We start from the raw sequence: 55,244 nt of genomic DNA on the forward strand, positions 1-55,244 counted from the left end.
ACCCTGACCTGGGCCCAGCCGATCAGTGCGAACAAGCCGAGCAGCGCCACGTAATAGAGTTGCTCCCAGGCCGGGTTGATTACCAGCAGCAGGCAGCCAATGACGACGAGGGCAACATAGCGCGCTCGCACCGCGAGTTGCAGGCCCTCCCGCTTGGCGGATGTCAGCGCGGCTTGTGCGAACTGAACTGTTTCGGCGTCGCGCTTGCTCGGCGCGGGCGAAAGCGCAGCCGGCAGGCTGAAGCGCTCGACGAGCATTGTCACGGCAGTCTCCTTACCTGGGCCTTCGCTTCAAGTCCGCTGCGTCTTTGCGGAGACGCCGATTTCACCCCGACGGTCTTCTCCGTCAGCCCCAGCCGCAACCGACGCCCACCAGTCTCCCAAGGCATCGATCAACGGCACGAGAGCATGACCGGCGGCCGTCAGATCGTACTCTACGCGCAGCGGATATCCGCCGAATTCAGTGCGGCTTACGATACCGGCGTCCTCCAGCTTGCGAAGCTCGAGCGCTAGCATCCTGTGTGAGATGGTCGGATTGTCGCGGCGCAAGTCGCTGAAGCGCTTGGTGCCCTGCTTCAAATAGTAGATCAGCAGCGTCGGCCAGCGACCGCTCAGAATCTGCATCACTTCCTCGATGGGACATCTCGAAACGAGATCCTTCATCGGCGCCTCCAGGTTACAAAAAAGTTCGTAATTTACTTGATGCGGCGAGCGACTAGGGTCGCATCACCGCTGCGCAGCGTGATCATCAGACATCACGGAGAATGGATCATGGACCCAATTCTACTCTACGGCTTCCCGAAGGGAAGCTCCATGGGGCTCGTTGCGGCTCTCGAATGGCTGGGCAAGCCATATCGGCTGTGCCGGGTCGACATGATGGGCGAGATGCGAGACCCGTCATACGCCCGCATCAATCCGCGACATGAGACGCCGGTCTTCATCACCGAGCAGGGCGAGGTGCTGACGGAAACGATGGCGATCGCGGCCTGGTTAGAGGCCAGGGACGTCGAGCGGCGCATCAGCTTCGATCCGCTGTCGCTGCAGGCCGATCGCATGCATCAGCTCATGGCGTTCGTGAATACCGGTTTCACCGCCGCCTTCGCGCCGCTGTGGGCCGCATTGGAAGCCGAAGCGATGGAGCCCGCCGCGAAGTCAACCCTGCGGGCCTTTGGCATAGGAAGGGTCATCGAGCGCCATGACAAGCTCGAAGCGATGATCGAATCACGGCAATTCCTGCTCGGGGAGCGGCCGACCCTTGCCGACGCCGTGCTCGTCGGCGTCGCGCGCTGGCTCGACTTCCACGCGGTCGCGGAGAGGAGCCGCTGGCCGAAGCTGGCGGCGCTGCGAGCTCGCCTCGAAGCCGATCCCGCGATCCTCTACGCCACCGCTCTGGAGGACGGCGACTCTGATCCGGGAACGGGATCGTGCACCGGCCACGTCGCGCTGGCCGAATTGATTGCGCAATTCGGCAAATAGGGAAGCAGGAGGAGCCTCGACGCGCTCCTACTTCACCGGCCGCTTCTCGAGCTTCCTTGCCAGCGTCCGCCGGTGCATGCCGAGCCGCCGTGCCGCTTCCGAGATGTTGAAGTCGGTCTCGATCAGGGTCTGGTGGATGCGCTCCCATTCCAGCGTCTTGATCGAGGTCGGCCGTGCGTCGAGTGCGACCTCGGTGTTCCCCACGGCCTTGGTGAAGGCGGCTTCGATGTCGTCCGTGTTCGAGGGCTTTGCGAGATAATGGCAGGCGCCCAATTTGATGGCCTCCACGGCAGTCGAGATGCTGGCAAAGCCCGTGAGCACCACGATCAGCGTGTCGGGGTCGTGTGTGTGCAGCAGCTCGACGCAGGCGAGGCCCGAGGCGCCACCGAGCTTGAGATCGACCACGGCATGGCCGAAGGAGCGCTCCTCCAGCACCTGGCGCACCTCCTCGATCGAGGCGGCCAGCACGACGTCATAGCCGCGGCGCTCGAACGAGCGCTTCAGCGTGCGCGCGAAGCCGGCATCGTCCTCGACGACAATGAGCGAACGGTCAGGCGTCAAAATTCCCTCCGATCGCCAGCGTTGCCAGCGGCAGCGTCAGGCGGACCGTGGCGCCGCGCTTCCTGTGATTTTCCGCAGTGACGCTGCCCCCAAGCTTGCGCACGACGTTGACCACAAGGAACAGGCCGAGCCCGCCGCCGGCGCGGCCCTTGCTGGAGTGATAGGGCTTTCCGAGCTGCGCCAGCATCTCCAGCGCAAAGCCGGGGCCGCGGTCAGAGATCGACAGCACGAGGTTGTCGCCCTCGCGCTCGGCCACGAGCTCGACCCAGTCGCGCGAGACCTCATAGGCGTTGTCGAGCACGTTGAAGATCACCTGCTTCAAGGCGATGTCGGAGACGATGGCAACGTCCGCGCCGAACGTGTTGACGAAGTAGAGCGTCCGTGCCGAGCGCGCGTTGCGCCATTCGTCAACCAGGGCGGTCACGAAGGCCGTCACCGTGGTCGGCGACGAGCCTTCGCCGCGCGCTTCGCCGGCCGAGACCAGAATGCCCGTCACGATCGACTTGCAGCGCTGCAGCGAGGTCTCCATCTCCGCGAGATCCTCGGCGAGCTCCTGGTCGCTGGCAAGATCCGGCATGCGGCGCCAATCGCTGAGGATGACCGAGAGCGAGGCGAGCGGCGTGCCGAGCTCATGGGCCGCGCCGGAGGCAAGCAGGCCCATGCGCACGATGTGGTCCTGCTCGGCGGCATGCTGGCGCAGCGCCGCCAGATGCGCGTCGCGCTCGCGCAAATTCCTGTTGATGCGGGTGACGAACACGACCAGCAGCACGGCGTTGAGAACGAAGCCGAGCAGCATGCCGAGGACGGTGAGGGTATAGGTTTCGCTCAATGGGTTGGGCGGCAGATCCAGCGGCCGGTACGCCAGGGTCAGCCAGACAAAACTGGCGCAGGTCAGCGCCACCAGTGACCAGGTTGAGCGGGCATCGAGCAGCACCGCGCCGAGCGTCACCTGGAGTAGGAACAGCGAGGTGAAGGGGTTCGTGGCGCCGCCGCTGAGATAGAGCTGCGCGGTCAGCGCGGCCACGTCCAGCATCAAGGCGACCAGCAGCTCGTTGTTGGTGATCGCGGCGCGATGGCGCACCCAGATCAGGCTGGAGACGTTGAGCAGAACCAGCGCGCCGATCACCGCGCCCATCCGCTCCAGCGGCAGGGGGATGCCGAGGCCGAAATGCACGGCGCCGATGGTCACGATCTGGCCGACCACCGCGGTCCAGCGCAGCTGGATCAGCAGCGCCATGTTCTTGCGATTGGTCTCGTCGTCGGTCGGCGTAGCGCCGATCAGTTCGCTGCGCGCATCCGCCTGCGATTGCAGCGTGACGGCCATCCCGCCAAGCGCCTGGCGAGGCGTGCTTCCGCTGTCAGGTCGGCTCGACGATCGTTCCAGCATCTGATCCCGTCCTGCGCGCGGCGACATCTGGGCCGCCGGCCGGTTCGTGGACGAAGCCATTCAGGCCTCTGTTGCGGCGGAACAGCCCGCCGCCGAATGTGACGACAAGCCTGCCGGCCAGCATGAAGGCCAGGGCAAACCACGTCAGCGCGTAGATCAGGTGGTTATTGGGAAAGCGCACCACGGTCAATCCGCCGACGGGACCACCAGCGGATTGTGATCGGGAATCGGCATCGACGAAGAAAGGTGCGACATCGTGCAGGCCGCGGGCCGCCGCGATCGCGGCGACATCCCGCGAGTACCAGCGGTTGTGCTGGGGCACGTTGTTGCGCAGGAACCCGCCTTTGGGCTCGGTGATGCGGAGCAGGCCGGTGATCTCGACCTGGCCGTCCGGATTGCCGTCCCGGCGCGTCGATGCGTCACGTCGCTCCGACGGCACGAAGCCGCGGTTGATCAGGACCTGTGTGCCGTCGTCGCGCTGGAGCGGCGTCAGCACCCAATAGCCCGGGCCTTCCTCGGTGACGGCCTGGACCAGCGTCTCACGGTCATGCAGGAAGCGGCCCTCGAGGCTGACGTGCCTGTATTCGTCGTTGGCGGCGGAAACCGCAGGCCATGACACGGGCGGGGGGATCGGCAGGGCTGCGGCATGGACGCGCTGCTCGACGCGGTCGATCAGGGCCAGCTTCCAGGCGCGGCGCTCGATCTGCCAGATTCCGAGCGCGATCAGAACGACGAAGGCGACAACCGAGAGGACCGTGAGCCACAGGGAAGGGGCCGGCGCAGCCCTGCCGAGCGGCGCGCCCTCCCTGTCCGTCACGGTCCTGACCTCGCTCACTTCATTCCGCTCATCTGGTGCATGGGCATCATGTTGGTGTTGAGGTGGCTCATCACCCACAGCGAACCCGACAGCGCGATCACCACCATGACGATGGTGAAGATCAGGGCCATCATGGTCCAGCCGTTCTCGGACGTCGCGTTCATGTGCAGGAAGTAGATCATGTGCACGACGATTTGCACGACCGCGAAGGCCATGATGACCAGCGCAGTGACCTGCTTGCTCGGCAGCGCGCCGCTCATCACCAGCCAGAACGGGATCGCCGTCAGCACGACCGAGAGCACGAAGCCGAGCATGTAGCTCGAGAACGTGCCGTGGGCGTGGCCGCCTTCGTGATGATGATCGTCGGCGTGGGCGGCATGATGATTGGTGCTCATCGCAGAACTCCCAGGAGATAGACGAAGGTGAAGACGCCGATCCAGACCACGTCGAGGAAGTGCCAGAACATCGACAGGCACATCAGACGGCGGCGGTTGGCCTCGATCAGGCCGAACTTGCCGACCTGCACCATCAAGGTCACCAGCCAGATCAGGCCGCAGGAGACGTGCAGGCCGTGGGTGCCGACCAGGGTGAAGAACGCGGACAGGAAGGCGCTGCGCTGCGGCGTGGCGCCTTCATGGATCATGTGGGCGAACTCGAACAGTTCGATGCCGATGAACGCGGCCCCGAACAGGCCGGTGATCGCCAGCCAGACTTGCGTCTGGGCGACCTTGTTCTGCTGCATCGTCAGCATCGCAAAGCCGTAGGTGATCGACGACAGCAGCAGCATCGAGGTGTTCACCGCGACCAGATCGAGGTCGAACAGGTCCTTCGGCGCCGGGCCGGCGGCATAATTGCCGCCGAGCACGCCGAAGGTGGCGAACAGGATCGCGAAGATGAGGCAATCGCTCATCAGGTAGATCCAGAAGCCGAGCGAGGTGCTCCAGCCTTCCGGATGCGGATGTTCGTCGGCGAGGTAGAACACCGGCTCGCCGGTTTGGGAAGGATTGACAGCGACAGTCATTTACTTGGCTCCGGCGAGCAGTTTGGTGCGCGCGTCCTCGGTCCGGATGACGTCTTCAGCCGGAATGTCGAAGTCGCGGTGATAGTTGAAGGTGTGGCCGATGCCGACGGCGAGCATCGCGATGAAGCTCAACGCCGCCAGCCACCACATGTACCAGATCAGGCCGAAGCCCATCGCGGTGGCGAGGCCGGCGAGGATGATGCCGGTGCCGGTGCTGCTGGGCATGTGGATCGGCTTGAAGCCGGTGAGCGGGCGCTGGTAGCCGCGCCTCTTCATGTCCCACCACGCGTCGTTGTCGTGAACGACGGGGGTGAAGGCGAAGTTGTAGTCCGGCGGCGGCGAGGAGGTCGCCCATTCCAGCGTGCGCGCATCCCAGGGGTCGCCGGTGACGTCCTTGAGCTGCTCGCGCCTGAGGAAGCTGACCGCGAACTGCATCAGCATGCACATGATGCCGAGCAGGACGAGGCCGGCGCCGATCGCGGCGATGACGAACCAGATCTGCAGGGACGGATCGTCGAACACGCGCAGGCGACGGGTCACGCCCATCAGGCCGAGCACGTAGAGCGGCATGAAGGCGAGGTAGAAGCCGGTGACCCAGAACCAGAACGACAGCTTGCCCCAGAACGGATCGAGCCTGAAGCCGAACGCCTTCGGGAACCAGTAGGAGATGCCGGCGAACGCGCCGAACACCACGCCGCCGATGATCACGTTGTGGAAGTGCGCGATCAGGAACAGGCTGTTGTGCAGCACGAAGTCGGCCGGCGGCACCGCCAGCAGCACGCCGGTCATGCCGCCGATCACGAAGGTCAGCATGAAGGCGATGGTCCACATCATCGGCAGCTCGTAGCGGATGCGGCCGCGATACATCGTGAACAGCCAGTTGAACATCTTCGCGCCCGTCGGGATCGAGATGATCATCGTGGTGATGCCGAAGAACGAGTTGACGCTGGCGCCCGAGCCCATCGTGAAGAAATGGTGCAGCCACACCAGGTACGACAGGATAGTGATGACGACCGTGGCGTAGACCATCGAGGTGTAGCCGAACAGCCGCTTGCCGGAGAAGGTCGAGGTGACTTCCGAGAAGATGCCGAAGGCCGGGAGAACCAGGATGTAGACCTCGGGGTGGCCCCAGATCCAGATCAGGTTCACGTACATCATCGGGCTGCCGCCGAAATCGTTGGTGAAGAAGTTGGTGCCGACGTAGCGGTCGAGCGACAGCAGCGCGAGCACGACGGTCAGGACCGGGAAGGAGGCGACGATCAGGACGTTGGTGCAGAGCGAGGTCCAGGTGAACACCGGCATCTTCATCATGGTCATGCCGGGGCAGCGCAGCTTGACGATGGTGCAGATCAGGTTGATGCCGGACAGCGTCGTGCCGACGCCGGCGACCTGGAGTGCCCAGATGTAATAGTCGACGCCGACATCGGGACTGTAGCCGATGTTCGACAGCGGCGGATAGGCCAGCCAGCCGGTGCGGGCGAACTCGCCGATGAACAGCGAGGCCATCACCAGCACCGCGCCGCCGACCGTCATCCAGAAGCTGAAATTGTTCAGGAACGGAAACGACACGTCGCGCGCGCCGATCTGCAGCGGCACGACGTAGTTCATCAGGCCCGTGACCAGCGGCATCGCCACGAAGAAGATCATGATCACGCCGTGGGCGGTGAAGACCTGGTCGTAGTGATGGGCGTTGAGATAGCCTTCCGAGCCGCCGAAGGCGAGCATCTGCTGGCCGCGCATCATCAGCGCGTCGGCAAAGCCGCGCAGCAGCATCACGATGCCGAGGATCATGTACATGATGCCGATGCGCTTGTGGTCCACCGTGGTGAACCATTCGCGCCAGAGATAGCCCCAGAGGCGGAAATAGGTGAGGCCGCCGAGCAATGCGGCGCCGCCGAGCGCGACCACCACGAAGGTGCCGACGACGATCGGCTCGTGCAGCGGCAGCGATTCGAAGCCGAGCCGGCCGAAGATGAGCTTGAGAAGATCAGGAGACATGCGAGCTCTCTTTAGGAGTCTGACTTCGGACGCTGTCCGAGGAAGAAGGACGAGGACTTCAGCGGCGTGAACGACGGCCGCTTCAGGCCGGCGCCGAGCAGCGGCGCGGTGTCGACGGGGGCCGTGATGGACGCGGTGGTCCTGCCCTGCGGCGCATCGGGGGTGCAGGTGCCGGCGACGAAGCTCGGCTCGGGCCCGAGTGCGGTGCCGCGGCGGGCGTATTTGTCGTAGGCCAGCGGCAGGGTGTTGTTGAGGCCCTGATGGCCGTTGCCGCCCTTGGCGTCGATCGCCATCATCTCGCTCTGGCACATCTTGCCGGTCTCGACGCACATGTTGAGGATCAGGCGGTAGAGATCGGAATCGACGGTGCCCCAGCGGCGTACCGGCTCGTTCTGGCTCGGCTTTTCGAGTTGGAGATATTCGGCGCGGCCGAGCGAGCCGCCGGCGGATTTGGCCTGCGCGATCCAGGCGTCAAAGCCCTTGTCGTCGAGGCCCTTGAAGTTGAAGTGCATGCCGGAGAAGCCGGCGCCGCTGTAGTTCGCGGAGAAGCCCTTATACGTGCCGGCGTGGTTCACCACCGCGTGGAGCTTCGTCTCCATGCCCGGCATCGCGTAGATCTGGCCGGCGAGCGCGGGGATGTAGAACGAGTTCATCACCGAGGAGGCGGTGATGCGGAAGTTGATCGGGCGATCGACCGGAGCTGCGAGCTCGTTGACGGTGGCGATGCCGTAGTCCGGGTAGATGAACAGCCATTTCCAGTCGAGCGCGACGACGTCGACCTCGAGCGGAGCCTTGGACTGGTCCACGGCGCGGTCGGCATGGATGCGGCCGAGCGTGCGATAGGGGTCGAGCAGGTGCGTGCCCATCCAGGTCAGCGCGCCCAGGCAAACGATGATCAAGAGCGGCGCCGACCAGATCACGAGCTCAAGGGCGGTCGAATGATCCCACTCCGGCTCGTAGCGGGCCGCGGTGTTGGACTGGCGATAGCGCCAGGCGAACAGCACGGTCAGCGCCATCACGGGGAGGACGATCAGGAGCATCAGGACGGTGGAGATGACGACGAGGTCGCGCTGTTGGGCTGCGATATCGCCGGCTGGCGCCAGCACGACGTAGTCGCAGCCGCTGAGCGCGGCAGCCAGAGGTAGTAGCGCCAGGATCTTGAGACGAGACACGGGCCGAGCCTTTGAGAATGAGTTTCTTTTGCGGGGCCAACGGGTAGCTGCGGCGCAACAATCCGGACATTGGACAATTTGTCCAATGTTGCAGTGCGAGATGTTGGGTCAGACAGGGCCAGATTGCCTGGCGCCCGCCGGGCGGTCGGCTTTGGTTTTCAGGACGTTAAGGGCGCACGCATGGCGACGGCACAGACCCCCGCAATGGCAGACCTCCACTCGGGCGAGCATGGCCACGACCAGGCCAGCCCCGGCGAGATCGCCATCGGCGTCATCATCGGCCGCACCTCGGAATTCTTCGACTTCTTCGTCTTCGCGATCGCCTCGGTGATCGTCTTCCCGCGTCTGGTGTTCCCGTTCGCGAGCGAGCTGACCGGCACCCTCTATTCCTTCATGATCTTCGCGCTGGCCTTCATGGCCCGGCCGATCGGCACGGTCATTTTCATGACGGTCGACCGTGCCTACGGCAAGACCGCCAAGCTGATCTCGGCGCTGTTCCTGCTCGGCACCGCGACCGTCGCGCTGGCGTTCCTGCCCGGCTATCACGAGATCGGCGTTGCCGCGATCTGGCTGCTGGCACTGGCGCGCATCGCGCAGGGCCTCGCCTGGGGCGGCGCCTGGGACGGCATGGCCTCGCTGCTGGCGCTGAACGCGCCGCCCTCCCAGCGCGGCTGGTACGCGATGGTGCCGCAGCTCGGCGCTCCGCTCGGGCTGATCGTGGCGAGCGCGCTGTTCGCCTATTTCGCCGGCAATCTCTCGGCCGACGATTTCTTCGACTGGGGCTGGCGCTATCCGTTCTTCGTTGCCTTTGCCATCAACGTCGTGGCGCTGTTCGCGCGCCTGCGCATGGTGACGACGGAGGAATATGCCACGCTGTTCGAGACCCGCGAATTGCAGCCGGCGCGCATCTCCGACACGGTCGCGCGCGAAGGCCAGAACATCATGCTCGGGGCGTTTGCGCCCCTCGCCAGCTTCGCGCTGTTTCACATGGTCACGGTGTTTCCGCTGTCCTGGGTGTTCCTGTTCACCCGCGAAAGCCCGGTGCGCTTCCTGATCATCGAGATCGTCGCAGCGGTGTTCGGCGTCGGCGCGATCGTGGTCTCGGGCATCATCGCCGACCGCGTGGGGCGCAAATCGCTGCTGATGGGATCGGCGATCGCGATCGCGATCTATAGCGGCTTTGCCCCGCAGCTGCTCGACGCCGGCGCATTCGGCGAGACGATCTACATGGTGATCGGCTTCATCCTGCTCGGCCTGTCCTTCGGCCAGTCCTCCGGCGCGATCGCGTCGAACTTCAAGCAGGCCTATCGCTACACCGCCTCGGCGTTGACCTCGGACATGGCCTGGCTGTTCGGCGCCGGCTTCGCGCCGCTGGTCGCGTTGCTGCTCGCCACCAATCTCGGCGTCATCGCATCGGGTGCGTATCTGTTGTCCGGCGCGTTCTGGACCCTGCTCGCGCTCTGGCTCAGCGGCCAGCGCGAGGCGGGCGATATGGACGCGGGGCGTTAGGCTCGCGCCGTCGCCGCATCACAGGTGTCGTAGTGTCGTAGGGTGGGCAAAGCGAAGCGTGCCCACCACCTGTTTGCCATTGAGGAAGTTCGTGGGCACGGCGCTGCGCGCCTTTGCCCATCCTACGGCACTGTATCCGATTGAGAGAGGTGGTGGGCACGCTTGCGCTTTGCCCACCCTACGCAGCGCAATCTGTCGCTCCAGATCCCGGGTTCGCGCTAAGCGCGCCCCGGGATGACGTGCGCTTAGCGCACGTCAATCCGCCACGATCTTCACACGATCGCGCACCTTTACCTGCGCGCTGCGATCGAGCCCGTTGAGCATGCGGAAGCGCTCGGCGGGGTGATCGACGCCGGCCATGCGGTGGGAGAGCGATTCCACGGTATCGCCGGGCTGCACGGTGATGACCTTGATGCGCAGCGGGCGGGCGGCCTGGATCTCGTCGAGCGTCAGGCGGCGGAACGAATTGACGGTCTCGCGCGCGTTGCGCTCGCTCTCGGTCGATTTCTGCCTTGTCGCGAAGATGAAACGATAGACGTCGCTGCCGAACCGCAGCGCATAGACCTTGAACTGCCACTGGTCGCCCTTGGCGGCGGCGGACGCGGCCGGGAAGCCGTTGATGGTGAGGTCTTCGGTGGACGCCTTCTCGACGCCCTCCATCCAGCCGGAGTTCAGATAGTCGCCGAGCGACTGCTCCGCCGGCACCCGCACCACGTCGAAACGCATCGCCTGTGCGCCGCCCTCGCGCACGCCGATCACGGCCTGGGCGGTGTTGTCGAGCGTGAAATTGTCCGGCGCCTGGAAGGTGAAGCCCAGCTTCGGATGCAGGAAGCGGCGGCCGCGCACGAAACCTTCGCTGGGGTCTTCGCCGTAAACGAGGTTGTCGATCGCGGCGAGATAGCTCTCGCGGTCGCGCTCGGCGCCTTCGGGCGCAGTGTATTGCCGCGCGATATTCTGCGCGTTCTGCACGCGCTCCGGGGTTGCCGGATGCGACGAGGTGAAATCCTGCGCGCGCGGATCGAGCGAAGACTTGCCGGCCTTCAGCTCGGCATTGCGCTCCATCGCCGAGAGGAAGCGCGCCGCACCGTAGGGGTCGAAATGCGCCTTGGCGGAAATGCCCACCCCGATGCCGTCGGCCTCGAGCTCCTGCTTGCGCGAGAAGCTCGCCATGGTGAGCTTGGTCTTGGCCAGCGCCAGCGCCGTGAGATCGGGATCGTTGCTCATGTCGGTGACGACGCGGGTGACGATCGCGGCCTGGCGCGCCTGGTCCTCGCGCATCGCCGCGTGCTTGGACAGTACATGCGCCATCTCGTGGCTGAGCACGGAGGACAATTCCGAGGTGTCGCTCGCAAGCGCAAGCAGGCCGCGCGTGACATAGAGCTGGCCGTTCGGCAGCGCGAAGGCGTTCACCGCGCCGGAATTGAGGATGGTGACCTTGTAGCCCTGGTCGGGACGGTCGGAGGCCGCGACCAGCCGGTCGACCGTCTTGCTGACGAGCGATTCGAGCCTGGGATCGTCATAGGTCCCGCCATAGCTCGCCAGGATGCGCTCGTGCTCCTTCTCGGTCGCGGGGGTCTGCGCGATGGCCGGCTTGGGCTTCGGCATCGCGACGGCCGGAGGGGTCGCGGCAGCCTGGAACCGGCCCATGTCGCCGCAACCCGCCAGCGCTGTGCTCAGGACAAGGCATAGCGCAGCCGGCGCAGCCCGCAGGCGGCGGCCATCACCTCGTCCGTGCCGTTCTAGCACCCCATTCACGTCGCTTAACCCGTGTCCGGCCCCGCTCTAAGGCCTTACCCCTGTCGATTCGTTTGCGCCCAGCAACTCGACCTGTCCTACGAGGCGTATATCGATCCGCGGCCCCGTATTGCCCTCAACCCAGCCCCGAACTCGAATACGCTTGTTCTCCAAGGACTTAAGGGAAATGCCAGCGCTTTCGAACGCCGGCAGCGTGCGTTTGGAGATAGTCGCCGCAAAGCCCCGTGTCCAGCTTCGTCCGAAGTTGAGGTAGGTCATTGCCCCAGCTTGCCGGACGGACAGGACTTTGCCCTCGACCACCACAAAACGCCCGATCCCTGCCAAAATATCGTCCGGACTTTCCGCGTTTTTTATGGCCGACGGGTCAGCCCAACTGCCCTTTTTTTGGCGCCGGGCTGCGGCCTCCGACGCCATCAGGGCGGCTGCACAGTCCTTGTCCGTGATCTCGGCCGAGACCATGGCCTCGCCCTGCGCCAGCAGCATCGCCTGCACCGGATTGTCGCTTTCGCCGATGAAGACCAGGGCGCCCTGGCGGCCATAGCGGTCCGGCGTATCGTCGCTGCCGCGGAGCCTGACGTCGCGGCCGGCGAGCAGCGACGCCAGCGCCGGCTTCGTCGTCGCCGCGGGCTCGATTCCCATGAGACGGATTTCGCGGCCGTCGTCGAGACGCACGCTGCGCGCATCGACGATGGCGGCGACGCGACCTTCGCCTTGAAACTCGAACTGGCATGGTGTCGCGAGCGCGGTGTGACTCGCGATGAGAAGGAATACGATGATGAGCTGAAGCAGTTGCGTCACGTGACCCGGAGAGGTTGCGTTGCGCACGAACTATAACTCAAACGCAGTAGGTCGCGAAGAGGGCTCGTCCTACTCCTCGTCATTGCGAGCGCAGCGAAGCAATCCGAAGTCCCTCCGGGGAAAGATCCTGGATTGCTTCGCTACGCTCGCAATGACGGCGGAGGCACTCTTCCGCATCTCGCCATTCCGTTTTGCGGAAAGCGCACGATTGATCATTCATTTTGCATCGCCGCTCGCGCTTGCTGCGCTCTTGCGCATGCGGCATGATTGCGGCAACAGCGATTGCCAAGAACCAACCAAGAGCAATAACCAAGCCGCCATCAGAGCACGGCGCGATAAGGGAGATCGTTTTCCATGAAGACTGTTTTGTCGGGCATTTTTGCCGCCGCATTTGCCCTCAATGCGAGCGCCGCGCAGGCCCAGGACAAGCCACCTCTCAAGATCGGCGGTATCTTGGACATGTCGAGCCTCTATGCCGACATCACCGGCTCCGGCAGCGAGACCGCGGCCAAGATGGCGGTGGAGGACTTTGGCGGCGAAGTGTTGGGGCGCAAGATCCAGGTGCTCGCGGCCGACCATCAGAACAAGGCCGATCTCTCCGGCAACATCGCCCGCGACATGCTCGACAATCAGGGCGTCGAGATGATCTACGACGTCGCCGCCTCGGCGACCGCGCTTGCGGCCGGCGAGATCGCAAAGGCGCGCAACAAGATCATCATGTTCAACGGCCCTGGCTCGATCCGTCTCACCAACGAGGCCTGCGGTCCCTACACCGTCCACTACGTGTTCGACACCTACGGCCAGGCCAATGTGACTGGCCTTGCGGCGGTGAAGACGGGCCTCGACAGCTGGTACTTCCTCACTGCCGACTACGCCTTCGGCCAGGACCTGGAGAAGGACACCAGTGCCGTCGTGACCAAGACCGGCGGCAAGGTGCTGGGCAGCGTGCGCCATCCGCTCAACACCTCGGATTTCTCGTCCTTCCTGCTGCAGGCGCAGGCCTCCAAGGCCAAGGTGATCGGGCTCGCCAATGCCGGCGGCGACACCGTCAACGCCATCAAGCAGGCGGCCGAGTTCGGGATCATGAAGGGCGGCCAGAAGGTTTCGCCGCTGCTCGTCTTCGTCACCGACATCGACTCGATCGGCCTCGAGACCGCGCAGGGGCTGCTGCTGGCGGAAGCGTTCTACTGGGACATGAACGACGAGACGCGCGCGTTCTCCAAGCGCTTTCAGGAGCGCGTGAAGCGGCCGCCGACCTCGGCGCAGGCCGGCGTCTACTCCTCCGTCACGCATTACCTGAAGGCGGTGAAGGCGGCCGGCACGACCGATTCGGCCGCCGTGATGAAGGTGATGAAGGAGACGCCGATCAACGACTTCTTCGCCAAGAACGGCAGGATCCGCGAGGACGGCCGCATGATCCACGACATGTACCTGTTCGAGGTGAAGAAGCCGTCGGAGTCGAAGGGCCGCTGGGACGATTACAAGCTGCTCGCCACCGTCCCCGGCAACGAGGCGTTCCAGTCGCTGGAGCAGTCGCGCTGTCCGCTGGTGAAGAAGTGACGGCGTGAGTCGTCGAGACGACGAGCGCGCCAACAGTAGGTCGTCATCCCGGGGCTCGCGAAGCGAGAACCCGGGATCCATCGGGCGGCAGGGACGGTTGAGAGATGGATTCCGGGTTCGCGCCAAGGGGGCGCGCCCCGGAATGACGGAGCAAAACAACAAGGGAGACGCCCCATGAACGACATGGTCCTGCAAAAGCTCGAAGGTGGGCTGCTCACCATCACCATGAATCGCCCGGAGCGGAAGAACGCGCTCAATCCGGAGATGGTGGTCGGGCTGGTCGAGGCGGCGCGCCGCGCGGCCGACGATCCCGAGGTGCGCGCCGTTCTGTTCAAGGGCGCCGGCGGATCGTTCTGCGTCGGCGGCGACGTCAAGTCGATGGCGGCCGGCCGCGCGCCGCTGCCGTTCGAGCAGAAGCTTGCGAATCTGCGCCGCGGCATGGAGGTCTCGCGCATCCTGCACCAGATGCCCAAGCCGGTGGTGGCGCAGCTCGACGGCGCGGCGGCCGGCGCCGGCCTGTCGATGGCGCTGTCCTGCGACCTGCGCATCGCCTCCGAATCCTGCAAGATCACCACGGCCTTTGCCAAGGTCGGCTTCTCCGGCGATTACGGCGGCACCTATTTCCTCACCCAGCTGCTCGGCAGCGCGCGGGCGCGCGAGCTCTATCTGATGTCGCCGGTGCTGACCGCGAGGGAAGCGCACGCGATCGGCATGGTGACCAGGGTGGTGCCCGATGCCGAGGTCGACGCCGCGGCCCACGAGCTCGCGCTGTCGCTGGCGCAAGGGCCGTCGATCGCGCTCGGCTTCATCAAGCGCAACATCAACAATGCCGAGCATCTGGCGTTGGAGGATTGCTTCGACGGCGAGGCCATCCACCACACCCGCTGCGGCGACACCGAGGACCACAAGGAGGCCGCCAAGGCCTTCGTCGAGAAGCGCAAGCCGACCTTCAAAGGCGCATGACCATGGCGCCCTATATGCGGCTACGCCAGATCTGCCTCGTCGCGCCGCAGCTCGCGCCCGTCGTCTCCGACATCGCGGAGATCATGGGTCTTGCCGTCTGCTACCGCGACGGCAATGTCGCGAAATACGGCCTGGAGAACGCGCTGCTCCCGGTCGACACGATCCTGCTCGAGGTGGTCGCGCCCTTCAAGGACGGCACCACGGCCGGCCGCTTCATCGAGAAGACCGGCGGTCGCGGCGGCTATATGGCAATCTTCTGCTGCAACGATCCCGACGAGCGCGGACGCCATGCGAACGCGATGGGCGTGCGCACCGCCAACGTCATCGATCACGCGCCCTATCACGGCGTGCAGCTCCACCCCCGCGACTGCCGCGCCGCCTTCATCGAGTTCAACCACACCGAAGGCAGCGACGATATTCTGGGCGCGTATCCGCCGGCGGGACCGGACTGGCAGAAGTTCATTCGCAAGGACGTGACGCAGGCGCTGACGGCGGTGGAGATGCAGAGCCCGAACCCGCAGGAACTGGCGGAGCATTGGGGGAAGATCATCGGTATTGCACCGAGCGGCGATGCCGAACTGAAGCTGCCGAACGCAACCTTCCGCTTCGTCAAGGGCGCCAGCGAGATCATGAGCGCGCTGGAGTTTCGCGTGGCTGATGCTGCACGTGTGCTGCATGCAGCGCGGGCGAAAGGGCACGCGGTCGCGGGGAATGAGTTCTTGCTGGGCGGGGTGACGTTCCGCCTGAGCTGAGTGAGCGAAGCGTAGGGTGGGCAAAGCGACTTGTCCGCCATAGCTCGAAGAGCGACGGCGGAAGCGTGCCCACGCCTGTCGTCGACGCTTCAAGAGATGGTGGGCACGGCGCTTACGCGCCTTTGCCCACCCTACGGCATCGCCGCAATCACCTTCCCCTGAAATTCGCCGCGCGCCGCTCTTCAGTGGCTTTCACGCCTTCCTTGAAATCCTCCGTCGCGCGCAACCTGGTCTGTTCGGCCAGCTCGTGATTGGTCGCGGCCATGACGCGATCGGCGAGCCCGTTGCGCATCGTGGCGCGGGTGGAGAGCAGGCCGAGCGGCGAGCACTCGGCGATCTCGCCGGCGAGCTTCATGGCGGCCGCCTTGACCTGGTCCTGCGGCACCAACTCGTTGGCGAGGCCCCACTTCACGGCCTCTTCGCCGGTGACGCGGCGGCTGGTGTAGAACATCAGCTCGGCGTTGTTCTTGCCGATCAGCTCGGGCAGCGTCACGGTCAGGCCGAAGCCTGGATGAAACCCGAGCTTGGTGAAGTTCGCGGAGAACCGCGCCTCGGGGCAGGTGACGCGGAAATCGGCCGAGACCGCGAGGCCCAATCCGCCGCCGATGGCGGCGCCCTGCACGGCCGCGACGATCGGCTTCTTGGCGCGGAAGATGCGCACGGCCTGAATGTAGAGGTGGTTGATCGATCCGAGGCTGTCAGCGGGGTCGCCTTTCTTCTCGGCCTCGCGGGCCTCCTGCGCCTGCCGCGCCGGATCCTGGAAGTTGGCGCCGGCGCAGAACGCCTTGCCCTGCGCTGAGAGAACGGAGGCGCGGATCTCGATGTCGCGGTCGAATTCGTCGAGCGCGTCCGCGATCTGGTTGATCAGCGAAATGTCGAAGAAATTGAGCGGCGGGCGGCGGATCTCGATGGTGCCGACATGCCCGACCTTCTCGACGCCGATGTCTTTGTACGTGCTCATGTCTAATCTCCAGTATCTCGGTAGCGAAGAACCACCTCTCCCACAGGGAGAGGTCGGCGCGTAGCGCCGGGTGAGGGCTGAGGTCTCCGGCGAGGGCATAACCCCTCACCCGATTTGCTGGTGCAAATCGACCTCTCCCGATGGGAGAGGTGGACGGAGCGCGTGGCCGAGAGTTCGTTCTCATCAGAGTCAGCGCAAACCCAGTCCGCGGGCGATGATGCCGCGCAGCACCTCGGTGGTGCCGCCCTGGATGGTGAGTTTCGGTGCGGTCTTGATCGCGAAGTCGAGCTGCCGCTCCAAGGTCTCGCGATTGGTCGCGGTCTCCTCGACGAAGGCGGCGAGATCGCGCACGCGGTGCGGAAGCTGCTGCTCCCAGACCGTGCCGATGTCCTTGACGATGGACGCCTCGACCACCGGCTCCTTGCCGGCCTCGAGCATGCCGGCCACCGAAACCGACATGCGCCGCATGGTGTGGAGCTGCGCGACCAGGCGCCCGATGCCTTCGGCGCTGCGGGTGTCCGGGTTGGGGCCGACCGCGCGCACCAGCTCGGTCAGCACATAATAGGTTTCGAGGAAACGCTCGGGGCCCGAACGCTCATAGGCGAGCTCGCTCGTCGCCTGCTTCCAGGCGCCGTCGACCTCGCCGAGCACGTGGTCGTCAGGAATGAAGTGATCGGTGAAGACGACCTCGTTGAATTCGTACTGCCCGGTGATCTGGCCGATCGGGTTCACCTTGATGCCCGGCTGCTTCATCTTGACCAGGAACTGGGTCAGGCCGTGGCGACGGTTTTCCTTGGTCGGCGGCGAGGTCCGGAAGATCGCGATCATGTAGTCGGCGATATGCGCCGACGAGGTCCAGATCTTGGTGCCGTTGATGAGATAGCCGCCGTCCGTCTTAGTTGCGCGGGTCTTCGCGGCGAACAGGTCGGAGCCGGAGTTCGGCTCGCTCATGCCGATGGCAAAGCAGACCTCGCCGCGGCAGATCCGCGGCAGGATCTCCATCTTGATATGCTCCGGCGCATATTTCAGCAGCACCGGCCCGCTCTGGCGGTCGGCGACGAAGAAGCGCCGCGTCGGCGCGTTGGTAACGCGCATCTCCTCGGTCACGACGTAACGCTCGAGGAAGGAGCGCTCCTGGCCGCCATATTTCTTCGGCCAGGTCATCCCGAGCCAGCCCTTGGCGCCGACCCGGCGGGAGAATTCCGGGGCGTCGGTGTCCTCGCGGTTGGGCTGGTGCGGGTCGAAGGTGCCGGCGGCGATCTCCTCGGCGAGGAAGGCGCGCACTTCCTTGCGCAATTGCTCGCACTTTTCGGGCAGGCGGATCGGATCGAAACGAAGCGCAGCGGTCATGTGTTTCTCTCCTGATCAGCGCGACGCCACCAGCGGCCACAATTCGTCGGCGCCGCGATTTGCCACCAGCTTGCCGAGCTCGACGGCCCAATGGCTCTCCGAGCCGAAGTCGTCGCGCCAGGCCAGCGCCCGCAGCGAATAGCGGTGCAGGATGTGCTCGATGGTGAAGCCGATCGCGCCGTGCACCTGATGCGCGATGGCGCCGCCTTTTTCGGCCGCTTCCGCGCAGCGGATCTTTGCGGAGGCCGCTTCGAGATAGACCTCGTCATTGAACGTCCTGGCGTTCGCGATGGCATCGGCGGCGGATGTCGCGGCCGCAAGCGCGGCTGCGGATTCGCCGGCGAGGCGCGCCAGATTGTGCTGCACGGCCTGGAATTTCGAGATCTTCTTCTCGAAGGCGACGCGCTCGTTGGAATAGCGCACGGAGATGTCGAGCATCGATTCCAGCGCGCCCGCGATCTGCAGGCTACGCGCAACGCCGCCCATCAGCATCAGCGTGGTCTGGTCAAAGCCCTTCGGCGCGGGCTTGAGCGTGACGGGCTGGACCCTGTCGAGCGTTACGGTATCGCTGTGGTCGTAGCCGACATTGAGGCCGGATTCGATCCGGGCCTTGGCTCCATCGACCAGCGCGATCGCGACGCCGTCCTTGCCATGCGCCAGCACCGCGAAATGCTTCGCCGCCTTGGCAAAAGGCACGCCGCGGGCGCGGCCGGAGAGCGAACCGTCGGCATCGAGGGTGATGCGATCCCTGGGGCCGGCCGGCAGCACCGTCATCTCGCCCTCCGGGGAAGCGATCTTCGCCTGCGCCAGCAGCCAGCCCGCCAGCATGGTCTCGGCCAGGGGAACCGCGACGGCGAAACGGCCGGCAGCGTTCAGCAGCGCAAAACCGTCGGCCAGGCTCGCGCCGGAGCCGCCGAGCTCATCGGGCACCCAGGACAACGGCAGGCCGGCCTCGCTCAGCGCCTGCCACAGCGGCGCCTGCCACGCGCCCTTCTTGTCGTTGTTGATGGTTTGCGGATCGGCGAGATCGGCGAAGATCTTCTCCGCGGTCTCGACGACGATGTTGTCACTCTCCGCCACAGCGTTCCCCGTGTTTTGCCGTTGGCGCGTCCCGCCAGGCCAAGCGGACGCGCAGTTCTTCTTGCGCCCGATGATCCGAAAAAGCCATGGCCCTGACAAGCGTTGATCGCAGGTCAACCTGCGGCGCGGGCATGGGCGCAAGCTAATTCCGCTTAGCGGAGTTTGCTCGATTTGCAGGGCGCCGCAAACTCGCTAAACAAGGCGCGAAAGATCAGAGCCACGGGGAAGGAAATCAAGATGGCCAAGGACAATCTGTGCGCAATCGTGACGGGGTCTGCCTCCGGGCTCGGCGCGGCGACGGCTGAAATTCTCGCGCGCAGCGGGGCGCGGCTCGTCATCAACTATTCGTCGAGCCAGAAGGAGGCCGAGGCCACCGCGGACATCTGCCGCAAGGCCGGCGCCGCGGAGGTGCTGGTCGCGCAGGGCGATGTTTCAAAGGACGCCGATTGCCGCAAGATCGTCGCGGCCGCCAGTGGATGGGGCCGGCTCGATATCCTCGTCAACAATGCCGGCATCACCAAGCATGTCGCTCATGCCGATCTCGACGGATTGTCGGCTGAAGATTTCCAGCGGGTCTATGGCGTCAACACCATCGGCCCGTTCCAGATGGTGCGCGCCGCGCGCAGCCTGCTCGAGGCCGGCGCCAAGGCCTCGGGGCGGCCCTCCGCCGTGGTCAACGTGTCCTCGGTTGCCGGCATCAGCGGCGTCGGCTCGTCGATCGCCTACGCCGCCAGCAAGGGTGCGCTCAATACCATGACGCTGTCGCTGTCGCGCGCGCTGGCGCCGCTGATCCGCGTCAACACCGTCTGCCCCGGCTATATCGACACGCCCTGGTTCACCAAGGGCCGCGGCGAGGCCGGCGCCAAGCAGGTGCGCGACAGCGTGGTGGCGAAGGTGCCGCTGAAGGTCGCTTCAAGCGCCGAGGACATCGCGCAGGTCGTCTGCTTCCTGGCGATGCCGGCCTCCAGCAACATGACCGGCGAGGTCGTGCGCATGGACGCGGGGATGCATTTGATTACCTAGCTCGTCATTGCGAGCGCAGCGAAGCAATCCAGAATCCCTCCGCGGAAACGGCCTGGATTGCTTCGTCGCAAGCGCTCCTCGCAATGACGAGTGCGGAGCGACGGCGTGCCTACTTCCAGCGCCGCTACCCCTTGATCAGGCCGCTTGTCACCAGCCGGTGCCAGATGAACAGCACCACCACCGCGCCGATCGTGGCCATGATGAAGCCGGCGCCCTGGTCGGGACTGTAATGGCCGATGGCCTGGCCGATGAAGGTCGCCAGAAACGCGCCGGCGATGCCGAGAATGGTGGTGAGAATGAAGCCGCTCGGATTGTTCGGCCCAGGCGCCAGCCAGCGCGCGATGAGGCCAGCAATGAAGCCGACAACGATGATCCACAACAGGCCGCCCATGCTCATGAGTGTGCTCCCCTTCCCGAAAGCGCGTCGATCAAGGTTGGACTAGAGTCTGCCTGAGAGCTCGTTCTCGGTCGGCAGCCGTCCGTCCGGCGTCAGATGGTCGACCACCTGCGGCAGATACTGGCTGAGGCCGTTGAGCAGCTCCTCGCGCGACAGGCCGCTTTGGGCGGACAGGCTCTCGATCTGGTCGGCGCCGAGTGCGCTGGCGAGATCGCCCGGCGCGATCGGCTTGTTCTCGCCATTGCCGACCCAGGACTTCGCGGCGTCGCCGTGGCCGCCCTGCTGCAACTGGTTGAGAAGGTCGCCGAGGCCGCCGCTGAGCACGGTGCCGGCCGCGCCGCCCGCGAGCAGGCCGCCGAGACCGCCTTTGAGCAGGCCTCCGAGACCGCCAAGACCGCCGCTATCAGCGGTGTTCGTGTTTACCGGCGGAGGCGCCGGCGTCGGTGACGGCTGCGGTGCCGTACCGGATTGGTTCGCGGTCATGTGCTTGAACGCCTTCCAGGCGAGCAAGCCGAGCAGCGCCATGGTCATCGGCGACATGCCGGAGGATTTTTCCGTGCTCGGCGTAGAGGGACCGCGCGGGCCGTTCTGCATGCCGTTGAGGACGTCGAGTAGACCCATGGTGCTCTCCTTTGGCGTCTCGTTCGGCGAGCGCTCACCGCCGACTGCCCCGGGGCGAAAACATATGGGGCCGTCATGACCGTTACAAGTCGGCCGCGACGCGATTGGTTGCAGGCCTCGCCTCTGCTATCGAAGGCAGGACGTTCAGGGAGCAGGCTCAGTGGTTGTGGATCGACCGATCGTGGTGGCCGGCGCCGGCGCCATCGGCTGTTTCGTCGGCGGCATGCTGGCGGCCGGCGGCCGCCGCGTCGCGCTGCTGGTGCGGCCGCGGGTGAAGACCGAGATCGAGCGGTTCGGCCTGCTTCTGACCGATTTCGACGGCTCCGAGAAGAAGCTCAGTGCAGGCCAGCTCGCGCTGTCGGAGGATCCTGCGATCTTCCACAGTGCCGGCATCGTGCTGGTCACGGTGAAGAGCGCCGACACCGCCGCCGTCGCGGATCAGATCGCGCAGCATGCGCCTGAGGATGCCGTCATCGTCTCGCTCCAGAACGGTATCGGCAATGTCGCGGTGCTGCGCGAGCGTCTCGGCGGCCGCCGCGTGCTCGCCGGGATGGTGCCGTTCAACGTGATCGCGATGGGCGAGGGCCGTTTCCATCGCTCGACCTCCGGCGACATCCATATCGGCAAGGATGCCGAGAACACGGCCACGGCGCTCTCGGTGCCTGGCCTTGCGGTACGCGCGAGCGCGGACATCACCGGCGTGCAATGGGGCAAGCTGATCATCAATCTGAACAACGCGCTCAGCGCGCTCTCGGACATGCCGCTCGCCGCGCAACTGGCCGACCGCGACTGGCGCAGGCTGTTCGCCGACCAGATGGCGGAGGGACTTGCCGCGCTGAAGTCCGCCGGCATCACGCCGGTGTCTTCGACGCCGATCCCGATGCGCTGGTCACCGACCTTGCTGCGGTTGCCGGATGCGATCTTCAACGCGATCCTGGGGCGGACCATGAAGATCGATCCCCAAGCGCGCTCCTCGATGTGGCAGGACCTGAAACAGGGCCGCAAGACCGAGATCGACTATCTCCAGGGCGCAGTGATAGCGCTCGCAGAGCAAAACCGTGTCGAGGTGCCGCTGATGCGCCGTATTGTTGCGCTGATCAGGGAGGCCGAGGCGGCCGGCAACGGACCGCCGCGCCTGACGCCGCGGCAGATTCGGGGCGTGGCTTGAGGACGAGGAGGCCGCGATGAAGCGTTGTTGGATGCTGGGACTCGCGCTGGCGACGCTGTGCGGCACGTCGACGCTGGTCCATGCAAGGCCACCGACGGTCCAGAACTCTCCCGGCTATGATGCGCGATTGCAGGAGAGCCGCAAGGCGCTGAGTGGGGCGCCGGCGACCGTAGCGCCTGCGGATGCGCCGGTGGTTAAACCAAAGCACGCCAAGAAGAAGCGCACGAACTGAGGTGCGACGCTCTCGTAGGGTGGGCAAAGCGACTTGTCCGCCGTAGCTCGAAGAGCGAAGGCGGAAGCGTGCCCACCGACTCTCTCAATCACAATCAAATGGTGGGCACGGCGCCGCTCGCCTTTGCCCACCCTACAAGTCTGCGGCTTCAGCTCTTCTTCGCAGGCTTGCTCGGCGTCGGGCTGAACAGCTTCTTCAGGTCGTTCAAGCTTTCCGACAGCCGCGGCCATTCGCAGGAGAAGGAGCCCTTGGTGCACGGCGCGCCCTTTCGCTGGCCGACGGTCTGCTGCACCTTCGGTCGCTCGACCGGCACCGGCACGCGCTCGACGTCGGTTCTCAATGCGACCTGCTGGATCTGCCGCGCCTGTTGCTCCTGCTGCTCGCGTTGCTGACGCGCGGTCGCTTGCGCCGCTTCGTTGTTGCGGCGCTCCTTGGCGAGATAGGCGGTATAGGCTTCGTCGATCTTCTTCTGTTCCTCCGGCGTCGGATTGGGGCCGGCGATGTCGAAGCTGCGATCCTGCAGGAAGTCGTAATAGGAATAGCCGCCGCCCGGCTTGCGGCGGCCGGCGAACTTGGCGTTGCAATCGGCAAGCGCGGATGTCTTCTCGGCCTTGCTCGCGGCCTTCTCGGCGGCGTCGGCGCATTCCTCGAAATCGACCGGCGCGCGCTTCCACCATTGCGCCTGGGCATGCGGCAGCGTCAGCAGAAAAAATCCTGCCGCGGCTACGGGAAACAGCGCCGCACGACGCAATGCGATCACGGACGACATTCTACGAGAGCATTCCTTGCAAGACTCAACCCAAACTGAGTCGAGTCGGATTTTTGCCTCTTTATCGCCGGCTTGTCACCCGTGGAACCCGGGAATTTCATGGCTGGGATGCTGACATTTTGTGCTTGACGTGGCGCAGGAGTCACAGCCTCGCGCTGGCCGGCTGCTACACTTCGCCTTGCGGGCGCCTCACCCGAGGCGATGCCAATAACACGCGACGAGCGCGCGGCGTGGACCTTCCGGATTTGGCCGCCGAAGGCACGGGCGCACGCGGAGTAAGAATGAAGGATCCAAGGATATGACGATCACCATCGCCGCGAACAGCGTGCCGAAGCCGCCGGCCGAGATCATCGAGGGCTTTCGGAATGCGCCGACCTCGGTCATTTCAGACAATCTCGCCCGGCTGCCGGGCGCGGTCGGGCTGAAACCCTATCATCGCGGCGGCAAGCTGGTGGGCACGGCCTTCACCGTGCGCACCCGTCCCGGCGACAATCTCGCCATCCACCGCGCGCTCGATCTGGTCGGACCCGGCGACGTCATCGTGGTCGACGGCGGCGGCGACGAGACGCGGGCGCTGGTCGGCGAGATCATGAAGAACATCGCGCAATGGCGAAGGGCCGAAGGCTATGTGATCGACGGCGCTATCCGCGACGTCGCCGCGTTTGCGGCCGACGACTTTCCCTGCTACGCCCGCGCCGTGATCCATCGCGGTCCCTACAAGAACGGTCCGGGCGAGATCAACGTGCCTGTGTCGATCGGCGGCAGCGTGATTGCGCCCGGCGACATCGTGGTCGGCGACGAGGACGGCGTGGTGTCGTTTCCCGCCGCGGGCGCCGCGGCGCTGCTGCAAGCCGTGCGCGCGCAGGTCGCGCGCGAGGAGGAGACCCTGACGGCGATCCGCGAGGGCCGCTACCAGGGCTCTTACGGCAAGTCCTGATCAGACGACCACAAAGGGGAGAATGGCGTGAGCCAGAAGGACGAATTCCACAACATCGATGATCCCAGCGACGGCCTGTTCCGCGAGCTCGCCGCCGGCGTGACCACGCGCATCTTCTCCGGCGAGCAGGCGATGCTGTCGGTGGTGACGCTGGCGCCGCATGCGCAAGGCAAGCTGCACCATCATCCCGAGGAGCAATGGGGCGTGCTGCTGGACGGCTCCGCCATCCGCGTTCAGGGCGATGAGGAAATTCCGGTGAAGAAGGGCGATTTCTGGCGCACGCCGGGCAACGTGCCGCACACCATGCGCGCCGGCCCCGATGGCGCCCGGGTGCTGGACATCTTCAGTCCGCCTCGGCCAGAATACAAGAAAGCGGGGTCGGGCTTCGGCACGCGCTGAAGCGCTTTGCGTTTCAGGTTATTTCTTGAGCATGATCTTATCGGAAAACCGCTGCACGCTTTTCCGGATCGAGCTCCAGCGCCAAAGAGCAAAAAAAGCCGGGCGCTGACATCAAAGGGAGGGGACCATGACGATCACACGACGCACGCTCTTGGCCGCGCCGGCCATTCTCGCAATGACGCCGGCGATGGCGCAAGGGAGCAAGATCACGCTGGTCGTGCCGTTTCCGCCGGGCGGATCGACCGATGCGATGGCGCGGCTGCTGCAGAGCAATCTGCAAACCAAGCTTGGCCGCATCGTCCTGGTCGAGAACAAGTCGGGCGCCGCCGGGGCGCTGGGCGCGGCGCAGGTCGCCAAGAGCCCGGCGGACGGCTCGACGTTCCTGGTGACGTTCGATTCCCATGCGGTGATCCCGTCGATCCTCGACAAGCCGCCGGTGGACGTCGAGCGCGAGCTGATCCCGGTGCTGCTGATCGGCACCGCGCCTTACGTGATCGCGGCCGGTGCCGGTCGGCCCTACAAGAGCTTTGCCGACGTGGTGGCCGCCTGCAAGGCGAGCCCGGGCGCGGTGAAATATGCCTCGGTCGGCATCGGCACGCTCGGCCATCTCGCCATGACGGTGCTCGGCAGCAAGGCCGGGGTCGAGATCATGCACGTGCCCTATCGCGGCGGCGGGCCGGCGATGAACGATGTGCTCGGCGGGCATGTCGATCTCATCGCGGGATCGGCGGCGCTGGTCGCCGCCCAGCTCGGCACCAACATGCTGCGTCCGATCCTGCAGCTCGGCCGCGAGCGGCTGGCGGCCCTGCCTGATACTCAGACCGCGATCGAGGCGGGCTTTCCCGATTTCGAGACGCTGGCCTGGTGGGGCATCTTCGCGCCCGCAGGCACGCCGCCTGACGTCGTCGCAGCCTTCGCGGCCGCGTCCAAGGAGATCCTGAGCGAGCCCGCGACCGCCACCCAGCTCAAGGAGACGCAGCACATGACGCTGCTGCTCCAGGACGGCGCCGCCTTCAAGACCTTCTTCGACAAGCAGGTCGCCTATTGGGGCAAGGTGGTGAAGGACAACAATATCAAGGCGTAACCGGCCCGGCAGCGGTCCTTGCGCATTGGCCGCGGCGAGGGCTTCCGATCCCGCCGCCGCTTTGATATGTACAGCCAGGCAACCCGCGTGATGCGGGTTCCGCGGTCCCGTAGCTCAGCCGGATAGAGCGACGGTTTCCTAAACCGTAGGTCGGAAGTTCGAGTCTTCCCGGGATCGCCAATTTCTGCAGCCACTTAGCCATTTTTCATTGATCGTTTGTGGCAAGTTTTTGTGCCTTGGGTAACGCTTGGGGTAACGGCCCGCGATCACGGCGCCAACGGCGCCTCTTGTCTCTAACGATTGGGACGCGGGAGCGGGAGCGAAGGTGTTCGACTTGCCCGCAGTCCTATGGGGTGTCGGGTAGTTCGGCAAGAGCAGGGAAGACAGAACAGAAAGAGAGGCGATAAGGGAGTCGCGGCTGGAAGCCGCCATGGCGGAAAAAAGGACTGCACGGGCTTTCTGAACAGCGGATAGAAGCGATGCCACGGAAAAAGGACGAGGGGCCGAACTCGACGATCCTGGGTGCTGCCGGCGAGCACTTCGTAATGTCTCAACTACTCCGCCGGAATATGATCGCAGCGCTGGCGCCCACCGGCGTCCCGAATGCGGACATTGTCGTCACGGACAAGCTGGGCGATCGCTTGTGCGCCGTCCAGGTGAAGGTGCGCCGGGACATCGGATCCGACGGCGGCTGGCACATGGGCGAGAAGCACGAAGCGCTCACGTCGCCGACGCTGTTCTATTGCTTCGTCAATTTCGGGAAGACGCTGAATGATCAGCCCCGGACGTGGATTGTCCCGAGCGGCGTGGTCGCCAAATTCCTCAAGGGAATACATCAGGACTGGCTGCACACACCCGGGAAGAAGGGTCAGCAGCGCAATGACAGTTCGTTCCGACGCTTCATGCCGGAATACAAGCCGCTGGCCGAGTATAAATTGGGATGGCTGGACGGGTATTTGGAGAACTGGAGCAGCTTGGCTTCGGCCGCTAATCAATGAGGGGATGAAGAATCGAACCCACATTGGGCGCTGGAGCTACGTGTTCACTGTCGCGCCAAGTATTGCTTTGTGGGGGAACTCCCCGACGGCCATGCCGATGTACCGTCCTCGCACTTCCCAGAGCGCTACTCATTACGCTCCAACCCCTCGGCATTTTGTCGTGCCCTTGGTGAGACGGGGCCATAGTCCGTGATGAGACTATGAAAGCAATAAGTGCCGGATGTGTTCGGCGAAATTGGGCAGGCGTAGGATTGATTAACGCGCGGCGGTGTGGGGATAAGTGCTAGGCGGCGTACGCCTTCGTGTACACCTTGTTTTCGAGCAGACTGCGGAAATGACCCATCAGCGCGAGAATGTCAGCCACGAGAGCATCGACCTCGTCCGGCTTGATAAACTCCTGCTGACCGTGCGCGATGGCATTCCGTCGCTTCAGTAACAGGATGTCGATAAAGGTGCGTTTCGCCTCGAAGTGAGCAGGATCGACGGCGCATATAATGCAAATGTCCTTAATCACGTCTGTATTCAGATTCGATTTTGTGTCGATGAGCGACGGATGCACATACGCAAATCTTCCGCCTGTACCGTCTAGAATGTCGTTGATTAGCTGACAGCGCGCCTGCAAACTCACGCGTGACTGATGCATGGCATCGAGCCTTACCAGAAAAGTGTTGACGTAAATCTGGCGTTCGAAGTCCGAGAATTGCTTCCGACGCAATGATAGATGCTCAAAATATCGGTTCGCACATTCGCGCACATAACCTTCCCAGTGTGCATACATCAGTGCGATCAGCGCGCGCAGCAAGACCGGCTTCGCCGCGTGATCGGCAGCCTTCACGGCCGACTTCATGTCCGAAAGTTCCTTCCGCCTCCAAACTAAATCCGTATCGAATAGGTCTGTGAGGTTCTGTTCCGTGTACGGCTTCGTCATGCGGCGAACCAGTTTGCGCCGAACGGGACCGTACGCTGAATACGTATTGTGCCGCGAAGACCGGAGCTAAAAAATTGATCGAACTGCGGAGCCTGCCAAATATCGGTAATGCGCTGACGTACGAACCCGACCGGATCCTGTTTCGCCTGAATGTGATTGATGTTTTTCGCGACGCCGACGGCGATAGCCTCAAACGCTGCGAGACCGACGCGTCCTCCCGGAATCCCGTGATTAAACCTGCGCAGCGCATTGGTACCATGAGCTTGGGAGAGCAGATCGAACGTTGCGCGAAACGTGTCCCCGGCGACGCCCATTTCTCCCGCTTCCGCGAGCTGAATGATGCCTTGATCGATGAATTCCTCAACGTCGAGGCGACCGTCGTACGGAATGTACGTATGTACGAGAAAACGCGACAGATATTCGACGTGTCGCTGCTTCTCCAACTGATCGTCGGTCGGTGCCGTGACCACGAGAAACGATTGATATTCAGACAGCTCTTTCATAAAGGCGAAGTACTGCCCATTCACCATAATGATGATGCAGTTCCGGAGCTCCTGCGCGTTCGCCGCGGTGCCGCCGGCATTGAGGCGCTGGAATAGGTCATATTTTGTATCGTTGCTGCTCGGCCGCTTCAGGATTTCGACGCTGATCCGGCTGCGCCTGATCGAGAGCTGCAATTGGGACGTTAAAGGTTTCTGATCATCCTCTGGAACACCTGCGACCAGCGGCGATCTTTCCCACACCGCCTTGTCCAAGGACGGCAGGTACTTTGTCGCCACTAATGCTGTCGGAGGTTCGAGATGTCCGGTCTGCGGCTGTCGCAGGAGGCCCATGAATTCGAGCAGCGTAGAAATTCGCTGGAGGCCGTCAATCAGCTCCCATTTTGAATCGGCTTTCTCGAAGACAAAAATCGAAGGGAGAGGAATGCCAAGCAGAAGGGACTCAATTAGCTTCGATTTCTGACCAATTTCCCACCTAAAGAGGCGTTGGAAGTCCGGATTGATTACAAATTCGCCGTCCTTATACATGCTCACGACTTCGCTGACGGACATCTGGTAAGCGTCCGTCTTCACGAGCCTTTGAGCTTCTTCCGTCTCTAGCATCCCCGACTCCCGTTGCAACCCGCAGTTTATCTCCCATGAGCCGGAACACAACCCATTGTTATTTCGGGCGTTTGTCTGCCTCCTTTCGTGTCGGACTTCCCTTCTTGGTGATCTCGGCCTGGGCGGCTGCTCCACGTCATTAGCCGTGTCTCCGATGCGATCGCGGATAGATTTAGGGCGCCGCTGATCTTCGGCAGCTCCGCCTCGTCTTTCATGATTGCGCGGCAGTTCGAATGTACCGGACCGGTACGCACGATGCTGTCGTCGTTCTCGACAACGCGGCCGTCGAATGACAGGCAGAAATTGCAGGTGGGAGCACTTCCGCGTCATCAAAGGTGGATTGCATCGGCATCTTCGGCATGAGCAGACGCAGATTGCGCAGACGGTTGCTCGGCAATTCTGACAGCGGGTAGATGCCCGCGATTATTCGGCCCTCTCCGATCAGCGAGGCGTCCCACATGTTCGTCCGTCACTGCGCCAGTTACGAGCCGGAACGCAAAAACGCCGCCGTATAAGAGCAGGTTTAAGCGATGGTTGCCAGTAAGGCGCGGAAAGCTCCGAGGATCAAAACGCTCTGCGCCTTATCCTTACTTTGAACCATAGGAATAAGTATCATCCCGCCTGAAGCGGAAATGAAGGGACTGTGGATAGTGGCCAAGGAAGGGGCGGCAAAACAGCAGCACTACGTGCCGCAGTACTACCTGCGCGGCTTCGTAAACGAGAAAAAGCACATCTACGTTGTCGACCGGCCGAAAAAGAAGTTCTTCCGCGTCCCGACGGTAGCCGCCGGCGGCGAACTGTATTTCAACCTACTTAGTGACCGAGCCGATCCGTTTGCCGCAGAAGAGGCGCTTCAGGAACTGGAGGACAAGGTCGCGCCGGCTCTTGAGCGGGTCAAAGCAGCCCAGTCTCTGAAGGACGAAAACGACCGCAGCGCGATCATGAATTTGATGGCGGCGGTCACGCTCCGAAACCCAAAACAGCGGGCGGCCATAAACGCTATGATCCAAGATTTTGCGCAGCTCTTGGGAGCTGGTATTGGTATGGGAGGGAAGGAAGGCTACGCCAAAATGGTGGAGGCAGCCGGGGCCCAAAGCCTGCCCATCGGGCTGTCGCTTGATGAAATGGAAGCCGAGTTCAAAAAGAACCCGAGTTCGTTCAAGATTCCTCCTCCGTCAAAAGACTTCAACATTATGATCGAAGCCAAATTCCATGATCGCCATGTAGAGCTGTACGAGCAGCGAAAGTGGCAGTTAATCGTTGCAAGTGACGATTCCGGCGGGTTCGTCACCAGCGATCATCCGGTCTCCTTGCGCTGGTGTGGTGGAAAGGACCACGGGCTCATGTCGCCCGGCTTTGGGATGCCCGACACCGAAGTAATTTTTCCATTGTCGCCGAAGCTCGGGATCCGGGGCCGGTTCGATGGGGAAGAGGACGTGGTCCATGCTGACAAAGACACGGTAGCCGGCGTCAACAGCCTGCTTATCAGCAACTGCCATAACCAGGTCTATGGGCGGGACGCCCTGTTCAGCTATAAGCGTGGTCCAAAACAAGAGGTGGGCAGCGGCGCCCACCTCTTCGAGGACAAAGTATTCCTTGCTGGCGGAAAGGATGCCGCAAACGATCGTGTCGTGCCGCTACGGCCTGAATAAGCGGCCTGGCGGCGCCTTATCGGCGTAGTAGGTATTGCCGTTACCGCCGAAGGGTTGGGGTGATTGAGCGCCAGCGCAGCCAGCTTCTTCATACTCTTACGAGCGCGAGACGACCACCGCCGTGAGAATGAGGCTGTATATATCCATAGACCAGGACTTAACTCCCCGGCGCTCGACGATGGCGACGCGCCCAAGGTCTTCACGTCTCATAGCCAAACACTCCTTTCTGTGGGCTTCAATCGCAGCCGATTGCAGAAGGAACAAAAAAGAACATTATCGCGGGCTCTACGTCGGGGAAGCTCTTAAATCGCTGTTAACCAAACCTGTTGCTTATGGTTACCGATGTCTGAACGGACCCACCTACAATTGGACGCCCTGTCTCAGCGCCGGCTGGTCGAAGCCGCGCGCGACGGCGCTCCGGTGCGTGGTCTGACGCACGGGTACTACAAGTACCCTGCTCGGTTTTCGCCGATCTTTGCCAAGGCCGCAATCAACGCTTTCACCAAGCCCGGCGACCTCGTCCTTGATCCGCATGTCGGCGGGGGGACCACGCTGGTCGAGGCCATCGCCTCAGGCCGGGAAGCGGTCGGCGTAGACATCAGCGAGCTTGCCGAGTTTATCACAAACGTCAAATGCACGGTCTACTCCGAAGCTGACCTGGACACACTGGAGCGGTGGGGCAAGCGCGTGGCGGCGGCGGTCGACATCCGCAAGCCCTCCACTGCGCTCTCAAACTATGAACAGCTCGGCTACTACAAGCATCTCGATCACCGGTCCCGCTGGCGTCTGCGCAAAGCCATCGAGCAGTCGATTGCGAGTGCGATCAAGCTCGGCGCACCGCGCCTGGAAAACTTCGGGCGCTGTGTCGTCCTGAGAAGCGCTCAATGGGCGCTCGACGGGCGCAGCAAGCGCGACCATCGACGACTTCCGTCGCACGCTGACGGAAACCGCAGAAGACATGGTCCAGGGCGCTCGCGATCTGCGAGCTTCCGTTCGGCTCCACGGGCGGCAACAAGGTGTAAGCCCGGGCAGCCACCATCAGGTATTTCGCGGCGCGCTTTGCCGGGGCGATAGTTCTTCACGGCTGCTGCCGTCAACGCCTTGGCCATCGCTACCTGTCCTCCTCAGGGGTAACGCGGGGGTAACAAAAAGGGACGGTTATGCTCTGTTGGCCTATGTTAGTAACTTACCCTAACATCGGCTGAAAGGAGTCTTCTGCGTGTTTTCGGGTTAGGCCTAGGCTGTTTGTGTTACGTAGAGTGGGGCCAAGGCGACTGTTTCCTAAACCGTAGGTCGGAAGTTCGAGTCTTCCCGGGATCGCCATTATCTTAGATGCGTGACGTGATTGCCGGCCGACCCCGGCCCGCGGCTTGCGTCCATCTTCCCCATGCTTCGGAGTCACCCGCCTGTTCGCCTGTCGAACCGTGGCCGACGATGGCGAGGTCAGATCATTCCGGCTGGCGGACGAGCAGCGGCGGGGCTATCCTGCTCGCTTTCTGGTTGAATGTTCGAGCGTCCCGTTACTTGTGCAGCAGCGTGCAGCAGTCATGTCGCGGGCCCGCTCGCCATCTTTCGCTTCGGGAAGCTCTCGCCGTGATCAAGCAAACCTCTAACCGAACCGGCGGGATCGCGCCGCGTTCCTTTCTCGACGACAACAAAGAGTTCGAGCGCTGGCTGCGCTCCGAATGCAAGGTCGTCGCACGCGACCTCGGCGAAAAGCACAAGAAGATGAAGGACGACCCGTTCGTCTTCCTTCGTGCAACCTTCTTCCGCTGGGCCAGATGTATCGAAGCGATCTGCCCGGAGTTGAAGGACGCGCCGCGCGTGCCGTCGATCGGCGACACCCATATCGAAAATTTCGGGACCTGGCGCGACGTGGAGGGGCGTCTCGTCTGGGGCGTCAACGATTTCGACGAGGCCGCGATGATTGCCTATCCCTTCGATCTGGTGCGCCTTGCGACGAGCGCGCGGCTCGCCCCGAAGGCCAGGAAGAGGAAGGCGAGGGCCATGACCCACGTCGGCAATGGCGACGCCGCCAAGGCGATTCTCGATGGTTACAAGAAGGGTCTGACGCGGCCGCGGCCCTCGCTCCTGGATGAGCAGGCGAGCTGGATGCGCGCTTACGTGGCATGTACCGACGACGAACGCCGGGAGTTCTGGGACGACGTGAGGAAATATCCGCGGGCGAAGCCACGATCCCCTGTTGCCGCCGCGCTCCGCAGCGAATTGCCGCCCGATGCCTCGTTTGGTCGCTTCGCGAGGCGCGTGGCGGGTGCCGGCAGCCTGGGGCGGCCGCGTTTCGTCGCCATCGCCGGATGGCGCGGCGGCCAAATCATCAGGGAGGCCAAGGCGCTGGTGCCGTCAGCCTGGGATTGGGCGCATGGCCGGCGGGGCAAGCTGCGCTTTCTCGACCTCGCAACAGGTCCATATCGCGCGCCCGATCCGCACCTCGCGCTCGAGCGCCAGAGTGGCTTCGTGATCCGGCGCCTTGCGCCCGACTCCCGCAAGATCAATCTCGGGGATCACGCGAACATGGAGGTGGAGCTCGATCTGCTCAACGTCATGGGCTTCGACATCGGCGCCATTCACGCCGCCGGAGGCGCACCGCAGAGGATCGCCGCAGACCTGAGAACGCGCGACGATGGTTGGCTCCATGCTGCCGCAAAGGCTGCTGCCGCATTCGTCGAAGGTGATTTCAGGGAGTGGCGCAGGCGCGGTTGACCGGTGAATGCCGGCTCCGGTCTCGGCTATTCCCGCGCTTTGCCTGGTTGGTGCAAGATTTGCTATAGGCGATCCGATCGAGCCAGAAGCGGCTCGCCCGCACCAGCCTTGCCACGCCCTGCCAATCCCGGAGACCATGATGCCTTTCGATTTGATCCTGCGCGGGGGCCGCGTGATCGACCCCTCGCAGAAGCTTGATGCCGTGACCGATGTCGCCTTCGCCGGCGGCAAGGTCGCCGCCATCGGCAGCGCTCTCAAGGCCGATCCCGGCACGGACGTGCGCGATGCTTCGAAATACATCGTGACGCCGGGCCTGATCGATCTGCACACCCATGTCTATTGGGGCGGCACCTCGCTCGGCATCGACGCCGAGGAGTTCTGCCGGCTGTCCGGCGTCACCACCGCGGTGGATACGGGCAGTGCCGGGCCCGGCAATTTCGCCGGCTTCCGCAAGCATGTGATCGAGCCGAGCCAGGTCCGCATCCTCGCCTATCTGCATGTCTCGCATGCCGGCATTTTCGGCTTTTCGCACCGGATCATGGTCGGCGAGAGCGAGGAGCTCAGGCTGATGAATCCGATCGAGGCCGCGCAGGTGGCCGATGCCAACCGCGACCTCATCGTCGGCATCAAGGTGCGCGTCGGACTGCATTCTTCGGGCACGTCGGGAGCGGTGCCGCTCGATATCGCGCTCGAGGTCGCGAACGAGGTCGGCATGCCCCTGATGGCGCATATCGACCATCCGCCGCCGAGCTATGAGGAGGTGCTGGCACGTCTGCGCCCCGGCGACGTGCTGACCCACGCGTTCCGCCCGTTCCCGAACACGCCGGCGACCGCGCAAGGCACGGTGAAGAAGGCGGTGCTGGAGGCGCGCGAGCGCGGCGTGCTGTTCGACATCGGCCACGGCAAGGGCTCGTTCGCCTTCAAGACCGCACGCGCGATGCTCGCCAACGGCTTCTATCCCGACACCATCTCGTCCGACATCCATCAACTCTGCATCGACGGCCCGGCCTACGACCAGGTCACCACCCTGTCGAAATTCCTGTGCATGGGCATGGAGCTGTCCGATGTGATCGCGGCCTCGACGGTGAATGCCGCGATGGCGCTGCGCCGCCCCGAGCTCGGCAGCCTCAAGCCCGGCAGCGTCGGCGACGCCACGCTGATCTCGGTCAGCCGCGGCCAGTTCGACTACGAGGACGTCGTCGGCGAGCATCTGATCGGCGACCGCAAGATCGTCTCGGAGGGCGTCGTCATCGGCGGCCGCTGGTGGCATCCGAATTGAAGCGGCCCACGGTCGAGAGCGTGCACACGGCGCGCCGATCAGTCGCGTCCCGCCTCCATGATGGCCTTGGCGAGGCGCGCCGGATCGGAGAAGCACAGCTCGTGGCTTCCCGGCACCTGCACCAGGCGGAACAGGCCGAGCTTCTCCGATAGCCGCGGATGCCAGCCGTGGCTGTGCGGCAGCGCGGTGTCCTCCGTGCAATTGATGTAGGACTTGGCCAGCGGCATCTCGGCCGGATTGCTCTTGAGCGCGATCTTGTCGGTGAAGGTCGCCAGCGGATGCGGGTTGAGGACGTCATAGGCGCGCTGTGCGGTCTGCAAATCCGCATCGTTGATGAAGGCTTCGCGCCAGACCGGGAACGGCAACACGACCGAGGCGTCGCCTCGCTCGGCCGCGATCGCGTCGAACAGTCCGATATAGTGCGGCGGCACCATGTCGTTGAGGCACTCGCCATCGTTGGGCACGAAGGCATTCCAGTAGACCAGGCGACGGATTCGATCGGGAGCAAGGTCGGCAACGCCGGTGATGATCATGCCGCCATAGGAATGGCCGAACAGGATCACGTCCTTCAGATCGTTCTCGGCAAGGTAGTCGGCGATCGACTGGATCGCTTCCTTCAACCCTGTCGTCTTGGCGTCGCCCGGACGATTGCCCTTGATGGTGGGGGTATGGACCTGATGGCCGCCTGCGCGGATCGGTGCGGCGACCGGTTCGAACTCGGCTCCGGTGTGCCAGGCGCCATGGACGAGGACGTAGGTCGACATGTTGTGGCTCCTCCCGAGACTGTGATTAGATTGAGGCCGCGCCGCCTTGGCCGCCAGCGGTGCTGCCGCGCGTCAATTGTGCACCAGCGGCTGATGTGCCGCTTGGCTGGAAGTGAACCGGATTGGTCTCGGAGTGAACCGATGCAGCAGATCGAGCGCGCCGTTCCGTCACGCCAATCGGCCTGGGATACCGCCGACCTGCGGCCGAACGAGCAATTCGCCTATTATCGCGAGGCGATCTGCCAGGCCTTCATGAACTTGACGCCGGAGCCGGCGGCAGCTGCCGGCTTTCCTGCCAGCGTCGACCACATCCGGCTCGGCGATGGCGCGATCAACCGCGTCAGCTTCCCCGAGCACGTGGTGCGCCGATCGGCGGCCGACATCGCGGCGTCCGACCGCAGCTGCTTCTACCTCAATCTGAAATTGGCCGGCCGCTGTCGCATCCAGCAGGGCAATCGCGAGATCAGCCTGTCGCCCGGACAGGTCGGCATCTTCGACAGCGATCGGCAGTTTGCGCTTCTGCACGATCGCGGTCCGCAATTGCGCGTCGCCTCGTTCTGGGTGCCGTCCGAGGCCTTGCGCGAACGGCTGCCGGCTTCGTTCGACGTCGCTGCGGCACGGGTCTCCGACGATCCCGTCGTCGGCCATCTCATCGTCGAGACCGCGCGCACGCTCGCCGACGGCGCGCTGCGGATGACCGAAGACGAGGGGAGGCGGCTGTTCCGGGCGCTGATCGAGCTGGTCGCCGTAAGCCTGTCGCGACGTGGTCGGGCAGGTGCTGCGGAGACCGAGAATCTCGCCGATGCAACCATGCTGGCGTTGAAGCGTGCCATTCATCGGCGGCTCCGCGAGCCCGGCCTTGCGGTCTCCGACGTCGCCGACGCCGTGGGCATCAGCGAGCGCTACGTGCACAAGCTGCTGGCGCGATCGGGCTGCAGCTTCACCGATTACGTCATCGACAATCGGCTCGACGGCGCGGCCAGGGATCTCAGCGATCCCGCAATGACGGATCGTGCGATCGGCGCCATCGCGTTCGACTGGGGCTTCTCGGACCTCTCCCACTTCACGCGGCGCTTCAAGCAGCGCTTCGGCTGCCGGCCGCGCGACTGGCGCGCAGCAAAGGCGAGCAGCTGACGCCTGGGTTACAACGACCTTGCGATCAACAGCTTCATGATCTCGTTGGTGCCGCCGTAGATCTTCTGGATGCGCGAATCGATGAAGATGCGCGAGATCGGGTATTCCTGCATGTAGCCGTAGCCGCCGAACAGCTGGAGGCATTCGTCGGCGGTCTCGACCTGCTTCTCCGAGCACCAATATTTCGCCATCGACGCCGTGACCGTGTCGAGATCCCCGGCGACCAGGCGCTCGATGCACCAGTCGACGAAGACGCGCGCGATCATCGCCTCGGTCTTGCGCTCGGCCAGCTTGAAGGCGGTGTTCTGGAAATCCATCAGCGGCTTGCCGAAGGCTTTCCGCTCCTTGGTGTACTCGGTGGTGAGCTTGATCGCGCGTTCCATCGCGGCGACGGCGCCGACTGCGAGCGCGAGGCGCTCCTGCGGCAATTGCTGCATCAGCTGAACGAAGCCCTGGCCTTCTTCCTTGCCGAGCAGGTTTTCCGGAGGCACGACGACATTGTCGAAGAACAATTCCGACGTGTCGGAGGCATGCAGGCCGATCTTGTCGAGGTTGCGCCCGCGCTTGTAACCGTCCGCGCCCGCGGTCTCCACCACGATCAGCGAAATGCCCTTGGCGCCGGCTTCGCCGGTGCGCGCGACCACGATGACGAGATCGGCGGCCTGGCCGTTGGTGATGAAGGTCTTCTGGCCGTTGATGACGTAGGAATTGCCCTGTTTCTTCGCCGTGGTCTTCACGGCTTGCAGGTCCGAGCCGGTGCCGGGCTCGGTCATGGCGATGGCGCCGACCATCTCGCCGGAGGCCATCTTCGGCAGCCAGCGCTTCTTCTGCTCCTCCGAGCCGTAATTGAGGATGTAATGCGCGACGATGGCGCTGTGCACGGAGACGCCGGTGGTCAGCTCCGGCACCGTGCTCTCGAGGTCGTCGAGCACCGCCGCGTCATAGGCGAAGGTGGCACCGAGGCCGCCATATTCCTCCGGCACGCTTGCCAAGAGCGCGCCCATCTCGCCGAGCCCGCGCCAGGCGAAGCGGTCGACCATCTTCTGCTCGCGCCATTTTTCGGCATGCGGCGCCAGATCCTTGGCAAGATATTTCCGGAACTGGTCGCGGAAGACGTCGAGCTCTTCGGTCATCCAGGAGGAGCGGTAGGGCATGGAAACCTCGGTTGATGCGGCGTTTCCGCTTGGTAGGCCGGCGGGCCGCGGCAATTATTGTGTTTTCAGGCTGCCGCTGGGACGCTACCAAGGCGGCGGTAACAGCTTCTGTCGGGATGGTTGATTGTGGCTGTCAAAACAAGAGAGCTCAAGCTCGACATCGAGCGCATCGGCGCGGTCTCCGCGATCCTGACGCAGCCCGACAAGGCGCGCGCCTGCTATGTGTTGGCGCATGGCGCGGGCGCCGACATGCGGCATTCCTTCATGGAGAAGGTCGCCCAAGGCCTCGCGGGCCGCGGCATTGCGACGTTCCGGTTCAATTTCCCTTACATGGAAGAGAAGAAGGGACGCCCCGACCAGCCGGCCGTCGCGCACGCCGCGATCCGCGCGGCGGTCGCGGAGGCCGCGCGACTGTGTCCCGGGGTGACGCTCGTCGCCGGCGGCAAATCGTTCGGCGGGCGCATGACCTCGCAGGCCCAGTCGAAAGCGCCGCTGCCCGATGTGAAAGGGCTCGCCTTCCTCGGTTTCCCCCTGCATGCCGCCAAGAAGCCGTCGTCCGAGCGTGCCGAGCACCTCGCCGGCATCGCGATCCCCATGCTGTTCCTGCAGGGCACGCGCGATGAGCTTGCCGATCTCGGCCATCTCAAGCCCGTCATTGCGGGGTTGGGGAAGGCGACGCTGCACGAGGTCGAAGGCGGCGATCACTCCTTCGCGGTGTTGAAGAAATCGGGCCGGACCAATGACGAAGCGCTCACCGAGGTGCTGGACACGCTCGCGGCCTGGATCGATCGAATCGCCTGAAGCTCACGCGGCGTAAAGCCCCTTGTCGCGCGCTTTCTGGATCGCCAGCGCGGCGATCAGGTCGAGCGTCGGTGTCGACAGACCGGCGGTGCGCGCGAAGGCCTGGGGCGCCTTCACCAGCACGTCGATCTCCATGGCGCGGCCGAGCTCGTAGTCCTGCAGCAGCGAAGGCTTGTGGTTAGGGGCGGGGCCGCTGCGGCTGACGCGCTTGACCTCGGGGATGAAGTATTGGGCAATCTCGTTGGCCTCGGTCAGCATGCGCGGGATGACCTCGGCGAAAGCCGGGTCGTCGCGCACGCCGCGCGCGGTCTGGCCGGTGAGCAGGCACAGCACCGACAGCGACATGTTGGTCAGCAGCTTTGACCAGATCGCCTCGCGGATATCGGCCACCGGCGGCGATTCCAGCCGTGCATCGTTGAAGGCGTTGCGCAGCTTGGTGATCCGCTCGCAATTGCGGTCGTCGCATTCACCGATCAGGAGGCGATTGCGGTCCGGAGTGAGATTGTGCACCACGCCGGGCGCGGTCACCTCGTTGGAGGAGAAGACAACTCCGCCGACGATCCGTTCCTTTGGAATGCAGGCGCGCAGGCGCCCGCCGGGGTCGAGGAAGGAGATATCTGGCGGCGTCGGATGCCGCGGCGGCAGGCCGATCCCGTACCACCAGGGAATGCCGTTCTGCGCGAACACGATGGCGGTATCGTCCTGCAGCAGCGGCTTGATGCTGGAAACCAGCCCCTGAAGCGCCGTCGCCTTCAGCGTCGAGATCACGACGTCCTGAGGTCCGAGCTGGGCCGCATCGCCCGATGCGTTCACCTTGGCGCTGACCTCGGAATCGCCGACCCGCAGCTTGAGGCCGCCCGCGCGCGCCGCCTCCAGATGCGCGCCTCGCATCACGCATGAAACGTCATGGCCGGCCCGCGCCAGCCGTACCGCAATGTGGCTGCCGACGGCGCCCGCGCCGAAAATGCAGATGCGCATGATGATTCCGTCCTGTCCCTTGCTGCCACCCGGGCGCCAGCATGACACAAGCCGCCATGCGATGGGCGCGACCGCCCCACGCTGGAAAGATATGGATCGGGATGCGTCGCCTCGGCCATAGTGCGCGCCAAGCAAACGACCGGAGGATCGCCGATGACTGCCAGCCCCGTCCTGTGGACCCTTGACGAGCGCGGGGTTGCGACCGTCACGTTGAACCGGCCCGAGGTCAACAACGCCTATGACGGCGCGCTGATCGCGGGCGTGCTCGCGGCCATGGACGATCTGGGGACGAAGCCTCACCTGCGCGTCGTCGTGCTCAAGGGCAATGGCAAGCACTTCCAGGCCGGCGCCGATCTGAAATGGATCAACGGCGTGCGGCCGCAATCGGCTGAAGCGAACGAGGCGGCCTCGCGCGCGACCTTCGAGGCCGTGCAGCGGCTCAACACGCTACCGATTCCGACCGTCGCGCTGGTGCAGGGCGGCTGCTTCGGCGGCGGCACCGGCGTGATCGCGGCCTGCGACGTCGTGATCGCAGCGGACAATGCGCTGTTCTCGATCACCGAGGTGCGCTGGGGCCTGACCGCGGCGATCATCATCCCGCAGCTCTGCGACGCCATCGGCGTCCGCCAGGTCCGCCGCTACGCGCTGACCGGCGAGCGTTTCGGTGCCGAGGACGCCCGCCGCATTGGTCTCGTGCACGAGGTGGTGCCGCTGGCCGAACTCGAGGCCGCAGGCAGCAAGCTGGTCGAGCAATTGCTCGCCAACGGGCCGGAGGCGATGGCTGAAACCAAGAAGCTCGCACTGGAGAGCTCGTTCGGCGGCATGGCGGTGGACGATGCCGCCTACACCCGGCTCGTGCAGCTGCATTCGCTCAAGCGCCAGAGCGCGGAGGCGGCGGAGGGACTGGCGTCGTTCGCCGAGAAGCGGGCGGCGAAGTGGGGCGGCGGGAGCTGAGCGTCAGCAGCCGCGGCAGATGTTGTTGATGCTGAGGTAGACCGCATCGTCGTCCTGCCGCATCTGGCGCAGCGTTTCGAGCGTCCTGCTCGCGTCGGTCGCGGGCGCAGGCTTGCGCCTGGCCGCGAGCTCGTCCTCCTGCCGCTTGTAGCAGGCTTCGCGCTCCGGCTTGGCCTGGATGAAGCGGCAGTTCTGCTCCACGGCTGTGGCGGGAGCGGCGGAGATCGCCAAGGCGAGCAGGGCGGCGAAACAATATCTGACGATGATCGAATCCATGGCCGCCCTTGTCTCAGGTCCACCGAGGGTGAGCAACCGCGATCTTGCGACGATGGCGCCTGCCGGCTAATCCGTGGTCCTGTTCGAAGGGTTTGGGAAGGGACGCGCCATGCGGACCGTGACGATCGAAGAACCGGCACGACAGGTGCCGCTCTATGGCGAATACGAAGTCGTGGTGCTCGGCGGCGGGCCCGCCGGCATCGTCGCGGCGGCTTCAAGCGCGCGCGCCGGGCGGAAGACGCTGCTGATCGAGCGCTACGGCTTCCTCGGCGGCATGGGCACGGCGGCCGGCGTCACGAACTTCTGCGGCCTGCATGGCAATGTCCATGGCGAGCACCGGCGGCTGGTGCAGGGCATGGCCTCCGAGCTGCTGGCGCGGATTGATCGATTGGGCGGCCTCAACACGCCGCATCTGATCCTCGGCAAGGTGTTCGCTCAGGCCTATGACACCGCAGCCTACAAGATCGCGGCTGACGAGCTGCTGGCCAGCCACAAGGTGCATATCCTGTTCCACGCGCTCGGCGCCGGCGTCGTGATGGGCGACAACAGCCGCATCGACGCGCTGCTGGTCGAGACCAAGGCCGGCCGGCAGGCGGTGCGATCGGACATCTTCATCGACTGCTCCGGCGACGGCGATCTCGCGGTCTGGGCCGGCGCGCCGTTCGAGATCGGCGACGCGCACGGTCATCCGCTGTACCCCTCGATGATGCTCCGTCTCAACGGCATCGATCCCGCGCGCGCTGGCGAAGCCTGGCGGACCATTCCGCAATTGATGGAGAAGGCCATTGCGGCCGGCACGCATAGATTTCCGCGCAAGAGCGCGATCGTGCGGCCGCAGAAGTCCGGCATCGAATGGCGGGTGAACTTTACGCAAGTGGCGCGCGAGGATGGTCACGCCATCAATGGCGTCGAGCCCGACGATCTCACCCGCGGCGAGATCGAGGGCCGCAAGCAGGCGCTCGCCGCTTACGAGTTCTTGCGCAGCACTGTCCCGGGCTTTGAGAAGTCCTACATCGTCGATTTGCCGCCGCAGCTCGGCATCCGCGAGACCCGCCGCATCACGGGCGGCTATCAGCTCAGCGGCGAGGACGTGCTCGGCTGCGCCTCGTTCGAGGATTCCATCGGCGTCAATGGCTGGCCGATCGAGGCCCATGTGCCCGGCGACGTCGTCTTCACCTTCCCGCCGATCCCGGAATCCCGCGGCTATAACGAGCTGCCGTACCGCATGCTGGTGCCCGAAGGGGTCGAGAACCTGCTCGTTGCCGGCCGCTGCGCCTCCATGACCCATGAGGGCCAGTCCGCGGCGCGGGTATCCGGGGCCTGCTTCGCGATGGGGGAGGCCGCCGGCTCCGCCGCCGCGCTGGCGCTCTCCGGAAACCGGATTCCACGCGAAATCCCCATTGAAAAATTGCAGGAAACGTTGAAACAACAGGGTGCCTTCATCGGCCGGGACCAAATGGTGCCGGAAGGATTGTGACGGGCGGCAATAGAACGACGGCGGAGGAAACGGGATGATCGGAATGGTGCGGCTCGCGCTTGCGGGCCTTCTGGCGATCACGGCGATGGGCGGTGCAAGGGCCGAGGACGCGCTGAAGGCCAGGATCGGCGTGCTCCGCCTGTCCTCCTCCGCGCCCGTCTTCATCGCGCAGGACAAGGGCTATTTCCGCGAGGCCGGCCTCGAGGTCGAGCTGAAATTCTTCGACGCGGCCCAGCCGATCGCGGTCGCGACCACGTCGGGCGACGTCGATTTCGGCATCACCGCCTTCACCGCCGGTCTCTACAATCTCGCCGGCAAGGGCACCCTGAAGGTGATCGGCGGCATGAGCCGCGAGAAGGCCGGCTATCCCCTGATCGGCTATTTCGCCAGCAACAACGCCTACGCGGCCGGCCTCAAGACGCCAAAGGACCTCGCCGGCAAGCGCGTGGCGATGACGCAGGTCGGATCGAGCTTTCACTATTCGCTCGGCCTGCTCGCCGACAAATACGGCTTCAAGCTCGCGGACGTGAAGATCGTGCCGCTGCAATCGCTGTCGAATGCGGCGGCCGCGCTGAAGGGCGAGACCGTCGATGCGGCGCTGCTGCCGATCTCGACCGCGCGCAAGCTCATGGACGAAGGCGGCGCGAAATTCCTGGGCTGGGTCGGCGACGAGACGCCCTGGCAGCTGGGTGCGGTGTTTGCCTCGCCGAAGACGCTGACCAACAAGGCGCTGGTGACAAAGCTGCTCGGCGCCTTGGCCAAGGCCGACCGCGAATACTACGACGTCATCCTCGCGGCGCTGAAGGACGGTGTCGCGCCGATCAACGACAAGACGAAGCCGCTCTTGGAGATCATCGCCAAGTACACCAATCTGCCGGTCGAGCAGGTGGTCGGCAATTGCGCCTACATCGATCCCGACGGCAAGCTGGACGTGAAGAATGTCGACAACCAGATCAAATGGCTCCAGGAGCAGGGCTTTGCCGACAAGGGCTTCGACGCGGATGCGATCATCGCCAAGGAATTTGTGAAGGCGGATTGATGTTGCGCGCTCATCTCTCTCTCCGTCATCCTGAGGCGCGAGTAGCGCAGTGCATCCGCACTGCGCTGCGAGCCTCGAAGGATGAACGGCCCGGATGCAGCGGGGCCGTCGCCCTTCGAGGCCTGCGCTTCGCTCCGGCACCTCCAGCGACAACGGCTTCGCCGTTGCGCGGGGGTGACGGATCAAGGAGTTGTGCGTGAGATGGACCTGATCGCCAGCCACATCTCCCATCGCTTCGGCGATCTCGCCGTGCTCGACGACGTCTCCTTCACCGTTGGCGCCGGCGAGGTGGTGGCGATCGTCGGACCCTCGGGCTGCGGCAAGAGCACGCTGCTGTCGATCCTCGGTGGGTTGCTGCAGCCGACGTCCGGTGCGCCCGAATTGCGCGGCTCGCCGCCGGCGGACAGTCTCAATCCGCTCACCTTCGTGTTCCAGGATTTCGCGCTGCTGCCCTGGGCAACGGTCGAGCAGAACGTCGAATTCCCGCTGCTGCATGCCCAGCTTTCGGCGGCGCAGCGCCGCGCGCTGGTCGACGACGCCTTGCGCCGCACCGGCCTGACCGATTTCCGCAAGACCTATCCGAAGCAGCTCTCCGGCGGCATGCGCCAGCGGGTCGGCATTTCGCGCGCGCTGGCGGTGAAGCCCGCCATCCTGCTGATGGACGAGCCGCTGTCGGCGCTGGATTCGCAGACCCGCGAGCTCCTGATGGAGGATTTCGTCCGCCTGCTCGCCGACGGCGGCATGGGCGCGGTCTATGTCACCCATAATCTCGAAGAGGCGGCGCGGCTCGCCGATCGCATCGTGGTTCTGTCGCGCAGACCCGGCCGCATCCGGGAGGTCGTGACCGTGCCGATGACGCGCACCGAGCGCGGCGAAGCTGCGGCACGCGAGAAGCTGCTGGCGCTGCAGACCCAGATCTGGTCGCTGATCCGCAACGAGGCGATCGATGCCGAGCGCGAGGTCCAGCATGCTTGACCGCGCGGGCCTATCTGCCAAGGACGAGGCGACGCGGCGCGTCGGTTTCCGCGGCGCCGGCTTCGTGCCCGCGAGCAGCCGCTACGGCGGATGGATCGCGCTCGCCCTCGTCATCGCGATCTGGCAGGCCGCCGGCAGCGCCGGCCTCGTCAATGCGCTGTTTCTGCCGACGCCCTCTGCAATCGTCCGGGCGATCTACCAGCTCGCGATCTCCGGCGCGCTCTGGCAGCATCTGTCCGCCTCGCTGCTGCGCATCGGCGTCGGCTGGCTGCTCGGGACCGCGGCCGGCATCGCCGTCGGTTTTGCCATTGGCCTGTCGCGGCTGGCGCGCAGCGTCGGCATCACCTTCATCTCGGCGCTGTTCCCGATCCCGAAGATCGCGCTGCTGCCGCTGCTGATCCTCTGGCTCGGCATCGGCGAAGAGCCGAAGATCGCGACCATTGCGCTCGGGGTGTTCTTCTCGACCGCGATCTCGGTCTATAGCGGCGTCGATGCGGTGCCGCGCAACCTGATCCGCATGGCGCAGAGCTTCAACGTTCCCTTCGCCACCATCGTGCGCAAGGTGATCTGGCCCGGCGCGCTGCCGGCGATCCTCGCCGGCTTCCGCATCACCGCATCCGTCGCGCTGCTGCTCGTCGTCAGCGCCGAAATGATCGGCGCGCAATACGGCATCGGTGCCTTCGTGCTGCAGGCCGGCAATCTGATGCAGACCGATCAGCTGCTTGCCGGCGTGGTGATCCTGTCGGTGTTTGGGCTTGCGGTCGGCAAGGTGATCGGCTGGCTGGAGATGCGGTTGCTGCACTGGCGGTAGCCAGGTTCACCGCTGCCGTAGGGTGGGTTAGCCTCGCGGATTGCGCGAAGCGCAAACCGCTAGGCGTAACCCACCTCTTATGCTTCCGCGTTTGCCGAACGAGTTGGTGGATTACGCCTTCGGCTAATCCACCCTACGAGACCCTCACGCGTTGCCGCGATCTTCCCTGAACAGATCCAGCTTCTGCTGCACCGGGCGGTCCGAGAAGCTGAACAGCACGGCGTCGTCGTCGGCCTCATGGGTGACCCAGTGCCAGCTCGGCACCACGAACAGATCACGCGGCCCCCATTCGAACACGGTATCGCCGATGCGGCTGCGGCCCCTGCCTTCGATCGGGCAGAATACCGTCGCATCGGTTGAGCGATAGCGCGCGGTCTTGAAGCCCTTGGGCAGCAGCTGGATGAAGGTGCCGATGGTCGGCATCGCGAAATCGCCGGTCTCGGGGTTGCTGAACTTCAGCTTCAGCCCGTGGCAGGGGTCCCATTCCTGGCTCGTCCTGGCCTTCTCCAGCGCTTCGCGCGTATGAGCATAGGGATAGCTGAAGATCGGCGAGGTCTTCGACGAGCGCTTCACATCGACCGGCAGCAGATTGTGGCCGTAGCGGGCAAAACTGGCGCCGGCGGGCTTTGTGATCTTCTGCTGGTCCTCCTTGGCGCCTTCCGCGAACGAGCAGTCGAAGAACTGCACCATGGGAATGTCGAGGCCGTCGAGCCAGAACATCGGCTGGTCGGTCTCATTGGAATGGTCGTGCCAGGTCATCGACGGCGTGATGATGAAGTCTCCCGGCTCCATCGCGGTGCGCTCACCGTCGACAGCGGTGTGGGCGCCCTTGCCCTCGAGCACGAAGCGCAGTGCCGACTGGCTGTGTCGGTGCGCCGGTGCGACGTCGCCGGGCACCACCATCTGCACGCCGGCATAGAGCGAGGTCGTGATCTTGGACTGGCCGCGCAGGCCGGGATTTTCCAGCACCAGCACGCGCCGCTCGGCCTCCTTGGCGGTGATGAGCTTGCCGGCTTCAATCATGTAATCGCGGATGACGTCGAATTTCCAGAGGTGCGGCCGGCAGGCGCTCTTCGGCTCCGGCGTGATCAGATCGCTCATCACCGTCCACAGCGCGGTGAGGTTCTCGCCGTCGATCTTCTTGTAGAACGCCTCGCGTTCCGGTGTCTTGGTCACGGCTTCCATGGCGGCGCTCCCGTTCGTTTGTTGATTGACAGTATACTGACGATCTGGCTAGCGTCAACGTGAGGGACGGCTTACAAGTTCGCTGTCGTTCCGGGGCTCGCGCAGCGAGAACCCGGAACCTCGAGATTCCGGGGTCGGCTCTTCGAGCCGCCCCGGAATGACGAGCAAGAAACAGCAGGGAGGGTGCCAATGAAGCTGCACGGCTATTTCCGCTCCAGCGCCGCTTATCGCGTTCGGATTGCGCTGAATCTCAAGGGCCTCAAGGCCGCGCATCTGCCGCATCATTTGCGCAAGGGCGAGCAATGCGCGCCCGCCTATCTCGCCATCAACCCGCAAGGCCTGGTGCCGGCGTTGGAGAACGATGCGGGTGCGGTGCTGACGCAATCGGTCGCCATCATCGAATGGCTCGACGAGACGCACCCGCATCCGCCGCTGCTGCCGAAGGATGCGCTGCAGCGCGCCAAGGTGAGGGCGTTTGCGCTGGCGATCGCCTGCGACACCCATCCGGTGCAGAACCTGAAAGTGCTGGCGCGACTGCGCGAGCTCGGCCTGCCCGAAGAGAAGGTCCAGGACTGGGCCGCCTGGGTCAATCGCGAAGGCCTGTCGGCTTGCGAGATCCTGATCAAGGACGAGCCCGGTCCGTTCTGCTTCGGCGATGCGCCGACGCTGGCCGATCTCTGTCTCGTGCCGCAGCTCGCCAATGCGCGCCGCTTCGGTGTCGACGTCTCGGCCTATCCGCGCCTGCTCGAGGCCGAGGCCGCGGCCAAGGCGCTGCCGGCGTTCGCCGAGGCTGCACCGGAGAAGCAGCCCGATGCCGAGTAAGCCGCCCGCTCCGATCACGATCGATGCCGTCTATGCCGCGCCGGGCTATCTGTTCCGGCGCATGCAGCAGATCGCGGTCTCGATCTTCATGGAGGAGTGCAAGACGTTCGACCTGACCCCGGTGCAATATGCGGCGCTGATCGCGATCCATACCCATCCCGGCATCGACGCCACGCGGCTGTCGGCGGTGATCGCCTTCGACCGCTCCACGCTCGGCAGCGTGATCGAGCGGCTGCAGGCCAAGGACTATATCGAGCGCAAGCCGGCGCCCGAGGACAAGCGGATCAAGCTGCTCTATCTGACCAGGTCAGGCGCGGCGATCCTGCGCGAGATCATCCCCGCCGTCGAGCGTGCCCAGGCGCGCATGCTGGAGCCGCTGAAGCCGGCGGACCGCAAGACGCTGATGGGCCTGTTGTCGCAGCTCGTCGACCTCAACAACGAGGCCTCACGCGTGCCGCTGCGGGCCGAGGATGCGCTGGAGCATCTGGGCAAGACGGGGTGAGGGGGAGCCACGGCGAGTCCAGCGCGAGATCTCGTAGGGTGGGCAAAGGCGCCTTTGCGCCGTGCCCACGACCTCTCTCCAACGGACCAGAGTGGTGGGCACGCTCCGCTTTGCCCACCCTGCGATGGCGGTACGCGGATCTCCGCCCTTGCTTCACATCCGCAGCAATGCCTGCCGGTCGATCTTCCCCGTGCCGGTCTTCGGCAGCTCGTCGATGAAGATCACCTCGCGCGGATATTTGTAGGGCAGCAGCTTGCCCTTCACGTAATCCTGTAATCGCCGCGTCGTCTCACCCCGGTTGGCCGTGCGGTCGTTCATCACCACCACCGCCTTCAGCGTCATGCGGCGGTCCGGCAGCTCGGCGGCGAACACCGCGCATTCGCGGATCTCGGGGTGGTCGGCGAGACAGAGCTCGACCTCGAGCGGATAGACCCACTGGCCGGAGATCTTGACCAGATCATCGGCGCGGCCGCGGAAGAAGTGGAAGCCGTCGGCATCCCTGACGAAGCGGTCACCGGTGTAGATCCACCCTTCCTCGCGGATCGTCTCGGCGGATTTGTCCGGCCGGTTCCAGTACAGCGGCGTGTTGGAATCGCCGCGGACCCACAAGATGCCTTCCTCGTTGTCGCCGACGTCGCCGCCCTCCTTGTCGCGCAGCGCGACCTCATAGCCGGGTACGCGCAAGCCGGCTGCGCCGAGCTTCTTCCGCTCGGGCCGGTTGGAGAGATAGATGTGCAGCACCTCGGTGGAGCCGAGGCCTTCGACGATCTCCAGGCCCGTGAGCGCCTTCCAGCCGTTGAAGACCTCGGCCGAGAGCACCTCGGCGGCGGAGAGCGCCATGCGCAATGATGAGAAGTCGGTCTTGTCCGCGCCCTCGGCCTTGGTCAGCGACGTATACAGCGTCGGCAGGCCGAAGAACACCGTCGGCCGGTACCGCGCGATCGCTGCGAAGATCGCGGCGGGTTTCGGCTGGCCCGGCAGCAGCAGCGTCGCAGCTCCCGCCGAGAACGGGAAGGTGACGGAATTGCCGAAGCCATAGGCGAAGAAGATCTTCGGCACGGAGAAGCAGATGTCGTCGGGCGTGAGCTTCAGGATGTTCCGAGCGAAGGCGAGATCGCTGTAGGCCATGTCGTGCTGGAGATGCACGATGCCCTTGGGCCGGCCGGTCGAGCCGGAGGAGTACATCCAGAACGCCATCTCGTTGCGATGCGTGTGGGCTTCGGCCAACTCGGTCGAAAACTGCGTAAGCCAATCCGCCGCCGCAACAGCTGCTGGCGCCGCGTGATCGCCCACCGCGCCATTGACGACGATCAGCGTACGCAGCTTCGTGTCCTTGCAGGCTTCGACGTTGAAGCGCGCGGAGAATTCGGACTCCGCCACCGCAACGACGGCCCCGGAATCGGCGAGATAGAATTGCAGCAGGTCGGGCGGCGTCAGCGTGTTGATCAGGAGCGGCACGAAGCCGGCGCGCACCGCGCCGAAAAACGCGGCCGGATAGGCCGGGGTGTCGTCGAGGAACAGTAGCACGCGGTCGCCGCGCTTCAGGCCGAGCGAAGCAAAGCCGTTGCCCCAGCGGCAGGCGTCCGCGCACAGCTCGGCGTAGGTTCGCGTGCCCGCGGGCCCCAACAGCGCCAGCTTGTCACCGCGGCCCTTGCCGAGGTTGTCAAACAGCACTCGGCTGGCATTGTAGATGTCGGGAACGGCAAAGCCGATCTCGCGCGTCCCCGCGCTGTCGGCGGGCACCTGGTCGAAAATCTCGTTGCTCATGCCTCGTCTCCGCCGTTCTTGGCCGCCTCGTAGCGGGACATGAAGGCCGGCGACATCGCGCGCAGCCGGGAATCGTCGATCCGGCCCGAGCGGGTGATGTAGCTGTAGGCGAAATCCATCAGGGGAAGCTTCATGTGCTCGGCAAAGCGCTCATACCAGAACGCCGAGGTTCGCGCGGCGTTGACGAGCTTCTGCACCACCGGTTTGCGCGCGGCCTGGTAGCGATGCAGGGCGGTCGCAAGATGCGCATCCGATTCCAGCGCCTTGACCAGCGCAATGGCGTCCTCGATGGCAAGCCGCGTGCCCGAGCCGATCGAGAAATGCGCCGAATGCAGGGCGTCCCCGAGCAGCACCATGTTCTTGAACGACCAATGCTCGTTCCAGACCCAGGGGAAGTTGCGCCAAACCGATTTGTTGGAGACAAGGCAATGGCCGCCAAGCGTGTCCGCGAACACTTCTTCGCAGACGCCCTTGGACTGCTCGACGTCCTTGTAGGCGAAGCCATAGGCCTGCCAGGTCGCGTGGTCGCATTCGACGAGGAAGGTGCTCATGGCCGGCGAGTAACGGTAATGATGCGCGTTGAAGGCGCCGCGGTCGGTCTTCACGAAGGTTTGCGACAGCGTGTCGAAGCGCTTCGAGGTGCCGTACCAGACGAACTTGTTGGAAGAGTAGGACAGCGAGGTGCCGAAATCGCCCTCATAGGCGCGGCGCACCAGCGAGTTCAAGCCGTCGGCGGCGACGATCAAATCGTGGCCATTGAGCTGGTCGATGGCGTGGATCTGCGAGTCGAAGCGGGGCGTGACGCCGACGTCGAGCGCGCGCTGCTGCAGGAATCTGAGCAGCTCCAGCCGCCCGATCGAGGAGAAACCGACCCCGTCGATGGCGACGCTGTCGCCATGAAGGTTCAGCGTGATGTTCTCCCAGCTCTCCATATGCGGCGCGATCGCGTCGACCGTCTCGGGGTCGTCGGCGCGCAGGAATTCAAGCGCCTGGTCGGAGAACACGACGCCAAAGCCCCAGGTCGCGTCGGCCGGGTTCTGTTCGAACAGGTCGACCTGATCCTCGGGGTGACGCTTCTTCCAGAGATAGGCGAAATAGAGCCCACCGGGCCCCCCGCCAATCACGGCGATCCGCAACGTCTGCCTCCCTAATTGACAGTATACTTACTATCTAGGGGTAGACTAATGTGCTCCGGCGTCCGGCGCCAGCGGAAATTATCCGCCGAGCGCGGGCGCCGCAGCTCGCCCTCGGACACACGTCTTGTGCGCATCCGAAGCCGTCAGATCCGAACCATAGCCAAACCGCGCCGGCTTGGCTATTCGCGCATCAGACGCAGCGCTTCACATAGACCCCGTTCACCAACACCCTGGTACAGCGGACCACGGGGGCCGGCTTGCGGACCACGACGGCCGCGTTCGGCCCGGCGCAGCCGGCGCGATAGACGCCGCGGGCGCACACCACCGCGTTGGCGTCGGTGGCCTCGAGAATCATGGACGCTCCGAAGGCGAGCAGCGCAGAAGCAACGAGCAGCAATGAACGCATGGTGTCCTCCCGGGGCTTGTCGTGGTCGAAACTGGGTCTGAAGAAAGTATCTGCGTCAGCGTGCGAGCAACTGGTCGCGCACTGCGCAATTCATCTCCGTGCTGCGGATAAACATCATCCGCTCCGCCCTATCTGGCGGCGAAAGGCGCGAGCACCTCCTTGCAGGCCGGCGAGAGCGATGCCGCCCGGTTGGAAATGCATTGGATGATCCGGCCGCCGCCGGGCGCCACGCCGGCGCAGAGGGTGCGGATGTCGGCGCCGCAAGCCGACCGCGCGATGAACAGCTCTTCGCGCGGCAGCAATGGCCGCAGCACGATGGTGGCCGGTGCCGCGGCAGGCGCCGCCGCGGCGGCCGGTGCAGCACCCGACGCGGGCGCGGCCGCTCCGCCACCGAACGCCGCATTCACGGCCTTGGCGCAACCGGCCGACACCTTCGCCTTGTTCTTCTCCAGGCATTCGATGGCGGGCGCGCCGCCGGGCGGCACGCTGGCGCAGACCTTGGGATAATCGCCGCGGCAGGCGCTCTTGATCGCGGAAGCCTGGGCAGGGCTCGGCTGCTTTGCTGCTGCAGCCGGCTTGGCCGCTGGCTCGGCGGCGGGCGCCGCTTCCGTTTTTGCCGGTTCAGATTTGGTAGGCTCGGATTTGGCGGGCGCCGCTTCTGTCTTCGGCGCGGCGGCCGGCTCGACCGCGCGAACCGCAGCCTGGCACCCCGACGACAAGCTCGACATGTTCTTGGCGAGGCATTGAACCGCCTCCACTCCGCCGGGCGTCACGCTCGAGCAATGCGCCATGAAGTCCGAGCGGCATGCGGACCGGATGGCGCTCTTCTGGGCCTCGGTCTGCGCGAGCGCTCCTGTTGCAGTTGCGAAGAGTGCCGTCGCCAGCAACGCGGTGCGCGTCGATGCATGTTTCAACGTGTTGAGCATTTGAATGAATTCCTGCCCGGTCGGGAACGCCGACTATTTTGAAAAGATATACAAGCGCAATCGTCGCGAGGGTCAGCTCGCGAGCGGCATCTTTGGCTGCTTCGGCCTCTACCGCAAGTCAATTATGCCGGCGCAATTGGGCGCGACTACGTCGTCAGTCTCACCATGCGCTTGCCGCGGTTCTCGCCCGCGAGCAATCCGATCAGCGCTCCTGGCGTGTTCTGCAATCCGTCGATGATGTCTTCCTGCACCTTCAGCTTGCCGGATTTGACCCAGGCCTGGAGCTCGGCGAGCGCGCGCTGGCTCTCCTTCATGTAGTCCATCACGATGAAGCCCTGCATGACGAGCCGCTTCACCACGATCAGTCCCGGCACGCCGCGCGGGCCGTGCGCTGCGGGCGCGCCGTCGTATTGCGAGATCGCGCCGCAGCAGGCGATGCGGCCGTAATTGTTCATCTGCGGCAGGCAGGCTTCGAGAATGTCGCCGCCGACATTGTCGAAATAGACGTCGATGCCCTTCGGAGCAGCCGCGCGCAACGCCTTGAAGACCGCGCCATCCTTGTAGTCCACGGCGGCATCGAAACCGAGCTCGGAAGTAAGCCAGTTGCACTTGTCCGCGCCGCCGGCAATGCCGACCACGCGGCATCCTTTGATCTTGGCGATCTGTCCGACGATCGAGCCGACCGAGCCCGCGGCCGCGGAAACCACCACGGTCTCACCCTGCTTGGGCTTGCCGATCTCGAGCAGGCCGAAATAGGCGGTGAGGCCGGCGATGCCGAACACGCTGAGCAGATGCGTCATCGGTTCGAGCTTCGGCATCTTGGTGAGATGCTTCGCCGGTACCGCGGCAAATTCCTGCCAGCCGGTGTCGCCGAACACGATGTCGCCCGGCGCAAGCTCCGGCGCCTTCGAGCTGACGACCTCGGCGATGGCGCCGCCGGCCATCACGCTGTTGGCCTCGACCGCGGAGCGATAGGTCGCGCCGTGCATCCAGGCGCGGTTGGCGGCGTCGAGTGAAATGTATCGCACGCGCAGCAGGGCCTCGCCGTCTTTCGGTTCCGGCATTGCGCCGTCCACCATCTTGAAATGCTCCGGGCCGAGCTTGCCGCTGGGCTTTTCGACCAGCAGAATTTGGCGATTGGCGTTGCCGCTCATGGCGTTTCCCTCTTTGATGTCTTGACGATTATTGATGCAGCCGCCGCAAACAAAACGTGCAGGCCGCATGTGTTCTGCGCCGCATGAAGGCTAGAGCGCGGCGTGCGATTTCACAACGGGAACATCCCGAAAACGCGACCACACGCAAAGCGTGTTGCGTCGCTGTAATATCTACGACATCATGAAGCGCCGATGTACGTGGGGATCAACGATGTCCAACAGGTTTACGCAATACATTCTGGCGGCGATGGTGCTCGGCATCATCATGGGGGCGGCGATCTACAGCTTCCTGCCCGACACGCGCGCCGAGTGGGCCTCCGCCATCAACCTGATCGCCATGATGTTCCTGCGCCTGATCAAGATGATCATCGCGCCTCTGGTGTTCGCGACCCTGGTCGGCGGCATCGCCCATATGGGCTCGGGCTCCAAGCTCGGCCGCATCTTCGCCAAGACCATGGGCTGGTTCGTCAGCGCCTCCTTCATCTCGCTGCTGCTCGGCCTGATCATGGTCAATCTGCTGCAGCCCGGCGCGAATTTCCCCGGCACGTTGCCCGCCGCGGATCAATCGACCGGCCTGCCGGTGTCGGCCTTCTCGATCGAGAAATTCCTCACCCATCTGATTCCGACCTCGATCGCGGATGCGATGGCGCAGAACGAGATCCTGCAGATCGTGATCTTCGCCGTGTTCTTCTCGGTGGCGATGGGCGCGATGCCCGAGCGCTCCAAGCCGATCCTGGCGCTGATCGACGACATCGGCCACATCATGCTCAAGGTCACGAGCTACGTGATGCTGTTCGCGCCGCTCGCGGTGTGGGCCGCCATCACCGCCACGGTCGCCAAGAACGGTCTCGGCGTGCTCTGGAAGCTCGTCGTCTTCATGGGCGGCTTCTATCTCTCGCTGGCGATCCTGTGGGCGATCCTGATCGTCGTCGGCTTCATCGTGATCGGCCCGCGCTACAGCCATCTCCTGAAGCTGATCCGCGAACCGCTGATGATCGCGTTCTCGACCGCGAGCTCGGAGGCGGCCTATCCGAAGACGCTGGAGGGCCTCAATCGCTTCGGCGCCTCGTCGCGGATCTCGAGCTTCGTGCTGCCGCTCGGCTATTCCTTCAACCTCGACGGCACGATGATGTATTGCACCTTCGCGAGCGTCTTCATCGCGCAGAGCTATCACATCGACATGCCGCTCGGCACCCAGCTCGCGATGCTGGCGACGCTGATGATCACCTCCAAGGGCGTCGCCGGCGTGCCGCGCGCCTCCCTCGTCGTGATCGCCTCGACGCTGGCGCAGTTCAACATCCCCGAGGCGGGCCTGCTGATGATCATGGGCATCGACACCTTCCTCGACATGGGCCGCAGCGCCACCAACGTGATCGGCAACACGCTGGCGACCTCGGTCGTGGCCAAATGGGAAGGCGAGCTCGGGCCCGAGCACGCGCTCGGACCCGGCGACGTCGTGCCTGAGGACATGGTGCCGGGCGAGGTGCCCGCGATGGCCGGCCATGGCTAGGAGCGAACCATGGTCCAGATCCTGGCGAGGTCGTTGACCTCAGGCCGCCTGTGGCTCGCGGCATCGCTGCTCGCGGCCGCCTTGTCCGCGACCTCTTTGTTCGCGACCTCTGCGCGCGCGCAGACTGGCGAAGGGCTCAGTCCGACCCTGGCCGCGATCAAAAAGGCGCATGCCGTGCGGCTGGGTTATCGCGAGAGCTCGCCGCCGTTCTCCTTCCTCGACCAGTCGGGCCGCCCGATCGGCTACAGCCTGGAGCTCTGCGAGGCCATCGTCGAGGAGATCGGCGTCGAGGTCGACGATCCCAACCTCAGGATCGACTACGTCAAGGTCACCTCGGACGACCGCATCGACGCCATGCTCCAGAACAAGATCGACCTGGAATGCGGTTCGACCACCGCCAATGCCGAGCGCGGCAAGCGCGTTGCCTTCTCGCCCTTGATGTTCGTCGCCGGCACCAAGCTGATGGTGCCGAAGGGAGCGGCTGTTTCCGGGGTCGCGGACCTCAAGGGCAAGACCGTGGTGGTGACCAAGGGCACCACCAACGAACAGGCGATGCACGCTGTCGACAAGAAGCTCTCGCTCGGCCTCAACATCGTGACCGCGCCGGATCACGAGCAGTCGTTCCGGATGGTAAACGACGGCAAGGCGGATGCGTTCGCAACCGACGACATTCTGCTCTATGGTCTGATCGCGCGTCATAAGGCGCAAGGCTATTTTCGCGTGGTTGGGGACTATTTGTCCTACGATCCCTACGGCATCATGTTCAGGAAGGGCGAGCCGCAGCTCGCCGCATTGGTCGAGCGCGCCTTCCGCAAGCTCGCCTCCAACCGCGACCTCGTCCCGCTCTACAACAAATGGTTCACCGCACGGCTGCCCACCGGCGAACGCCTGAACGTGCCGATCTCGCTGCAGCTGGAAGAGGCGTTCAAGGCGATGGACGATTCGGCCGGCGCGAACAATTGAGTCGGGGCGTCTCTCTCACCTCTCGCTCCGTCATCCTGAG

Annotated in this window: 55 protein-coding genes, 1 tRNA gene and 1 pseudogene; 28 read left to right on the forward strand and 29 right to left on the reverse strand. The window is 64.5% G+C overall.

Features of this window, described 5'->3' with window-relative positions; all coding sequences use genetic code 11:
* Both AC066S_RS00005 and AC066S_RS00010 read right to left on the reverse strand, forming a co-directional pair.
* Window positions 1–263 (reverse strand): annotated as a pseudogene (locus AC066S_RS00005) (hypothetical protein); the annotation flags it as partial.
* Between the two features lie 27 nt (window positions 264–290).
* Window positions 291–662: a winged helix-turn-helix transcriptional regulator gene (locus tag AC066S_RS00010; protein WP_478268624.1), complete on the reverse strand. Its 372-nt coding sequence runs from the start codon at window positions 660–662 to the stop codon at window positions 291–293.
* Window positions 663–770: 108 nt separating this feature from the next.
* Between AC066S_RS00010 and AC066S_RS00015 the strand changes: the two genes are divergently transcribed.
* A complete protein-coding gene (locus AC066S_RS00015) occupies window positions 771–1,475 on the forward strand; it encodes a glutathione S-transferase family protein (protein ID WP_478268625.1) in 705 nt (234 codons plus the stop codon).
* A gap of 27 nt (window positions 1,476–1,502) precedes the next feature.
* Here AC066S_RS00015 and AC066S_RS00020 read toward each other — a convergent pair whose 3' ends face one another.
* The 7 genes from AC066S_RS00020 to cyoA are packed head-to-tail and all read right to left on the reverse strand — an operon-like array spanning window position 1,503 to window position 8,431.
* Entirely contained in the window at window positions 1,503–2,036 is a 534-nt protein-coding gene (locus AC066S_RS00020) for a response regulator transcription factor (RefSeq protein WP_126260962.1), read from the reverse strand.
* Window positions 2,026–3,423, reverse strand: coding sequence for an ATP-binding protein (locus AC066S_RS00025; protein ID WP_164719006.1), 1,398 nt, complete (start codon window positions 3,421–3,423; stop codon window positions 2,026–2,028). Before AC066S_RS00025 ends, AC066S_RS00020 begins: the two co-directional genes overlap by 11 nt.
* Window positions 3,395–4,258: an SURF1 family protein gene (locus AC066S_RS00030; protein WP_478268626.1), complete on the reverse strand. Its 864-nt coding sequence runs from the start codon at window positions 4,256–4,258 to the stop codon at window positions 3,395–3,397. Before AC066S_RS00030 ends, AC066S_RS00025 begins: the two co-directional genes overlap by 29 nt.
* Window positions 4,255–4,635 carry a cytochrome o ubiquinol oxidase subunit IV gene (gene cyoD, locus AC066S_RS00035; protein WP_126260965.1) on the reverse strand — a complete coding sequence of 127 codons (381 nt, stop codon included), beginning with the start codon at window positions 4,633–4,635 and terminating at the stop codon, window positions 4,255–4,257. The genes AC066S_RS00030 and cyoD overlap by 4 nt, the downstream gene beginning before the upstream one ends.
* Window positions 4,632–5,261 (reverse strand): cytochrome o ubiquinol oxidase subunit III, encoded by a 630-nt coding sequence (gene cyoC / locus AC066S_RS00040; protein ID WP_135171440.1) that lies wholly within the window; start codon window positions 5,259–5,261, stop codon window positions 4,632–4,634. Before cyoC ends, cyoD begins: the two co-directional genes overlap by 4 nt.
* On the reverse strand, window positions 5,262–7,259 hold the full coding sequence (gene cyoB / locus AC066S_RS00045; protein ID WP_135171439.1) for a cytochrome o ubiquinol oxidase subunit I: 1,998 nt from the start codon (window positions 7,257–7,259) through the stop codon (window positions 5,262–5,264).
* A gap of 11 nt (window positions 7,260–7,270) precedes the next feature.
* Window positions 7,271–8,431, reverse strand: coding sequence for a ubiquinol oxidase subunit II (gene cyoA, locus AC066S_RS00050; RefSeq protein WP_135171438.1), 1,161 nt, complete (start codon window positions 8,429–8,431; stop codon window positions 7,271–7,273).
* 180 nt (window positions 8,432–8,611) lie between these two features.
* Between cyoA and AC066S_RS00055 the strand changes: the two genes are divergently transcribed.
* Window positions 8,612–9,940 (forward strand): MFS transporter, encoded by a 1,329-nt coding sequence (locus tag AC066S_RS00055; protein ID WP_126260969.1) that lies wholly within the window; start codon window positions 8,612–8,614, stop codon window positions 9,938–9,940.
* A gap of 255 nt (window positions 9,941–10,195) precedes the next feature.
* Here AC066S_RS00055 and AC066S_RS00060 read toward each other — a convergent pair whose 3' ends face one another.
* Entirely contained in the window at window positions 10,196–11,587 is a 1,392-nt protein-coding gene (locus AC066S_RS00060) for a M48 family metalloprotease (RefSeq protein WP_245481505.1), read from the reverse strand.
* Window positions 11,588–11,722: 135 nt separating this feature from the next.
* A complete protein-coding gene (locus tag AC066S_RS00065) occupies window positions 11,723–12,520 on the reverse strand; it encodes a thermonuclease family protein (protein WP_478268627.1) in 798 nt (265 codons plus the stop codon).
* Between the two features lie 327 nt (window positions 12,521–12,847).
* Between AC066S_RS00065 and AC066S_RS00070 the strand changes: the two genes are divergently transcribed.
* From AC066S_RS00070 to AC066S_RS00080, 3 genes are all read left to right on the forward strand, one after another.
* Entirely contained in the window at window positions 12,848–14,053 is a 1,206-nt protein-coding gene (locus tag AC066S_RS00070) for an ABC transporter substrate-binding protein (RefSeq protein ID WP_478268628.1), read from the forward strand.
* 174 nt (window positions 14,054–14,227) lie between these two features.
* The gene (locus AC066S_RS00075; RefSeq protein ID WP_478268629.1) at window positions 14,228–15,016 is read left to right on the forward strand and encodes an enoyl-CoA hydratase; all 789 of its coding nucleotides are present in this window, start codon (window positions 14,228–14,230) and stop codon (window positions 15,014–15,016) included.
* Between the two features lie 2 nt (window positions 15,017–15,018).
* The gene (locus AC066S_RS00080; protein WP_478268630.1) at window positions 15,019–15,768 is read left to right on the forward strand and encodes a VOC family protein; all 750 of its coding nucleotides are present in this window, start codon (window positions 15,019–15,021) and stop codon (window positions 15,766–15,768) included.
* 148 nt (window positions 15,769–15,916) lie between these two features.
* On the opposite strand, the gene AC066S_RS00085 is transcribed toward AC066S_RS00080, so the two are convergent.
* From AC066S_RS00085 to AC066S_RS00095, 3 genes are all read right to left on the reverse strand, one after another.
* Entirely contained in the window at window positions 15,917–16,729 is an 813-nt protein-coding gene (locus tag AC066S_RS00085) for an enoyl-CoA hydratase/isomerase family protein (protein WP_126260974.1), read from the reverse strand.
* 189 nt (window positions 16,730–16,918) lie between these two features.
* A complete protein-coding gene (locus AC066S_RS00090) occupies window positions 16,919–18,079 on the reverse strand; it encodes an acyl-CoA dehydrogenase family protein (protein WP_478268631.1) in 1,161 nt (386 codons plus the stop codon).
* Window positions 18,080–18,094: 15 nt separating this feature from the next.
* On the reverse strand, window positions 18,095–19,159 hold the full coding sequence (locus AC066S_RS00095) for an acyl-CoA dehydrogenase family protein (protein WP_126260976.1): 1,065 nt from the start codon (window positions 19,157–19,159) through the stop codon (window positions 18,095–18,097).
* A gap of 237 nt (window positions 19,160–19,396) precedes the next feature.
* Between AC066S_RS00095 and AC066S_RS00100 the strand changes: the two genes are divergently transcribed.
* Entirely contained in the window at window positions 19,397–20,182 is a 786-nt protein-coding gene (locus AC066S_RS00100) for an SDR family NAD(P)-dependent oxidoreductase (protein WP_126260977.1), read from the forward strand.
* Between the two features lie 124 nt (window positions 20,183–20,306).
* Here the strand turns inward: AC066S_RS00100 and AC066S_RS00105 are convergent, their stop codons facing one another.
* Both AC066S_RS00105 and AC066S_RS00110 read right to left on the reverse strand, forming a co-directional pair.
* Window positions 20,307–20,579, reverse strand: coding sequence for a GlsB/YeaQ/YmgE family stress response membrane protein (locus tag AC066S_RS00105; RefSeq protein WP_205680540.1), 273 nt, complete (start codon window positions 20,577–20,579; stop codon window positions 20,307–20,309).
* Between the two features lie 42 nt (window positions 20,580–20,621).
* Window positions 20,622–21,200 carry a YidB family protein gene (locus AC066S_RS00110; protein WP_126260978.1) on the reverse strand — a complete coding sequence of 193 codons (579 nt, stop codon included), beginning with the start codon at window positions 21,198–21,200 and terminating at the stop codon, window positions 20,622–20,624.
* Window positions 21,201–21,360: 160 nt separating this feature from the next.
* Between AC066S_RS00110 and AC066S_RS00115 the strand changes: the two genes are divergently transcribed.
* Window positions 21,361–22,368, forward strand: a complete 1,008-nt coding sequence (locus tag AC066S_RS00115) for a 2-dehydropantoate 2-reductase (protein ID WP_126260979.1) — start codon at window positions 21,361–21,363, stop codon at window positions 22,366–22,368.
* 16 nt (window positions 22,369–22,384) lie between these two features.
* On the forward strand, window positions 22,385–22,600 hold the full coding sequence (locus tag AC066S_RS00120; RefSeq protein ID WP_478268632.1) for a hypothetical protein: 216 nt from the start codon (window positions 22,385–22,387) through the stop codon (window positions 22,598–22,600).
* 148 nt (window positions 22,601–22,748) lie between these two features.
* Here the strand turns inward: AC066S_RS00120 and AC066S_RS00125 are convergent, their stop codons facing one another.
* The gene (locus AC066S_RS00125; protein ID WP_126260981.1) at window positions 22,749–23,369 is read right to left on the reverse strand and encodes a hypothetical protein; all 621 of its coding nucleotides are present in this window, start codon (window positions 23,367–23,369) and stop codon (window positions 22,749–22,751) included.
* Window positions 23,370–23,667: 298 nt separating this feature from the next.
* Between AC066S_RS00125 and AC066S_RS00130 the strand changes: the two genes are divergently transcribed.
* The 5 genes from AC066S_RS00130 to AC066S_RS00150 all read left to right on the forward strand — a co-directional run bounded on the left by AC066S_RS00130 (window position 23,668) and on the right by AC066S_RS00150 (window position 26,787).
* Entirely contained in the window at window positions 23,668–24,306 is a 639-nt protein-coding gene (locus tag AC066S_RS00130) for an RraA family protein (RefSeq protein WP_126260982.1), read from the forward strand.
* Window positions 24,307–24,333: 27 nt separating this feature from the next.
* The gene (locus AC066S_RS00135) at window positions 24,334–24,705 is read left to right on the forward strand and encodes a dimethylsulfonioproprionate lyase family protein (protein WP_135171430.1); all 372 of its coding nucleotides are present in this window, start codon (window positions 24,334–24,336) and stop codon (window positions 24,703–24,705) included.
* Window positions 24,706–24,832: 127 nt separating this feature from the next.
* On the forward strand, window positions 24,833–25,789 hold the full coding sequence (locus tag AC066S_RS00140; RefSeq protein WP_126260984.1) for a tripartite tricarboxylate transporter substrate-binding protein: 957 nt from the start codon (window positions 24,833–24,835) through the stop codon (window positions 25,787–25,789).
* Window positions 25,790–25,892: 103 nt separating this feature from the next.
* Window positions 25,893–25,969: transfer RNA gene (locus AC066S_RS00145), tRNA-Arg, on the forward strand.
* A gap of 299 nt (window positions 25,970–26,268) precedes the next feature.
* A complete protein-coding gene (locus tag AC066S_RS00150; protein WP_478268633.1) occupies window positions 26,269–26,787 on the forward strand; it encodes a hypothetical protein in 519 nt (172 codons plus the stop codon).
* A gap of 283 nt (window positions 26,788–27,070) precedes the next feature.
* On the opposite strand, the gene AC066S_RS00155 is transcribed toward AC066S_RS00150, so the two are convergent.
* A complete protein-coding gene (locus AC066S_RS00155) occupies window positions 27,071–27,715 on the reverse strand; it encodes an MAE_28990/MAE_18760 family HEPN-like nuclease (RefSeq protein ID WP_478268634.1) in 645 nt (214 codons plus the stop codon).
* A complete protein-coding gene (locus AC066S_RS00160) occupies window positions 27,712–28,818 on the reverse strand; it encodes a GmrSD restriction endonuclease domain-containing protein (protein WP_478268635.1) in 1,107 nt (368 codons plus the stop codon). The genes AC066S_RS00155 and AC066S_RS00160 overlap by 4 nt, the downstream gene beginning before the upstream one ends.
* A 632-nt stretch (window positions 28,819–29,450) precedes the next feature.
* On the opposite strand from AC066S_RS00160, the gene AC066S_RS00165 reads away from it, so the two are divergent.
* The 4 genes from AC066S_RS00165 to AC066S_RS00180 all read left to right on the forward strand — a co-directional run bounded on the left by AC066S_RS00165 (window position 29,451) and on the right by AC066S_RS00180 (window position 34,470).
* Window positions 29,451–30,470, forward strand: coding sequence for a DUF4238 domain-containing protein (locus AC066S_RS00165; RefSeq protein WP_478268636.1), 1,020 nt, complete (start codon window positions 29,451–29,453; stop codon window positions 30,468–30,470).
* Window positions 30,471–30,836: 366 nt separating this feature from the next.
* Window positions 30,837–31,544: a DNA methyltransferase gene (locus AC066S_RS00170; RefSeq protein ID WP_478268637.1), complete on the forward strand. Its 708-nt coding sequence runs from the start codon at window positions 30,837–30,839 to the stop codon at window positions 31,542–31,544.
* 519 nt (window positions 31,545–32,063) lie between these two features.
* Window positions 32,064–33,191, forward strand: coding sequence for a DUF2252 family protein (locus AC066S_RS00175; RefSeq protein ID WP_478268638.1), 1,128 nt, complete (start codon window positions 32,064–32,066; stop codon window positions 33,189–33,191).
* A gap of 139 nt (window positions 33,192–33,330) precedes the next feature.
* On the forward strand, window positions 33,331–34,470 hold the full coding sequence (locus tag AC066S_RS00180; RefSeq protein ID WP_135171427.1) for an amidohydrolase/deacetylase family metallohydrolase: 1,140 nt from the start codon (window positions 33,331–33,333) through the stop codon (window positions 34,468–34,470).
* A 38-nt stretch (window positions 34,471–34,508) separates the two neighbouring features.
* Here the strand turns inward: AC066S_RS00180 and AC066S_RS00185 are convergent, their stop codons facing one another.
* Window positions 34,509–35,234: an alpha/beta fold hydrolase gene (locus tag AC066S_RS00185; RefSeq protein WP_478268639.1), complete on the reverse strand. Its 726-nt coding sequence runs from the start codon at window positions 35,232–35,234 to the stop codon at window positions 34,509–34,511.
* Window positions 35,235–35,375: 141 nt separating this feature from the next.
* Between AC066S_RS00185 and AC066S_RS00190 the strand changes: the two genes are divergently transcribed.
* Entirely contained in the window at window positions 35,376–36,368 is a 993-nt protein-coding gene (locus tag AC066S_RS00190) for a helix-turn-helix domain-containing protein (RefSeq protein ID WP_478268640.1), read from the forward strand.
* 8 nt (window positions 36,369–36,376) lie between these two features.
* Here the strand turns inward: AC066S_RS00190 and AC066S_RS00195 are convergent, their stop codons facing one another.
* Entirely contained in the window at window positions 36,377–37,522 is a 1,146-nt protein-coding gene (locus AC066S_RS00195) for an acyl-CoA dehydrogenase family protein (RefSeq protein ID WP_126260989.1), read from the reverse strand.
* A gap of 126 nt (window positions 37,523–37,648) precedes the next feature.
* Between AC066S_RS00195 and AC066S_RS00200 the strand changes: the two genes are divergently transcribed.
* A complete protein-coding gene (locus AC066S_RS00200) occupies window positions 37,649–38,323 on the forward strand; it encodes an alpha/beta hydrolase family protein (protein ID WP_478268641.1) in 675 nt (224 codons plus the stop codon).
* Between the two features lie 3 nt (window positions 38,324–38,326).
* On the opposite strand, the gene AC066S_RS00205 is transcribed toward AC066S_RS00200, so the two are convergent.
* Window positions 38,327–39,301, reverse strand: coding sequence for a ketopantoate reductase family protein (locus AC066S_RS00205; RefSeq protein WP_478268642.1), 975 nt, complete (start codon window positions 39,299–39,301; stop codon window positions 38,327–38,329).
* 153 nt (window positions 39,302–39,454) lie between these two features.
* Here AC066S_RS00205 and AC066S_RS00210 point away from each other — a divergent pair, with 153 nt between their 5' ends.
* Window positions 39,455–40,255, forward strand: a complete 801-nt coding sequence (locus AC066S_RS00210) for an enoyl-CoA hydratase-related protein (protein ID WP_478268643.1) — start codon at window positions 39,455–39,457, stop codon at window positions 40,253–40,255.
* A gap of 3 nt (window positions 40,256–40,258) precedes the next feature.
* Here AC066S_RS00210 and AC066S_RS00215 read toward each other — a convergent pair whose 3' ends face one another.
* Window positions 40,259–40,531: a hypothetical protein gene (locus AC066S_RS00215; protein WP_478268644.1), complete on the reverse strand. Its 273-nt coding sequence runs from the start codon at window positions 40,529–40,531 to the stop codon at window positions 40,259–40,261.
* 109 nt (window positions 40,532–40,640) lie between these two features.
* Between AC066S_RS00215 and AC066S_RS00220 the strand changes: the two genes are divergently transcribed.
* The 4 genes from AC066S_RS00220 (at window position 40,641) to AC066S_RS00235 (ending at window position 44,833) form a co-directional block, all read left to right on the forward strand.
* On the forward strand, window positions 40,641–42,008 hold the full coding sequence (locus AC066S_RS00220; protein WP_478268645.1) for an FAD-dependent oxidoreductase: 1,368 nt from the start codon (window positions 40,641–40,643) through the stop codon (window positions 42,006–42,008).
* A 34-nt stretch (window positions 42,009–42,042) separates the two neighbouring features.
* Window positions 42,043–43,047, forward strand: coding sequence for an ABC transporter substrate-binding protein (locus AC066S_RS00225; RefSeq protein WP_478268646.1), 1,005 nt, complete (start codon window positions 42,043–42,045; stop codon window positions 43,045–43,047).
* A gap of 201 nt (window positions 43,048–43,248) precedes the next feature.
* Complete coding sequence (locus tag AC066S_RS00230) at window positions 43,249–44,022, forward strand: ABC transporter ATP-binding protein (protein ID WP_135171417.1); 774 nt, start codon at window positions 43,249–43,251, stop codon at window positions 44,020–44,022.
* Window positions 44,015–44,833 carry an ABC transporter permease gene (locus AC066S_RS00235; RefSeq protein ID WP_478268647.1) on the forward strand — a complete coding sequence of 273 codons (819 nt, stop codon included), beginning with the start codon at window positions 44,015–44,017 and terminating at the stop codon, window positions 44,831–44,833. Before AC066S_RS00230 ends, AC066S_RS00235 begins: the two co-directional genes overlap by 8 nt.
* 144 nt (window positions 44,834–44,977) lie before the next feature.
* On the opposite strand, the gene gtdA is transcribed toward AC066S_RS00235, so the two are convergent.
* Entirely contained in the window at window positions 44,978–46,018 is a 1,041-nt protein-coding gene (gene gtdA, locus AC066S_RS00240; protein WP_135171416.1) for a gentisate 1,2-dioxygenase, read from the reverse strand.
* A gap of 189 nt (window positions 46,019–46,207) precedes the next feature.
* Here gtdA and maiA point away from each other — a divergent pair, with 189 nt between their 5' ends.
* Together maiA and AC066S_RS00250 are read left to right on the forward strand one after the other, a co-directional pair.
* Window positions 46,208–46,840 (forward strand): maleylacetoacetate isomerase, encoded by a 633-nt coding sequence (maiA, locus tag AC066S_RS00245; RefSeq protein WP_126261001.1) that lies wholly within the window; start codon window positions 46,208–46,210, stop codon window positions 46,838–46,840.
* Window positions 46,830–47,342 (forward strand): MarR family winged helix-turn-helix transcriptional regulator, encoded by a 513-nt coding sequence (locus AC066S_RS00250; protein ID WP_478268648.1) that lies wholly within the window; start codon window positions 46,830–46,832, stop codon window positions 47,340–47,342. The genes maiA and AC066S_RS00250 overlap by 11 nt, the downstream gene beginning before the upstream one ends.
* A gap of 153 nt (window positions 47,343–47,495) precedes the next feature.
* Here AC066S_RS00250 and AC066S_RS00255 read toward each other — a convergent pair whose 3' ends face one another.
* From AC066S_RS00255 to AC066S_RS00275, 5 genes are all read right to left on the reverse strand, one after another.
* Window positions 47,496–49,109, reverse strand: a complete 1,614-nt coding sequence (locus AC066S_RS00255; RefSeq protein ID WP_126261003.1) for a benzoate-CoA ligase family protein — start codon at window positions 49,107–49,109, stop codon at window positions 47,496–47,498.
* Window positions 49,106–50,245 (reverse strand): FAD-dependent monooxygenase, encoded by a 1,140-nt coding sequence (locus AC066S_RS00260; RefSeq protein WP_164719010.1) that lies wholly within the window; start codon window positions 50,243–50,245, stop codon window positions 49,106–49,108. Before AC066S_RS00260 ends, AC066S_RS00255 begins: the two co-directional genes overlap by 4 nt.
* A 190-nt stretch (window positions 50,246–50,435) precedes the next feature.
* Window positions 50,436–50,651, reverse strand: a complete 216-nt coding sequence (locus AC066S_RS00265; protein ID WP_126261004.1) for a hypothetical protein — start codon at window positions 50,649–50,651, stop codon at window positions 50,436–50,438.
* A 128-nt stretch (window positions 50,652–50,779) separates the two neighbouring features.
* Window positions 50,780–51,577, reverse strand: a complete 798-nt coding sequence (locus AC066S_RS00270; RefSeq protein ID WP_126261005.1) for a cysteine rich repeat-containing protein — start codon at window positions 51,575–51,577, stop codon at window positions 50,780–50,782.
* 146 nt (window positions 51,578–51,723) lie between these two features.
* Window positions 51,724–52,731 (reverse strand): NADP-dependent oxidoreductase, encoded by a 1,008-nt coding sequence (locus AC066S_RS00275; RefSeq protein WP_478268649.1) that lies wholly within the window; start codon window positions 52,729–52,731, stop codon window positions 51,724–51,726.
* 211 nt (window positions 52,732–52,942) lie between these two features.
* Between AC066S_RS00275 and AC066S_RS00280 the strand changes: the two genes are divergently transcribed.
* Together AC066S_RS00280 and AC066S_RS00285 are read left to right on the forward strand one after the other, a co-directional pair.
* Window positions 52,943–54,241: a dicarboxylate/amino acid:cation symporter gene (locus tag AC066S_RS00280; protein WP_126261007.1), complete on the forward strand. Its 1,299-nt coding sequence runs from the start codon at window positions 52,943–52,945 to the stop codon at window positions 54,239–54,241.
* A gap of 9 nt (window positions 54,242–54,250) precedes the next feature.
* Entirely contained in the window at window positions 54,251–55,204 is a 954-nt protein-coding gene (locus AC066S_RS00285) for an amino acid ABC transporter substrate-binding protein (RefSeq protein ID WP_126261008.1), read from the forward strand.
* The last annotated feature ends 40 nt before the right edge of the window (window positions 55,205–55,244 follow it).

This window comes from Bradyrhizobium sp. CFUWI (assembly GCF_056429085.1).

Coding starts and splice junctions, on each gene's coding strand:
- AC066S_RS00010 (WP_478268624.1), bottom strand. CDS start 662: ATGAAGGATCTCGTTTCGAGATGTCCCATCGAGGAAGTGATGCAGATT.
- AC066S_RS00015 (WP_478268625.1), top strand. CDS start 771: ATGGACCCAATTCTACTCTACGGCTTCCCGAAGGGAAGCTCCATGGGG.
- AC066S_RS00025 (WP_164719006.1), bottom strand. CDS start 3,423: ATGCTGGAACGATCGTCGAGCCGACCTGACAGCGGAAGCACGCCTCGC.
- cyoD (WP_126260965.1), bottom strand. CDS start 4,635: ATGAGCACCAATCATCATGCCGCCCACGCCGACGATCATCATCACGAA.
- cyoC (WP_135171440.1), bottom strand. CDS start 5,261: ATGACTGTCGCTGTCAATCCTTCCCAAACCGGCGAGCCGGTGTTCTAC.
- cyoB (WP_135171439.1), bottom strand. CDS start 7,259: ATGTCTCCTGATCTTCTCAAGCTCATCTTCGGCCGGCTCGGCTTCGAA.
- AC066S_RS00055 (WP_126260969.1), top strand. CDS start 8,612: ATGGCGACGGCACAGACCCCCGCAATGGCAGACCTCCACTCGGGCGAG.
- AC066S_RS00060 (WP_245481505.1), bottom strand. CDS start 11,587: ATGGGCCGGTTCCAGGCTGCCGCGACCCCTCCGGCCGTCGCGATGCCG.
- AC066S_RS00070 (WP_478268628.1), top strand. CDS start 12,848: ATGAAGACTGTTTTGTCGGGCATTTTTGCCGCCGCATTTGCCCTCAAT.
- AC066S_RS00075 (WP_478268629.1), top strand. CDS start 14,228: ATGAACGACATGGTCCTGCAAAAGCTCGAAGGTGGGCTGCTCACCATC.
- AC066S_RS00080 (WP_478268630.1), top strand. CDS start 15,019: ATGGCGCCCTATATGCGGCTACGCCAGATCTGCCTCGTCGCGCCGCAG.
- AC066S_RS00085 (WP_126260974.1), bottom strand. CDS start 16,729: ATGAGCACGTACAAAGACATCGGCGTCGAGAAGGTCGGGCATGTCGGC.
- AC066S_RS00090 (WP_478268631.1), bottom strand. CDS start 18,079: ATGACCGCTGCGCTTCGTTTCGATCCGATCCGCCTGCCCGAAAAGTGC.
- AC066S_RS00100 (WP_126260977.1), top strand. CDS start 19,397: ATGGCCAAGGACAATCTGTGCGCAATCGTGACGGGGTCTGCCTCCGGG.
- AC066S_RS00105 (WP_205680540.1), bottom strand. CDS start 20,579: ATGAGCATGGGCGGCCTGTTGTGGATCATCGTTGTCGGCTTCATTGCT.
- AC066S_RS00110 (WP_126260978.1), bottom strand. CDS start 21,200: ATGGGTCTACTCGACGTCCTCAACGGCATGCAGAACGGCCCGCGCGGT.
- AC066S_RS00120 (WP_478268632.1), top strand. CDS start 22,385: ATGAAGCGTTGTTGGATGCTGGGACTCGCGCTGGCGACGCTGTGCGGC.
- AC066S_RS00125 (WP_126260981.1), bottom strand. CDS start 23,369: ATGTCGTCCGTGATCGCATTGCGTCGTGCGGCGCTGTTTCCCGTAGCC.
- AC066S_RS00130 (WP_126260982.1), top strand. CDS start 23,668: ATGACGATCACCATCGCCGCGAACAGCGTGCCGAAGCCGCCGGCCGAG.
- AC066S_RS00140 (WP_126260984.1), top strand. CDS start 24,833: ATGACGATCACACGACGCACGCTCTTGGCCGCGCCGGCCATTCTCGCA.
- AC066S_RS00150 (WP_478268633.1), top strand. CDS start 26,269: ATGCCACGGAAAAAGGACGAGGGGCCGAACTCGACGATCCTGGGTGCT.
- AC066S_RS00155 (WP_478268634.1), bottom strand. CDS start 27,715: ATGACGAAGCCGTACACGGAACAGAACCTCACAGACCTATTCGATACG.
- AC066S_RS00160 (WP_478268635.1), bottom strand. CDS start 28,818: ATGCTAGAGACGGAAGAAGCTCAAAGGCTCGTGAAGACGGACGCTTAC.
- AC066S_RS00165 (WP_478268636.1), top strand. CDS start 29,451: ATGAAGGGACTGTGGATAGTGGCCAAGGAAGGGGCGGCAAAACAGCAG.
- AC066S_RS00180 (WP_135171427.1), top strand. CDS start 33,331: ATGCCTTTCGATTTGATCCTGCGCGGGGGCCGCGTGATCGACCCCTCG.
- AC066S_RS00185 (WP_478268639.1), bottom strand. CDS start 35,234: ATGTCGACCTACGTCCTCGTCCATGGCGCCTGGCACACCGGAGCCGAG.
- AC066S_RS00190 (WP_478268640.1), top strand. CDS start 35,376: ATGCAGCAGATCGAGCGCGCCGTTCCGTCACGCCAATCGGCCTGGGAT.
- AC066S_RS00195 (WP_126260989.1), bottom strand. CDS start 37,522: ATGCCCTACCGCTCCTCCTGGATGACCGAAGAGCTCGACGTCTTCCGC.
- AC066S_RS00205 (WP_478268642.1), bottom strand. CDS start 39,301: ATGCGCATCTGCATTTTCGGCGCGGGCGCCGTCGGCAGCCACATTGCG.
- AC066S_RS00210 (WP_478268643.1), top strand. CDS start 39,455: ATGACTGCCAGCCCCGTCCTGTGGACCCTTGACGAGCGCGGGGTTGCG.
- AC066S_RS00215 (WP_478268644.1), bottom strand. CDS start 40,531: ATGGATTCGATCATCGTCAGATATTGTTTCGCCGCCCTGCTCGCCTTG.
- AC066S_RS00220 (WP_478268645.1), top strand. CDS start 40,641: ATGCGGACCGTGACGATCGAAGAACCGGCACGACAGGTGCCGCTCTAT.
- AC066S_RS00225 (WP_478268646.1), top strand. CDS start 42,043: ATGATCGGAATGGTGCGGCTCGCGCTTGCGGGCCTTCTGGCGATCACG.
- AC066S_RS00230 (WP_135171417.1), top strand. CDS start 43,249: ATGGACCTGATCGCCAGCCACATCTCCCATCGCTTCGGCGATCTCGCC.
- AC066S_RS00235 (WP_478268647.1), top strand. CDS start 44,015: ATGCTTGACCGCGCGGGCCTATCTGCCAAGGACGAGGCGACGCGGCGC.
- gtdA (WP_135171416.1), bottom strand. CDS start 46,018: ATGGAAGCCGTGACCAAGACACCGGAACGCGAGGCGTTCTACAAGAAG.
- maiA (WP_126261001.1), top strand. CDS start 46,208: ATGAAGCTGCACGGCTATTTCCGCTCCAGCGCCGCTTATCGCGTTCGG.
- AC066S_RS00250 (WP_478268648.1), top strand. CDS start 46,830: ATGCCGAGTAAGCCGCCCGCTCCGATCACGATCGATGCCGTCTATGCC.
- AC066S_RS00255 (WP_126261003.1), bottom strand. CDS start 49,109: ATGAGCAACGAGATTTTCGACCAGGTGCCCGCCGACAGCGCGGGGACG.
- AC066S_RS00265 (WP_126261004.1), bottom strand. CDS start 50,651: ATGCGTTCATTGCTGCTCGTTGCTTCTGCGCTGCTCGCCTTCGGAGCG.
- AC066S_RS00270 (WP_126261005.1), bottom strand. CDS start 51,577: ATGCTCAACACGTTGAAACATGCATCGACGCGCACCGCGTTGCTGGCG.
- AC066S_RS00275 (WP_478268649.1), bottom strand. CDS start 52,731: ATGAGCGGCAACGCCAATCGCCAAATTCTGCTGGTCGAAAAGCCCAGC.
- AC066S_RS00280 (WP_126261007.1), top strand. CDS start 52,943: ATGTCCAACAGGTTTACGCAATACATTCTGGCGGCGATGGTGCTCGGC.
- AC066S_RS00285 (WP_126261008.1), top strand. CDS start 54,251: ATGGTCCAGATCCTGGCGAGGTCGTTGACCTCAGGCCGCCTGTGGCTC.